The 55,246-nt window shown below is 65.1% G+C and carries 56 protein-coding genes and 1 tRNA gene (2 of these 57 running past the window's edge); 33 read left to right on the top strand and 24 right to left on the bottom strand.

What is annotated here, in order from left to right; genetic code table 11:
- Both ACETPF_RS02680 and ACETPF_RS02675 read right to left on the bottom strand, forming a co-directional pair.
- Nucleotides 1-394: the start of an ATP-binding protein gene (locus ACETPF_RS02680; protein ID WP_373932719.1), read on the bottom strand. It extends 1,316 nt beyond the left edge of the window; the window shows 394 of its 1,710 coding nt (coding positions 1-394); it begins with the start codon at nt 392-394; the stop codon falls past the left edge of the window.
- A gap of 203 nt (nt 395-597) precedes the next feature.
- Nucleotides 598-2,643, bottom strand: coding sequence for a transglycosylase domain-containing protein (locus ACETPF_RS02675; RefSeq protein ID WP_373932718.1), 2,046 nt, complete (start codon nt 2,641-2,643; stop codon nt 598-600).
- A gap of 108 nt (nt 2,644-2,751) precedes the next feature.
- On the opposite strand from ACETPF_RS02675, the gene ACETPF_RS02670 reads away from it, so the two are divergent.
- Nucleotides 2,752-2,949: a hypothetical protein gene (locus ACETPF_RS02670; protein ID WP_373932717.1), complete on the top strand. Its 198-nt coding sequence runs from the start codon at nt 2,752-2,754 to the stop codon at nt 2,947-2,949.
- 18 nt (nt 2,950-2,967) lie between these two features.
- On the opposite strand, the gene ACETPF_RS02665 is transcribed toward ACETPF_RS02670, so the two are convergent.
- Nucleotides 2,968-4,278 (bottom strand): MFS transporter, encoded by a 1,311-nt coding sequence (locus ACETPF_RS02665; RefSeq protein ID WP_373932716.1) that lies wholly within the window; start codon nt 4,276-4,278, stop codon nt 2,968-2,970.
- A gap of 132 nt (nt 4,279-4,410) precedes the next feature.
- On the opposite strand from ACETPF_RS02665, the gene pgsA reads away from it, so the two are divergent.
- From pgsA to ACETPF_RS02650, 3 genes are read left to right on the top strand one after another with little or no spacing between them, the layout of a single operon-like run.
- A complete protein-coding gene (gene pgsA / locus ACETPF_RS02660) occupies nt 4,411-4,989 on the top strand; it encodes a CDP-diacylglycerol--glycerol-3-phosphate 3-phosphatidyltransferase (RefSeq protein WP_373933049.1) in 579 nt (192 codons plus the stop codon).
- A gap of 4 nt (nt 4,990-4,993) precedes the next feature.
- On the top strand, nt 4,994-5,248 hold the full coding sequence (gene moaD, locus ACETPF_RS02655; RefSeq protein ID WP_373932715.1) for a molybdopterin converting factor subunit 1: 255 nt from the start codon (nt 4,994-4,996) through the stop codon (nt 5,246-5,248).
- Nucleotides 5,245-5,688 carry a molybdenum cofactor biosynthesis protein MoaE gene (locus ACETPF_RS02650; RefSeq protein ID WP_373932714.1) on the top strand — a complete coding sequence of 148 codons (444 nt, stop codon included), beginning with the start codon at nt 5,245-5,247 and terminating at the stop codon, nt 5,686-5,688. The genes moaD and ACETPF_RS02650 overlap by 4 nt, the downstream gene beginning before the upstream one ends.
- Here the strand turns inward: ACETPF_RS02650 and ACETPF_RS02645 are convergent.
- The gene (locus ACETPF_RS02645) at nt 5,685-6,614 is read right to left on the bottom strand and encodes a hydrogen peroxide-inducible genes activator (RefSeq protein ID WP_373932713.1); all 930 of its coding nucleotides are present in this window, start codon (nt 6,612-6,614) and stop codon (nt 5,685-5,687) included. The genes ACETPF_RS02650 and ACETPF_RS02645 overlap by 4 nt on opposite strands.
- Before the next feature lie 39 nt (nt 6,615-6,653).
- Nucleotides 6,654-7,427 carry a sulfite exporter TauE/SafE family protein gene (locus ACETPF_RS02640; protein ID WP_373932712.1) on the bottom strand — a complete coding sequence of 258 codons (774 nt, stop codon included), beginning with the start codon at nt 7,425-7,427 and terminating at the stop codon, nt 6,654-6,656.
- 172 nt (nt 7,428-7,599) lie between these two features.
- On the opposite strand from ACETPF_RS02640, the gene epsC reads away from it, so the two are divergent.
- From epsC to ACETPF_RS02625, 3 genes are read left to right on the top strand one after another with little or no spacing between them, the layout of a single operon-like run.
- The gene (gene epsC, locus ACETPF_RS02635) at nt 7,600-8,313 is read left to right on the top strand and encodes a serine O-acetyltransferase EpsC (RefSeq protein WP_373932710.1); all 714 of its coding nucleotides are present in this window, start codon (nt 7,600-7,602) and stop codon (nt 8,311-8,313) included.
- Nucleotides 8,313-8,663, top strand: a complete 351-nt coding sequence (locus ACETPF_RS02630) for a DUF2794 domain-containing protein (protein WP_373932709.1) — start codon at nt 8,313-8,315, stop codon at nt 8,661-8,663. The genes epsC and ACETPF_RS02630 overlap by 1 nt, the downstream gene beginning before the upstream one ends.
- 22 nt (nt 8,664-8,685) lie before the next feature.
- Nucleotides 8,686-9,045, top strand: a complete 360-nt coding sequence (locus tag ACETPF_RS02625) for a YciI family protein (RefSeq protein WP_373932708.1) — start codon at nt 8,686-8,688, stop codon at nt 9,043-9,045.
- Nucleotides 9,046-9,057: 12 nt separating this feature from the next.
- Here the strand turns inward: ACETPF_RS02625 and ACETPF_RS02620 are convergent, their stop codons facing one another.
- Nucleotides 9,058-9,732 (bottom strand): glutathione S-transferase, encoded by a 675-nt coding sequence (locus ACETPF_RS02620; protein ID WP_373932707.1) that lies wholly within the window; start codon nt 9,730-9,732, stop codon nt 9,058-9,060.
- A 55-nt stretch (nt 9,733-9,787) separates the two neighbouring features.
- Nucleotides 9,788-10,675: a LysR family transcriptional regulator gene (locus ACETPF_RS02615; protein ID WP_373932706.1), complete on the bottom strand. Its 888-nt coding sequence runs from the start codon at nt 10,673-10,675 to the stop codon at nt 9,788-9,790.
- Between the two features lie 87 nt (nt 10,676-10,762).
- On the opposite strand from ACETPF_RS02615, the gene ACETPF_RS02610 reads away from it, so the two are divergent.
- The 8 genes from ACETPF_RS02610 to ACETPF_RS02575 all read left to right on the top strand — a co-directional run bounded on the left by ACETPF_RS02610 (nt 10,763) and on the right by ACETPF_RS02575 (nt 18,887).
- Nucleotides 10,763-11,473, top strand: coding sequence for a CoA transferase subunit A (locus tag ACETPF_RS02610; RefSeq protein ID WP_373932705.1), 711 nt, complete (start codon nt 10,763-10,765; stop codon nt 11,471-11,473).
- Between the two features lie 68 nt (nt 11,474-11,541).
- Nucleotides 11,542-12,177 (top strand): CoA transferase subunit B, encoded by a 636-nt coding sequence (locus ACETPF_RS02605; RefSeq protein WP_373932704.1) that lies wholly within the window; start codon nt 11,542-11,544, stop codon nt 12,175-12,177.
- Between the two features lie 10 nt (nt 12,178-12,187).
- The gene (locus ACETPF_RS02600; protein WP_373932703.1) at nt 12,188-12,628 is read left to right on the top strand and encodes an HIT family protein; all 441 of its coding nucleotides are present in this window, start codon (nt 12,188-12,190) and stop codon (nt 12,626-12,628) included.
- 42 nt (nt 12,629-12,670) lie between these two features.
- Nucleotides 12,671-13,966, top strand: a complete 1,296-nt coding sequence (locus ACETPF_RS02595) for a glycosyltransferase family 4 protein (protein ID WP_373932702.1) — start codon at nt 12,671-12,673, stop codon at nt 13,964-13,966.
- 97 nt (nt 13,967-14,063) lie between these two features.
- Nucleotides 14,064-15,554 (top strand): capsular polysaccharide export protein, LipB/KpsS family, encoded by a 1,491-nt coding sequence (locus tag ACETPF_RS02590; protein ID WP_373932701.1) that lies wholly within the window; start codon nt 14,064-14,066, stop codon nt 15,552-15,554.
- Entirely contained in the window at nt 15,547-16,824 is a 1,278-nt protein-coding gene (locus ACETPF_RS02585) for a capsule polysaccharide biogenesis protein (protein ID WP_373932700.1), read from the top strand. The genes ACETPF_RS02590 and ACETPF_RS02585 overlap by 8 nt, the downstream gene beginning before the upstream one ends.
- Nucleotides 16,825-16,866: 42 nt before the next feature.
- Nucleotides 16,867-17,571, top strand: coding sequence for an ABC transporter ATP-binding protein (locus ACETPF_RS02580; RefSeq protein ID WP_373932699.1), 705 nt, complete (start codon nt 16,867-16,869; stop codon nt 17,569-17,571).
- 224 nt (nt 17,572-17,795) lie between these two features.
- Nucleotides 17,796-18,887, top strand: coding sequence for a WcbI family polysaccharide biosynthesis putative acetyltransferase (locus ACETPF_RS02575; protein ID WP_373932698.1), 1,092 nt, complete (start codon nt 17,796-17,798; stop codon nt 18,885-18,887).
- A gap of 34 nt (nt 18,888-18,921) precedes the next feature.
- Here the strand turns inward: ACETPF_RS02575 and ACETPF_RS02570 are convergent, their stop codons facing one another.
- Nucleotides 18,922-20,154: a hypothetical protein gene (locus ACETPF_RS02570; protein WP_373932697.1), complete on the bottom strand. Its 1,233-nt coding sequence runs from the start codon at nt 20,152-20,154 to the stop codon at nt 18,922-18,924.
- Nucleotides 20,154-21,212, bottom strand: a complete 1,059-nt coding sequence (locus ACETPF_RS02565) for a polysaccharide pyruvyl transferase family protein (RefSeq protein ID WP_373932696.1) — start codon at nt 21,210-21,212, stop codon at nt 20,154-20,156. Before ACETPF_RS02565 ends, ACETPF_RS02570 begins: the two co-directional genes overlap by 1 nt.
- A 180-nt stretch (nt 21,213-21,392) precedes the next feature.
- On the opposite strand from ACETPF_RS02565, the gene ACETPF_RS02560 reads away from it, so the two are divergent.
- Nucleotides 21,393-22,184 carry a phosphotransferase family protein gene (locus ACETPF_RS02560; RefSeq protein ID WP_373932695.1) on the top strand — a complete coding sequence of 264 codons (792 nt, stop codon included), beginning with the start codon at nt 21,393-21,395 and terminating at the stop codon, nt 22,182-22,184.
- A gap of 51 nt (nt 22,185-22,235) precedes the next feature.
- On the opposite strand, the gene ACETPF_RS02555 is transcribed toward ACETPF_RS02560, so the two are convergent.
- Nucleotides 22,236-25,025 carry a glycosyltransferase family 4 protein gene (locus ACETPF_RS02555; RefSeq protein ID WP_373932694.1) on the bottom strand — a complete coding sequence of 930 codons (2,790 nt, stop codon included), beginning with the start codon at nt 25,023-25,025 and terminating at the stop codon, nt 22,236-22,238.
- 87 nt (nt 25,026-25,112) lie between these two features.
- Complete coding sequence (locus ACETPF_RS02550) at nt 25,113-26,099, bottom strand: polysaccharide pyruvyl transferase family protein (protein ID WP_373932693.1); 987 nt, start codon at nt 26,097-26,099, stop codon at nt 25,113-25,115.
- A 247-nt stretch (nt 26,100-26,346) separates the two neighbouring features.
- Here ACETPF_RS02550 and ACETPF_RS02545 point away from each other — a divergent pair, with 247 nt between their 5' ends.
- The 8 genes from ACETPF_RS02545 to ACETPF_RS02510 all read left to right on the top strand — a co-directional run bounded on the left by ACETPF_RS02545 (nt 26,347) and on the right by ACETPF_RS02510 (nt 36,754).
- Entirely contained in the window at nt 26,347-27,579 is a 1,233-nt protein-coding gene (locus ACETPF_RS02545) for a glycosyltransferase family 4 protein (RefSeq protein ID WP_373932692.1), read from the top strand.
- A gap of 16 nt (nt 27,580-27,595) precedes the next feature.
- Nucleotides 27,596-28,897: a glycosyltransferase family 4 protein gene (locus ACETPF_RS02540; protein ID WP_373932691.1), complete on the top strand. Its 1,302-nt coding sequence runs from the start codon at nt 27,596-27,598 to the stop codon at nt 28,895-28,897.
- A 38-nt stretch (nt 28,898-28,935) separates the two neighbouring features.
- Entirely contained in the window at nt 28,936-30,111 is a 1,176-nt protein-coding gene (locus ACETPF_RS02535; RefSeq protein ID WP_373932690.1) for a polysaccharide biosynthesis/export family protein, read from the top strand.
- 98 nt (nt 30,112-30,209) lie between these two features.
- Nucleotides 30,210-31,298 carry a mannose-1-phosphate guanylyltransferase/mannose-6-phosphate isomerase gene (locus tag ACETPF_RS02530; protein ID WP_373932689.1) on the top strand — a complete coding sequence of 363 codons (1,089 nt, stop codon included), beginning with the start codon at nt 30,210-30,212 and terminating at the stop codon, nt 31,296-31,298.
- A gap of 86 nt (nt 31,299-31,384) precedes the next feature.
- Nucleotides 31,385-32,203, top strand: a complete 819-nt coding sequence (locus ACETPF_RS02525) for an ABC transporter permease (RefSeq protein WP_373932688.1) — start codon at nt 31,385-31,387, stop codon at nt 32,201-32,203.
- Between the two features lie 98 nt (nt 32,204-32,301).
- A complete protein-coding gene (locus tag ACETPF_RS02520) occupies nt 32,302-33,399 on the top strand; it encodes a KpsE/RkpR family capsule polysaccharide export protein (protein WP_373932687.1) in 1,098 nt (365 codons plus the stop codon).
- A 24-nt stretch (nt 33,400-33,423) separates the two neighbouring features.
- Nucleotides 33,424-35,934 (top strand): glycosyltransferase, encoded by a 2,511-nt coding sequence (locus tag ACETPF_RS02515; RefSeq protein WP_373932686.1) that lies wholly within the window; start codon nt 33,424-33,426, stop codon nt 35,932-35,934.
- 16 nt (nt 35,935-35,950) lie between these two features.
- Nucleotides 35,951-36,754, top strand: coding sequence for a class I mannose-6-phosphate isomerase (locus ACETPF_RS02510; RefSeq protein ID WP_373932685.1), 804 nt, complete (start codon nt 35,951-35,953; stop codon nt 36,752-36,754).
- 4 nt (nt 36,755-36,758) lie between these two features.
- On the opposite strand, the gene ACETPF_RS02505 is transcribed toward ACETPF_RS02510, so the two are convergent.
- Together ACETPF_RS02505 and modB are read right to left on the bottom strand one after the other, a co-directional pair.
- The gene (locus ACETPF_RS02505; RefSeq protein WP_373932684.1) at nt 36,759-37,388 is read right to left on the bottom strand and encodes an ATP-binding cassette domain-containing protein; all 630 of its coding nucleotides are present in this window, start codon (nt 37,386-37,388) and stop codon (nt 36,759-36,761) included.
- Nucleotides 37,378-38,082, bottom strand: a complete 705-nt coding sequence (gene modB / locus ACETPF_RS02500) for a molybdate ABC transporter permease subunit (RefSeq protein ID WP_373932683.1) — start codon at nt 38,080-38,082, stop codon at nt 37,378-37,380. The genes ACETPF_RS02505 and modB overlap by 11 nt, the downstream gene beginning before the upstream one ends.
- Nucleotides 38,083-38,248: 166 nt before the next feature.
- On the opposite strand from modB, the gene ACETPF_RS02495 reads away from it, so the two are divergent.
- Entirely contained in the window at nt 38,249-38,995 is a 747-nt protein-coding gene (locus tag ACETPF_RS02495; protein WP_373932682.1) for an HAD-IIB family hydrolase, read from the top strand.
- A gap of 206 nt (nt 38,996-39,201) precedes the next feature.
- On the opposite strand, the gene modA is transcribed toward ACETPF_RS02495, so the two are convergent.
- The gene (modA, locus tag ACETPF_RS02490; protein WP_373932681.1) at nt 39,202-39,957 is read right to left on the bottom strand and encodes a molybdate ABC transporter substrate-binding protein; all 756 of its coding nucleotides are present in this window, start codon (nt 39,955-39,957) and stop codon (nt 39,202-39,204) included.
- 94 nt (nt 39,958-40,051) lie between these two features.
- Here modA and ACETPF_RS02485 point away from each other — a divergent pair, with 94 nt between their 5' ends.
- Entirely contained in the window at nt 40,052-41,668 is a 1,617-nt protein-coding gene (locus ACETPF_RS02485) for a molybdopterin oxidoreductase family protein (RefSeq protein ID WP_373932680.1), read from the top strand.
- 102 nt (nt 41,669-41,770) lie between these two features.
- Here ACETPF_RS02485 and ACETPF_RS02480 read toward each other — a convergent pair whose 3' ends face one another.
- The gene (locus tag ACETPF_RS02480; RefSeq protein WP_373932679.1) at nt 41,771-42,943 is read right to left on the bottom strand and encodes a glycosyltransferase; all 1,173 of its coding nucleotides are present in this window, start codon (nt 42,941-42,943) and stop codon (nt 41,771-41,773) included.
- Nucleotides 42,944-43,002: 59 nt separating this feature from the next.
- The gene (locus ACETPF_RS02475) at nt 43,003-43,566 is read right to left on the bottom strand and encodes a helix-turn-helix domain-containing protein (protein WP_373932678.1); all 564 of its coding nucleotides are present in this window, start codon (nt 43,564-43,566) and stop codon (nt 43,003-43,005) included.
- Between the two features lie 101 nt (nt 43,567-43,667).
- On the opposite strand from ACETPF_RS02475, the gene ACETPF_RS02470 reads away from it, so the two are divergent.
- Complete coding sequence (locus ACETPF_RS02470; RefSeq protein WP_373933048.1) at nt 43,668-44,126, top strand: DUF6456 domain-containing protein; 459 nt, start codon at nt 43,668-43,670, stop codon at nt 44,124-44,126.
- Between the two features lie 24 nt (nt 44,127-44,150).
- Here the strand turns inward: ACETPF_RS02470 and ACETPF_RS02465 are convergent, their stop codons facing one another.
- Nucleotides 44,151-45,047, bottom strand: coding sequence for a diacylglycerol/lipid kinase family protein (locus ACETPF_RS02465; protein WP_373932677.1), 897 nt, complete (start codon nt 45,045-45,047; stop codon nt 44,151-44,153).
- A gap of 71 nt (nt 45,048-45,118) precedes the next feature.
- Here ACETPF_RS02465 and ACETPF_RS02460 point away from each other — a divergent pair, with 71 nt between their 5' ends.
- The gene (locus ACETPF_RS02460; protein WP_373932676.1) at nt 45,119-45,997 is read left to right on the top strand and encodes a metallophosphoesterase family protein; all 879 of its coding nucleotides are present in this window, start codon (nt 45,119-45,121) and stop codon (nt 45,995-45,997) included.
- Nucleotides 45,998-46,095: 98 nt separating this feature from the next.
- Here the strand turns inward: ACETPF_RS02460 and ACETPF_RS02455 are convergent, their stop codons facing one another.
- Nucleotides 46,096-46,947: a methyltransferase domain-containing protein gene (locus ACETPF_RS02455; protein ID WP_373932675.1), complete on the bottom strand. Its 852-nt coding sequence runs from the start codon at nt 46,945-46,947 to the stop codon at nt 46,096-46,098.
- Nucleotides 46,948-46,988: 41 nt separating this feature from the next.
- On the opposite strand from ACETPF_RS02455, the gene ACETPF_RS02450 reads away from it, so the two are divergent.
- From ACETPF_RS02450 to ACETPF_RS02430, 5 genes are all read left to right on the top strand, one after another.
- Nucleotides 46,989-47,759, top strand: a complete 771-nt coding sequence (locus ACETPF_RS02450; protein ID WP_373932674.1) for a double zinc ribbon domain-containing protein — start codon at nt 46,989-46,991, stop codon at nt 47,757-47,759.
- Nucleotides 47,760-47,802: 43 nt separating this feature from the next.
- Nucleotides 47,803-48,060, top strand: coding sequence for a glutaredoxin 3 (gene grxC / locus ACETPF_RS02445; protein WP_373932673.1), 258 nt, complete (start codon nt 47,803-47,805; stop codon nt 48,058-48,060).
- Nucleotides 48,061-48,065: 5 nt separating this feature from the next.
- On the top strand, nt 48,066-48,896 hold the full coding sequence (locus ACETPF_RS02440; protein WP_373933047.1) for a carbon-nitrogen hydrolase family protein: 831 nt from the start codon (nt 48,066-48,068) through the stop codon (nt 48,894-48,896).
- Nucleotides 48,893-49,354 carry a DUF1178 family protein gene (locus ACETPF_RS02435; protein ID WP_373932672.1) on the top strand — a complete coding sequence of 154 codons (462 nt, stop codon included), beginning with the start codon at nt 48,893-48,895 and terminating at the stop codon, nt 49,352-49,354. Before ACETPF_RS02440 ends, ACETPF_RS02435 begins: the two co-directional genes overlap by 4 nt.
- A gap of 37 nt (nt 49,355-49,391) precedes the next feature.
- Nucleotides 49,392-49,468, top strand: a tRNA-Arg gene (locus ACETPF_RS02430).
- Nucleotides 49,469-49,566: 98 nt separating this feature from the next.
- On the opposite strand, the gene ACETPF_RS02425 is transcribed toward ACETPF_RS02430, so the two are convergent.
- The 6 genes from ACETPF_RS02425 to ACETPF_RS02400 all read right to left on the bottom strand — a co-directional run.
- Entirely contained in the window at nt 49,567-51,177 is a 1,611-nt protein-coding gene (locus ACETPF_RS02425) for a pilus assembly protein TadG-related protein (RefSeq protein WP_373932671.1), read from the bottom strand.
- Entirely contained in the window at nt 51,174-51,605 is a 432-nt protein-coding gene (locus ACETPF_RS02420; protein ID WP_373932670.1) for a TadE/TadG family type IV pilus assembly protein, read from the bottom strand. Before ACETPF_RS02420 ends, ACETPF_RS02425 begins: the two co-directional genes overlap by 4 nt.
- Nucleotides 51,606-51,765: 160 nt before the next feature.
- Entirely contained in the window at nt 51,766-52,659 is an 894-nt protein-coding gene (locus ACETPF_RS02415) for a PAS domain-containing protein (RefSeq protein ID WP_373932669.1), read from the bottom strand.
- Nucleotides 52,660-52,754: 95 nt separating this feature from the next.
- Nucleotides 52,755-52,970, bottom strand: coding sequence for a hypothetical protein (locus tag ACETPF_RS02410; protein WP_373932668.1), 216 nt, complete (start codon nt 52,968-52,970; stop codon nt 52,755-52,757).
- A gap of 30 nt (nt 52,971-53,000) precedes the next feature.
- Nucleotides 53,001-54,263, bottom strand: coding sequence for an N-succinylarginine dihydrolase (locus ACETPF_RS02405; RefSeq protein ID WP_373932667.1), 1,263 nt, complete (start codon nt 54,261-54,263; stop codon nt 53,001-53,003).
- Nucleotides 54,260-55,246: the 3' portion of an arginine N-succinyltransferase gene (locus tag ACETPF_RS02400; RefSeq protein ID WP_373932666.1), read on the bottom strand. It continues 45 nt past the right edge of the window; only the last 987 of its 1,032 coding nucleotides appear in the window; the start codon falls outside the window, past its right edge; it ends in the stop codon at nt 54,260-54,262. Before ACETPF_RS02400 ends, ACETPF_RS02405 begins: the two co-directional genes overlap by 4 nt.

The following is a 55,246-nucleotide window of genomic DNA, read 5'->3' as shown; positions in this document are numbered from 1 at the left end:
TCCGGCCGATCGGCACCATGATCATGCTGCGGACGAAGGTTTCGCGATAAGCGTCCACCGGCACGCGCGGGTCTAGAAACACGTCGGGGATGACGGCGGTCTGCTGGTTCTGCATCGCCCAGCCGGACACGCAGCGCTGCATCGGGAAGCGCTGCCCGGCCCAGAGCGGGGCCATCGCATCCTCGGCGACATAATGGCACTTGCCCTCGTCGCGCAGCACGATGGCGATGCCATCCGCCCCCACCGCGCGGCGGGCGAAGGCGCGCAGGACGGAGGTGACGGCGTCGAGCGAGCGCGCCCCGGCGAGCGCCTCCATCGCTTCGGCGGTCAGGCTCCAGCGGGCGGCCAGCGCCTTCTGCTCTGAGCGGGTTTCGGTATCCAATCGATCATCCATGGCGCGACCCTGCCGAATGGGAATTCGGCCATTGATATCATTGCTCTGTGACCGAGGTAAAATCCTTTCCGCACAAAGGTTTGAAGGATTCGCTGAAGGGATTGATCCAGATCAGCCGCTATCCGGATCGTTAACCCAAATTCGGGTTCGAAATCGTACGAATGGCAGGCCGGTGATCAAATTGCCGTCAACCATACGGAAGGTCAGGGCCCCGTTTCTTCCTCGCGAGGCAGGGTCGGCGCGACTCGCGGCGGTGGAGCGTCCGATGCAGGCGGCCCGTCGACAGGGAGGCGGATCTGGTTGGGACCGATGTTGACGGTTAACCCGTCTTCGTCCACGCCAAGACCGAGATTGCCGATGCCGGTCTCGACCGCGACATTGGCGATGGCGTTGACCAGATCGGGATCCTGCTCCGCATCGGATGTGTCCTCGACCGGCTCGTTGATCGCGCCGCTCATGAAATTGCGCCAGATGCGCGCGGGCACGCCGCCGCCGGCCGCGCCGCCGGGCAGCGGGGCATTGTCGTCATTGCCGATCCAGACCGCCGTGACGAGGCCACCGGCATAGCCGACGAAGATGGCGTCGCGGCTGTCCTGCGTGGTCCCGGTCTTGCCGAAGGTGCTGGTGCGCAGCGCCGCCGCGCTGCCGGTGCCGCGATTGGCGGCGGAGGAGAGAAGATCGCGGATCATCTCCAGCTGGTCCTGGCTGAAATGACGCTGGCGCTGCATCAGCCGCTCGAACCAGCCCTGTTCCTCTGGCGGAAGACCATGGGCGACGACCGGATAGGCGCCGGCCGCGACGGAGGCATAGGCTTCGGCCAGTTCGATCAGCGGAATTTCGGACGTGCCAAGCGCGAGGCTCAAGTCTTCGGTCAGCGGTGCGGTGACGCCAAGGTCGCGGGCAACCTTGATCACGGTGTCGACGCCAACCTTCTGCGTCAGGCGCACGGCTGCGACATTACTCGACGCGGCGAACGCCTGGCGCAGGGTGATGCGGCCGCGATATTTGCCGCCATGATTGGCGGGGCGATAGGTGCCGGTGGTGATCGGCGTGTCGTCGATCATATCGTCGGGGGTCATGCCGGCGCGGAAGGCGGCGAGATAGACGAACAGCTTGAAGGTGGAGCCGGGCTGACGCTTCGCCTGCACGGCGCGGTTGAAGCTGCTCTTCGCATAATTCCTGCCGCCGACCATGGCGACGATACTGCCATCGGGCTTCATCGCCACCAGCGCGGCCTGCGCGCTCCCAAGCGGCGCGCGGCGGATCGCGGCTTCGGCAAGGCGCTGGATGCGCCAGTCGAGCGTGGTTTCGATATTCTGTTCGCCATAGACCGCGCCGGCACGGTCGCGGGCCTGGGGCAGCACCCAGTCGGCGAAATAGGTTCCACTGGTCGGATCGTCTTCCTCATGCACGCTGAGGCGGGCGGGGGGGAGGGCGTTGCGTTCCGCCTGGCTGATATAGCCCGCATCCACCATAGCCTGCGTCACCAGCGCGGCGCGGGCGCGTGCACCTTTGAGGTTGGTGGTGGGGGCGAGGCGGGAGGGGGCTTTCAAAAGGCCCGCCAGCATCGCCGCCTGCGGGATCGTCAGCCGGTCGGGAGAGCGGCTGAAATAATGGCGGGCGGCGGCGCGCAGACCATAGACATTGTCGCCGAAATAGACGTTGGAGAGGTAGCGCTCCATGATCTGGTCCTTGGTCAGCCAGACCTCCAGCCAGACCGCGATCAGCGCCTCGCGCGCCTTGCGGCCGAAGGTGCGGTCGCTGGAGAGGAACACGCCCTTCGCCAGTTGCTGGGTGATGGTGCTGCCGCCCTGGGACGCGCCGTCGGACCAGAGATTGTGCCACATCGCGCGCGCGATACCGCGCGGGTCGACGCCCCAATGAGTCTGGAATCGGCGGTCCTCGATCGCCATGAAGGCTTGCGGAACATGGCTGGGCAGTTCCGCCATGGTGACGGGCTTGCCGATGACCGCGCCGCGCCGGGCGATCAGGTGGCCGTCCGCCGACATGAGGCTGATGCTGGGCGGGGCGATGGGCTTGAGCGAACGGGAGAGTGGGGCCGTCACCGCCAGCCAGGCGACCAGGATCATCAGCAGGGCGAGCGCCGCCGCGACGATCCAGCCGAAAATCTGCATGCGCCGGCGCCACGGAGTCGGCGGCGCGAACGCGCTGGGCGGCCCGGCGCCGAAGTCGCGCGGCGGCAGGGCGGCGGGATCGGCGGGGGTGGAGTCGCTCATCGGTTCGATCATGCTGTATTATTCATATGATACAGTCAAGCCTGTCCCGGCGCGGGACAGCGGAATTTTAACCAGATTCGGCAGTGGTCCAGATGGTAAATTTTGCGTTAACCCATTGCTATGCGAACCCGTCCCCTTGTTCTCACGACCGAATCGGCCCGCCACCCCTTCCGCCAGCGGCTGCCCGCCCATGTCCTGCGCGTGATCGACGACAAGGCGCAGCCAAAGCGCCGGGTCCGTGACGACGACAGCGACTGGAAGCTGTTCGCGCTGAGCTTCTGCGCCTTTTTCACGGCCTTCTACAGCTTCATCTTCTGACCAGCGCTGCGCCACGAATCAGTGGCAGATCGGGCCGTCGCACGCCTTGTGCAGCTTCCACGCTAGCGCTGCACAGGGGAGCGAGAGGATGGCGACAAGCAGCAACTGCATCACCACCGAAACGCCCGCCATGCTGAGCCCGATCGCGCAGAGCGATCCGGCCACCATCGCGCCGGAATTGACGATATTGTTGGCCGCAACGGTGCGCGCCGCCTCGCATTTTTCGACCGTGGTAGTGAGGAAGGCGTAGAGCGGCACCACGAACATGCCGCCGAAGGTCGCTACACCCAGCAGGCAGAGTGAAAGTGGTACGGCAAGCGGGTGCGCGAGGAAACCGGTTAGCGAGAGCATCTGCCCATCGGGCGCCGGCGTCCAGAGATCGCAAACGATGTGAAAGGCGACGATGCAGAGGCCCATGCCGATTACCGAGGCGGGTGCATATTTGGCCGAGACATGCCCCTGAAGCAGGCGATTGATGGCGATCGAGCCGATCGCGATACCGATCGAGAAGATGGCGAGAAACAGGCTGGCGACCGGCTTGTCGGCGGTCAGCACATTCTTAACGAGCGGCGGAAACTGTATGAAGAGGATCGAGCCGACCGCCCAGAAGAGGCTGATCGACATGATCGCCAGGAACAGCCGGCGGATGTGCATCGTGCCGCGCACCAGCGCGATCGACGAGCGGATGATATGGAAATCGATTGGCTGGCTTTCCAGCAAGGAGGGTGCGGGGGGCACTTCGCGCCCGGCGACATAGCCGATCAGGGCCGTCACGATGATGCCGACCGCCGCAGCCTCGATCGGGATCAGGCCGGCGAGGATCGTGCCGGCGAGGATCGCGATATAGGTGCCCGCTTCGACCAGGCCGGTGCCGCCCAGCACTTCATCGTCATGCAGATGCTGGGGCAGAATCGCGTATTTGATCGGGCCAAAGAAGGTCGAGTGGATGCCCATGGCGAAGAGCGCGGCGAGCAGTAGGGGAATCGCGAGCGTGTGGACGGCGACGCCGCTCCAGATAAGGGCGAGGCCAGCCGCGCCCACGGCCATGATCCCGATTTCGGCCGCCTTGACCCAACGGATGATGACCGCCTTGTCGCGCTGGTCCGCCAATTGCCCCGACAAAGCGGACAGCAGGAAGAAGGGCAGGATGAAGAGGCCAGTCGCCAGCGCCGAAAACCAGGTTTCGGATTTTTCGTCGTTATAGACCTGATACACGACGAACAGGACCATCGCATTCTTGAACAGATTGTCGTTGAACGCGCCCAGCAACTGGGTGACGAACAAGGGCAGAAAACGGCGCTTGTTCAAGAGCCTGAGAGAGGCTTGCATGTGAAGGGGGGTCTTCTTTTCCGTTGCCGACCGGGGCGCGGTCTAGCGCCTGGCGCGGTTGCTGTCCAATGCCAAGCGCCACGCGCGATGCGCTCGCTTGTGCCGCGTGCCCGACTGTGGCAGGTGCCGGCCATGCTGACGCTGCCCAATGTGCTGACGCTTTCGCGCATCCTGACGGTGCCGCTGCTGGTCGCTTTGTTGTGGCCGGAGGAGATGGCGAGCGGCGGGCAGGGCGCGCGCTGGACCACCGGCTATGCGCTGGCTTTCGCCCTCTACTGCCTGATGGGCGTGACCGACTATTTCGACGGCTATCTGGCGCGGGCGCAGGGGACGGTGTCGAAGCTCGGCATTTTCCTGGATCCCATCGCTGACAAGATCATGGTGGGTGCGGTCATATTGATGCTGGCCGCGACGCGAGACATTGCCGGGCTGCATGTGGTCGCGGCCATGATCATCCTGCTGCGCGAGATCGCGGTGTCGGGCCTGCGTGAGTTTCTGGCCGGATTGCAGGTGTCGGTGCCGGTGTCGCGGCTCGCGAAGTGGAAGACGACCTTTCAGATCATCGCGCTCGGCGCGCTGATCCTGGCGGGGGCGGTGCCGCAATTCCCCTTCGTGCAGATGGTGGGCGTCGTGACCTTGTGGGCGGCGGCGATCCTGACGCTGGTGACGGGCTGGGATTATCTGCGCGTCGGCATCAAGCATATGGACTGACTCGATGCTTACCGTGGTGTATTTCGCCTGGGTGCGGGAGGGCGTGGGCTGCGACGAGGAGCAGGTTGAGCGGCCGGCTCCAGGCGCGACGGTCGCTGACCTCATCGCCGTGCTCGCTGCGCGGGGCGGCGGCTATGCCGACGCGCTGGGCGATCCGGCGCGGCTGCGCGCGGCGATCGACCAGCGTTTCGTGCCGCTCGACACGGCGGTCGGCGATGCCCGGGAAGTCGCGATCTTTCCGCCGGTGACGGGCGGATGAAGCGCATCTCTGTGCAGGCGCAGGATTTCGACGTCGCGGTGGAACTGGCGGCGCTGGAGGTGCTGGGCGGCGGCGGGGTGGCGAGCTTTACCGGCGTGGTGCGGGGCGAAGGCGGCCTCGTCGCGTTGGAACTGGAGCAATATCCGGCAATGACGCAGGCCCAGGTCGGGCGGATCGTCGAGGAAGCGTGGGGCCGCTGGCCGCTGCTGGGGGTGAGCGTGATCCACCGCTTCGGGCGACTGGAGCCGGGGGCGCGGATCGTTTTCGTCGGCACTGCATCGCGCCACCGCACGGCGGCGCTGGAAAGCTGTGCCTTCCTTATCGACTGGCTGAAATCGGAAGCGCCCTTCTGGAAGAAAGAGCATTTCGAGGGCGGTGCGACGGCGTGGGTGGAAGCGCGGGCCGAAGATGTCGCGAAGGCGAAGGGCTGGAGCGACTAGGCCGCTTCGGGTAGGCGGCAGCTGGTCTGGGCGGCGTCGCGGAGGATGCCGGCGAGCAGGCGGAATTCCTTTTCGCGGGGGCTGTTGCGACGCCAGACCAGCGCGATTTCGCGCGAGGCGCGGTCGGATTCGACCGGGCGGGCGGTGATCCTTGTATGTTCCAATATGCCGCTCGCTATCGCCATTTCCGGGATCATGGTGACGCCCAGGCCATTGTCGACCATCTGAATCAGGGTGTGGAGCGAGGTGCCCATCATCGTCGTGCTGGCGCGCAGATCCGGGCGGTTGCAGGCGGCGAGCGCATGATCCTTGAGGCAATGGCCGTCCTCCAGCAGAAGGAGCTTGCTCTCGTCGATCATGCCCGGCTCGATCCAATCGGGCGGATTGCTGGGCTCGTCATGGGGGAAGGCGACGTAGAGCCGGTCCTGGAACAGAATTTCGCTGTCCATTTCGCCCATCGGGAAGGGCAGAGCCAGCAGCACACAGTCGACATGGCCGTGCCGCAGCGATTCGATCGCCGCCTGGCTGGTTTCTTCGCGCAGATAGAGTTTGAGTTCGGGGCGTTCGGCGCGCAGCCGGGGCAGGAGGCGGGGCAGCAGGAAGGGGGCGATGGTCGGGATGACGCTCATCCGCAACTCGCCAGTGAGCGGTTTGTTAGAGGCTTCGGCGATGGCGGCGAGTTCCTCCGCCTCGCGCAGGACGCGGTGCGCCTTTTCCACGATGCGGTCGCCCAAGGCCGTGAAGCGGACCACGCGGCGGGTGCGTTCGACCAGGGTAACGCCGATCAGCGACTCCAGTTCGCGGATGCCGGCGGAAAGGGTCGACTGGGTCACGAAGCAACTGTCCGCCGCTTTGCCGAAATGGCCCTGCTCCTTAAGCGCGACCAGATATTGGAGCTGCTTCAGCGTGGGCAGATAGCTGGACATTCATCGGCTCCCTCGATCAGAAAGCCAAGTATAAGCGCCTCAGCCGATATATCCAAGATATTTGGCAACGCCGAACAGCGAGGTCAGGGTCAGCACGATACCCACCGCCGAAAAGAGGATGCGGGAAGCAACATGGCGGGCGAGCATCGCCCCGAGCGGCGCGGCGACGACCCCGCCGATCAGCAGGCCGATCGTATAAGTGGTGAAATTCTGCCAGCCCAGATGGATGAGGAAGGTCAGGCTGACCGCGCTGGTCAGCACGAATTCGACCGTGTTGACCGTGCCGATCGTGTGGCGCGGGCTCGACCCCTGTAGCAGCAGGTTGGACGTGACGATCGGGCCCCAACCGCCGCCGCCGGTCGCGTCCATGAACCCGCCGACAAGGCCGAGCGGCGCGACCAATTTGGGATCGCGCTGCTTGGGCGGCAAATGAAACCCACGCCAGACCAAATAGATGCCGATCAGCGCAAGATAGGTGAGGATGAAGGGTTTGAGGATGCTGCTGTCGATGTTGGAGAGCAAGTAAGCGCCGGCGACGCCGCCAATGACACCGGGGACGATCAGCCTGGCGAACAGACGCCAGTCGACATTGCGATGCAGGATGTGGCTGATTGCCGAAACGCCCGTGGTGAAGGTTTCGGCCAGATGGACACTGGCTGATGCGCGACTGGGTGGAACGCCCATTGTGAGCAGCAGCGTGCTGGAAATGACGCCATAGGCCATGCCCAGCGCACCGTCGATCATCTGAGCGCCGAAACCAATAAGGATGAAGGGCCAGATATCGCCGAAATGGGCGATGAACGTGTCGATCATGCGATACCCTTCATATACATTGTCTATCGCCTTGATTGAATTAATGTTGCGCGCCAAGCAAGTTTCTGTTTCGCCCTGCGAAGCGCAATTAGCGCCTCGACTGGAAAAAGCGGAGCGTTCCTATTATATGCGGGCCCGGACAAGAGAATATCCGCTGGTCAGGGACGTCGGAATGGTTCGCAGCCTCATTGCCTATCTGGATTCGGTTAAGGCGCGCGATCCCGCGCCCCGGTCCCGCGCGGAAATCTTGCTCTATCCCGGCGTCTGGTCGCTTGCCTTCCATCGGGTGGCGCACCGGCTCTATCGCGCGCGGCTCTTCTTCCTGGCGCGGGCGGTCAACCATTTTTCACGCTTTCTGACTGGCAACGATATCCATCCCGGCGCCAAGATCGGCAAGCGCTTCTTCATCGACCACGGCTTTGCCGTGATCGGCGAGACGGCGGAGATCGGTGACGATGTGACGCTCTATCAGAATGTGACGCTGGGAGGCACCGATCCGGCCAACGGCATTGCGGGGAAGCGGCATCCGACCCTTCATGACGGCGTGATCGTAGGGTCGGGCGCGCAGGTGCTTGGGCCCATCCAGGTCGGCGCGCGCGCGCGGGTGGGCGCGAATGCCGTGGTGACCAAGGATGTGGCGGACGGCGCGACCATGGTCGGCATCCCGGCGCGGCCGATGCTGGTCGATGTCACCGCATATCAGCGCGATTTCATGCCCTACGGCACGCCCTGCACCGATTGCTTCGATCCCGAAAAGCAGAAGCTGGAACTGCTCCAGTGCGAGGTCGAGCGGTTGCAGCAGCGGCTGGCAGCGCTGCTGGTCGAGCGCGAGCAGGTGCCGGCACAGCCTGAACTCGCCCTAGTGCAGGAGCGCGGCCGGGCCTGATGTCCAATGTGACGCCGTTTCCTCATGCCGCGACGGGAACGACAGCGGGACAGGTCGGGTTCGACCGGCTGGAATTGCAGAAGATCATGGACCTATACGGCCGGATGGTGTCGGCCGGCCATTGGCGCGACTATGCGATGGACATGGGGCGCGAGGCCGCCGTCTTCAGCGCGTTCCGCCGGTCGGCCGAGCGGCCCGAATACCGGATCGAGAAGCGCCCGTCGCTGCGCCACCGGCAGGGCATGTGGGCGCTGGTCGGCGAAAGCGGACAGGTGCTGAAGCGCGGCCAGGAATTGCAGGGCGTGCTTGCCCCGGTCGAGCGCAAGCTGCTGCGGATCGTCGAGGATTGAGGGGCAGCAAGGGAGCCGGGTCATGCGCGTGATGGTGTTGGTCAAGGCGACGCAGGACAGCGAGGCCGGCTTCATGCCGTCGCCCGAGAGCGAGGCGATGATGGCGGCGATGGGCCACTATAATGATGCCCTGCGCGAGGCCGGCATATTCGTGATGGCGGACGGGCTCCAGCCGTCTTCGGCGGGCAAGCGGATCGCGTTCGATGGCGATGCCCGCGCCGTAACCGATGGGCCGTTCAGCAATCCGAACGAACTGGTCGCCGGCTTCTGGATCTGGGAGGTCGAGGATATGGAGGAAGCGATCGCCTGGGCGAAGCGCTGCCCCAATCCGATGCCGGGGCCCAGCGAGATCGAGATACGGCCTTTCTACGATTTCGGCTGAGGAGGCGGCGTTTCAGGCCGTCTGCGGCGGCCCTTCGAACCGGTCGATCACCCAATCCTCCGCCTGCGCGCCGCCGATCCATTCCTGCATCCAGGGATGAGCGATGACCGCGCGCATATAGGCCTCAGCGAAACGGGCGACAGGAAGCTGATAGGTGATGAAGCGGGTGACGATCGGTGCGAACATGATGTCGGCCGCGCCGAACTCTCCGAACAGAAATTCGCCGCCGCCGCCGTAGCGGGCGCGAGCTTGCGCCCAGAGCACCATGATACGGCCGATATCCTGCGCCGCGGATTCGGATGGCGGGACGGCAGGGAAAATCTGCCGGATGTTCATGCTGTGCTCGCGGCGGAGCGCGGCGAAGCTGCTGTGCATTTCGGCCGCCATCGACCGCGCCATGGCGCGCGCCGCCGGATCGGCGGGCCAGAAGAGGTTCCCGCCGCTTTTCTCGTTCAGATATTCGACGATGGCGAGGCTGTCCCACACGACGATGTCGTCGCCGTCCCACAGGATCGGCACCTTGCCCGATGAGGGCGCGAATTCGTCGCCCTCGCGCCGTTTCTCCCACGCCTCGTCATAGAGGGGGACGACCACCTCCTCGAAGGGCAGGCCAGAGAGCTTGCACGCCAGCCAGCCGCGCAGCGACCAGCTGGAATAGGCCTTGTTGCCGATAAAGAGCTTCATCATGGCGCGCCTTGTAAACGGGGCTGTCGGACCGAGTCGAGAGGAGGGCGGGCAAAATTCAGTCGAGCGCCGGCGCCGGATCGATCTGAAGCCCGGCGGTCCGACGGAACAGCTCTAGCACCAAAGGCTCCTGCTCGCGGGCGCGGATCGCGGCCTCGAAATGAAGGACTCGCTCAGGCGGGGGCAGGATTTCGACCAGTTGTCCGGAAGCTATCTCCGCCCGGACCATGGTTTCCGGCAGCAGCGCCGCGCCACCGCCGTCCGCCACGATCGCAATCAGCGCGCGCACATTGTCGCAACTGTTGATCGATCGCGCCGCGACGCCGTGCCGCGCGAGATCCTCGTGCATCGCGGCGTTGATGGGCGACGGATCGGGCAGCGACCAGACCGGGAGGGGGTGCGCGAAGCCGCCGGCCTGCGCCACTCGCCGCCCCGCAACCCAGGCGAGACCGACCGAACCGATCGGCTGGGTGCGGATGTTGGGGCTGGCGACGGGGCCGGCAAGGAAGACGAGGTCGCGCGCACCGCCGAGCAGCCGCTGGAGCATCCGGGCGGTCAAATCCAGTTCCACTTCCATCGACACGCCGGGCAGGTCGCGCTCTACCGCCTGAATGAAGGCGGGGAGACAACTGGCGGTGGCGATCTCGCCTGCTGCGATGCGGATCATACCGCTCGCTCCGGCAAAATCGCTGACTTCGAGCAATGTCTGTTCAAGGCCCGTCCAGAGCGGCTCGCACGCTTCGATCAGCAGGCGGCCGCGCGCCGTCAGCACCATGCGGCGGCCTTCACGGCGGAACAGGCTGATGCCCAGCTGACCTTCAACCTCGCGAACGCGGGCGGATATGGCCGGTTGGGTGGTGTTGAGCCGCTCCGCCGCTGCCTGGAAGGTGCCGAGCCGGGCGATCCAGGTCAGGGTTTCAAAATGGTAGAGGGCGATGCGTTTCATAAGAGCTGATTATCATAAACGATAAAAAACAATCGCTATTCCTGATCTTATTTTCTGTCTAGCATGGCGCGCGAAGGAGAGAAGCGGATGGCGAAAAAGCTCTACCCCGACGCGCAGGCGGCGCTCGACGGAATTTTGCGGGACGGCATGCTGATCGCTGCGGGCGGCTTTGGCCTATGCGGGATTCCCGAGCGTCTGCTCGACGCCGTGCGCGACAGCGGGGTCAAGGATCTGACCTTCGCCTCCAACAATGCCGGCATCGACAATGAAGGCATCGGCAAGCTGCTGCGCACGAAGCAGGTTCGCAAGATGATCTCCTCCTATGTCGGCGAGAATAAGGAATTCGAGCGGCAATATCTGGCCGGCGAGCTGGAGGTGGAATTCTGCCCCCAGGGGACGCTGGCGGAGCGGATGCGCGCCGGCGGGGCGGGGATACCGGGTTTCTACACCAAGACCGGCGTCGGCACCCAGGTGGCCGAGGGCAAGGAGGTCAAGACTTTCGACGGGCAGGACTATATTCTCGAACGCGGCATCTTTGCGGACCTCAGTCTGGTCAAGGCGTGGAAAGCGGACGAGAGCGGAAATATCGTGTTCCGCAAAACTGCGCGCAACTTCAATGTGCCGGCGGCGACCTGCGGGAAAATCTGCGTGGTCGAGGTTGAGGAGGTGGTGCCGGTGGGCACGCTCGATCCCGACGCGATCCACCTGCCGGGCGTTTATGTCCAGCGCATGATCGTCGGCAGCCCCTATGAGAAGAAGATCGAATTCCGCACCGTGAGGCAGCGGGAAGCTGCGTGAAGCGCGGCTTCGTCGGTATATTTCCCGCTGACAAGCGCAGGGGCCCCCCGCGCAAGGAGAGAAGTGACATGGCTTGGACTCGTGACGAGATGGCCGCGCGGGCGGCGAAGGAATTGCAGGACGGCTTCTATGTAAACCTCGGCATCGGCATCCCCACGCTGGTGGCGAACCATATCCCCGCCGGGGTCGAAGTGACGCTTCAGTCCGAGAACGGGATGCTGGGGATCGGGCCGTTCCCCTATGAGGGGGAGGAAGACGCCGACCTGATCAATGCGGGCAAGCAGACGATCAGCGAACTGCCGCAATCGGCCTATTTCAGTTCGGCCGACAGCTTCGCCATGATCCGCGGCGGGCATATCGACCTGACGGTCCTGGGCGCGATGGAAGTGGCGGAGAATGGCGACATCGCCAACTGGATGATCCCCGGCAAGATGATCAAGGGGATGGGCGGAGCGATGGACCTGGTTGCCGGGGTCAAGAAGATCATCGTCGTGATGGAACATAATGCCAAGGACGGCAGCCCCAAGTTCATCCCCGCCTGCACCCTTCCGCTGACAGGCAAGAATGTGGTCGACATGATCATCACCGACATCGCCGTGTTTCAACGGCCCGACCATGCGAGCCCCTTCCGCCTGATCGAGACCGCTCCGGGCGTGACGGCGCAGGAAGTGGCTGCTAAGACGACGGCCCATTATCTGAGCTGAAGGGCGGTCCATGAGCCTCGATGGAGTATATGACGAGGGCAATGTCTTCGCCCTCATCCTTGCGGGCAAGATTCCGTCGACCCGGCTTTATGAGGACGAGAACACGCTCTCCTTCCTCGACATCATGCCGCAGACCCGTGGGCATGCTCTCGTCATTTCCAAATGGTCGAAAGCGCGCAACCTGCTGGAGATCGAGGAAGACGCGCTGGCGCAGGTGATGGCGACGACCAGGAAGGTCGCGGCCGCGATTCGACGGGCGCTCGACCCCGACGGCATCCAGATCGCCCAGTTCAACGGCGCGCCGGCCGGGCAGACGATCTTCCACCTCCATGTCCATGTCCTCCCCCGCTGGGAGGGTGACCCCAAGGGATTTGCCGCGCATGGAGAGGGCGGCATGGCCGATCCCGCCGCGCTCCAGGCGCTGGCCGACGAGATACGCACGCATTTCTGATGCCCCTTTCCTTTGCCGCCGGGCTGTGGGACAGGGAATGAAATGGCTTTGCGACCTTTCCAAGCACCCGGCGCGCGGCTGGCGCTGAAAACCAAGCGTGCAAGCCCGCAATTCCAGGGCGGCCGGGGCGAAAGCGAAGTCATTCTGGACCTCTCGCGGCTGCTGTCGCGCTCCTTCCATCCTGCGCCGACCGGGATCGACCGGGTGGAATATATCTATGCCCGCGAGCTGCTGGAGCGGATTCCTGATCGGCTCTGCTTCGCGGCGGTGCATCCGGCGGGCGGCTATTATGGGCGGCTGAGCACGGCGGCGGTCCGTCAGTTCCTGGCCTTCACCGCCGCCAAATGGCGCAGCGCGCAAACGACGCAGGCGGGCGAGGGCAAGGCTGCGGTGATCCGCCACATGTTCGCTACGCGCCCGCGCCCGGTGCCGCGCCCGATCCGGCCGCGCGTCTATCTTCAGGTGTCGCCCCACCATCTCGACAACCCTGAGCAGGTCGGCGCGATCCTGCGGGCGGAGGGCGCTCGGTTCGTGACGCTGGTGCATGATGTCATCCCCTTGAGCCATCCCGAATATGCCCGGCCGCAGGGGGCGGCGGAGCATCGTCGGCGGGTGCGGACGATCGACAGCTTTGCGAGCGGGATCATAGGCAACAGTCAGGCGACAATCGACGCGCTCGCACCGCATCTGCGCCGGGGGCTGGACGGGCGTGCCGTTCGGGTCGCGCATTTCGGAGCCGACGCGCCCGACATTTTCGGCACGAAGGGAGAGGACATCCCGGAACGCCCCTATTTCGTCTATATTTCGACCATCGAACCGCGCAAGAACCATCTGCTGCTGCTCAATCTGTGGCGGCGGCTGGTCGAGCGGCTGGGCGACGCCGCGCCGGTGCTGGTGCTGATCGGACGGCGCGGCTGGGAAAACGAGAATGTCATCGACATGCTCGACCGCGCCGAGGCGCTGCGCGGGCATGTGATCGAGGCGGGCGAAGTGTCCGACAACCGGATGCAGGCGCTGGTCGCCCATGCCCGCGCGATGCTGATGCCCTCCTTTGCAGAAGGGTTCGGCATGCCGGTGGTTGAAGCGCTGGCGGCGGGGGTGCCGGTCATATGCAGCGACATTTCCGCCCATCGCGAGGTTGGCGGCGACGCGCCCGATTATCTCGATCCGCTCGACGGGCTGGGCTGGATGCGGCTGATCGAAGCCTATAGCCGCGCCGAGGGGGCAGAGCGGGCGGCGCAATTGCGGCGTATCTCTGCCTGGCGGGCGCCGACCTGGCGCAATTATTTCGATATCGTCACCGATCTGATCGAAGACGTGACAGCGTCTGTTCCTTGACCTGCCCATCTAATCGCCACATTGGGAATGGGGCAGCAGAGGAAGTAACGATGGCCGGCGATGCCCAGCGCGCGAAAGTCAGAGTGGCTGGTTGACCATGGTTGCGCTGCCGTTCCTGCGGTCTCCACCTTTTCCCGGCATCGCCCCTGCGGTCGCGGCGATCAGCTCGCCGCTGGAGGATGGGGCCGAGCGTACGGCCATAGAAGACGCGCTGATCGACCGCATCGCGCGCGAGCGGGTGGGGGGTGCGTTTTGGAGCGAGGCCGACCCATGGGCGATCGCAGCCGCTTTGCCAAGCGTGCGGGCTGGACCGGACGAGGAGCTGGCGTGGGTCGCCGCGCTGATGGGAGTGCCGGTGATCGGCCCGGACGATGCGCCGATCGACCCCGCATTCTTGCGCGAGGCACTTCACGCGCGGCTCGCGGCGGCACGCTACCGTGACTGCTTTACCGGCGCGCCGGTCGATGCGGCGCGGGCGGTGGCGCAACTGGCCGAGTGGCGGCGGCATCTGGACGGCAATCGCGGCATTGCGGCGGCGAGCGGCATGGCCTTCTGGAAGCGGGAGGCGATGCGCCGCTTCCTTTGGGACGGGCGACGAAGCCCGCCCTTTCTCGCCGCATCGCGGGGCGTGCGGCAGGCGGCGCGGTCGGACGGCGCGCTCGCCATCTGGCCCTCGCGCGTGCCCGTCGATCTGACCGCGCAGGCTGCCCAGGCCGGCGTGCCGATTACGCGGGTCGAGGACGGATTCATCCGTTCACAGGGGCTGGGCGCGGCGCTCCATCCGCCTGGCTCGGTGGTGGTGGATCGCAGCGGCATCTATTATGACGCGCGCAGCCCGAGCGACCTCGAAACGTTGCTCGCGACGGCTGATTTCCGCGACGAGTTGATCGACCGCGCGCGGAACCTGCGCGCGCGCCTGTGCGCCACCGGCGTCACCAAATATGGGCGGGAAGCCGGGCGGATGATGGATTTGCCGACGGGGCGGCGCACCGTGCTCGCGGTCGGACAGGTCGAGGATGATCTGTCGGTGCTGATGGGCGGGGCGGGGGTCACCGGCAATCTCGACTTCCTGATGCGCGTTCGGGCGGCCGAGCCCAATGCCTGGATCGTCTATCGACCGCATCCGGACGTGCAAGCGGGGCATCGCAAGGGGCACCTTTCCGAGGCAACGGTGCTGGCCCATGCCGACGCGATCGACAGCGGATCGCCCCTGATGGCACTGGTGCAGGCGGTGGATGACGTTCATGTCCTCTCGTCGCTCACCGGCTTCGAGGCTTTGATGCGGGGCCGTCCGGTGACCGTGCATGGCATGCCCTTCTACGCCGACTGGGGGTTGACCCGAGACCTTGGCGCGACGACCGGACGGCGTGGCCGCGCATTAACCCTAGATCAGCTTGTCGCAGGCGCACTCATTCTCTATCCTCGCTATGTCGATCCGGTAACGCGGCTGCCCTGTGGCCCGGAACTGATGGTGGACCGCATGGCAGCGGGATCGACGCCGCCGGTGACATGGCTCATCCGGCTGCGGATGTTGCAAGGGAAGCTACGCCGTTTGATGACCCTGGCCGCTGAGTATCTGAATGGCTGACGCGCCTGCCAGGACATTCCTGTTTCTTCAGGGACCGCACGGTCCCTATTTCGCGATGCTGGCCGACGCTCTGCGCGCGCGCGGTCATCGGGCGCTGCGGATCAACATCAATGGCGGCGACAAGCTGGACTGGCCGGGGGAAGGCGCGACCGATTATCGCGGCAGCTTCCGCAACTGGCCGCTCTTCTTCGACGATTTCATCGTCAACCACGGTGTCACCGACCTCATCCTCTATGGCGATTGCCGGCCCTACCATACGTCGGCGCATGGCATGGCGCGGTTGCGCGACCTGCATGTGCATGTGATGGAAGAAGGCTATATCCGGCCTGACTTCCTGACGTTGCAGGATGATGGCGTGAATGGCAATTCGACCCTGCCACTGGACCCGCGCTATTATTGGGAGCAGGCGGCCGGCCTTCCGCAACAGGATGAGGCGCTGCCGCCCGTGCCCTCTACCTTCCGTGCCCGCGCCCGCAACACGATGCGGAATGGCCTCGCTTCGGCGATGCTGCGGCCTCTTTTCCCCTTTTACCGCACCCACCGGCCGCACAGCTTCATCATGGAATCACTCGCCTGGACATGGAAGCTGGTGCGGCGGCAACGGGACTTGCGCTATGCGCTGGCCGAATGGGACCGGATCGGCGGGCGGCCCTTCTTTGCGCTGCCGCTCCAGCTCAATTCGGACTATCAGATCCGCGTCCATTCGCCCTTCGGCAATATGCGTGCGGCGCTGCGCTTCGTCATTAAGAGCTTCGCTCGCCACGCCCCGCCCGATGTCGCGTTGGTGGTGAAGCGCCATCCGCTCGATCCGGGGTTGGTTGCGTGGGAGAGGCTGACGCGACGGCTCGCCCGGGATTACGGGGTGGAGGACCGGGTCATCTATCTTGCCGACTGGGATATTGCCGAGGTCGTCGCGAAATCGCTGGGCGTGGTGACGGTCAACAGCACGGTCGGCACACTGGCGCTCAACAGCGGCAAAGCGGTGCAGGTGCTTGGCCATGCGGTCTACAAGGTGCCCGGGATCGTGGATACAGGCGGACTGGATCGCTTCTGGTCGGCGCCGGCGCCGCCCGATATGGCGCTCTACTCTGCCTTTCGCCGCGTGCTGGTGGACAAATGCCTGATCCGGGGCGGACTGTTGTCGGAGGAGGGGCTGGATATGCTGGTTCGGAACGCGGCGGATCGGTTGCTCGCTTCCCGCAAGACAGGGGCGGTCGTACCGCTATTGCTCGAAGCGCCGCTTTGGACAGCGCGTGATGACGCCGCCTGACCTTCGCTTGCAAAGCCTCTCCGCTGCTCTAGGTTGCCGGCGATGATTCGGTTCGACAATGTCAGCAAGGTCTACGAAGGACGGGGACTGCACAATCTCGTTCTGTTCGACCTGAATTTCACCATTCCCAAGGGTATCAGCCTCGGCATCTGCGGGGCTAACGGCGCGGGCAAATCGACCCTGATGCGGCTGATCGCCGGCGCGGAATCACCGACCACCGGCCGGGTAACCCGGACGATCTCGACATCCTGGCCACTCGGCTATACCAGCGCGTTCCAGTCGAGCCTGAGCGGCGCGGACAATACCCGCTTCATCGCCCGCATTTATGGCAAGGATGTCAAAGAGCTCCAGGACTTCGTCCAGGATTTTGCGGAACTTGGGCCGTATTTCCGCCAGCCCATCAACACCTATTCGGCGGGTATGGTCGCCCGACTGGCGTTCGCCATTTCGCTCGCGATCCGGTTCGAATGCTATTTGATCGACGAGATCACGGCGGCAGGCGACGAGCGATTCAGGGTGAAGTCGGAAAGCGCGTTGCAGGAAAGGCGAGCCGAGTCCACGCTCATCATGACCAGCCATGTGCCTGAAACACTTCGCGCTTATTGCGAATATGGTGCGGTGCTATTCAACGGCTCGCTGACATTTTACGATACTATCGACGAAGCGATCGACGTGCACCTCTATTATCAACACGCCTCGCGACATGATCGCGCCGTGGCTGGTATGAGCGACGTCGAAGGAGCCTGAGAGCTTACCGATCGACGGTAAACTGTGTTTTCCAGGATGACGAACCATCCGGCATGGATTATGGGCCTCGGATGGAAGGTGTCAGAACCATGACAGGATAGAAGGTGCGGTTGATCTGGCTGAGAGAATGGCCGATCTATTCCGCTGATGCGGTGCGAGGGTTGCTACACGGGGAGAAGTGTGCCGCAGCACCTGAACATATTTGCTGATGGATGAAGAATGCGATGAGCGAACAAAATTCCGTAGAGGATGAAACAGCCGAACCGACCTTTACCATCCATGATATCATCTGGGCGTCGCGCTATTATCTCGGGCATGAACTCAAGGATGCCAACATCTCGCCGGATCTTCTGGCGGATTGCGAAACCCCGCAGGATCTGCGTGACAGGCTCTATGGCGAGGCATTGCGTCGCAAATGGCCGATAACTGCGCCAATGCCCGCCAAGTTCACCATGTATCGTCCTGGTGCGAAGCGTATTTTGGTGTTGGGCAACTGCCAAGGCCCCAACCTTGCGCGCGCTTTGAGCGCCATGACCGATGCTTCGGTGTTTGGCGTTGAAGTGATGCTGTATCCCAAGGATCCTGACTATTTCGAGGAAGCTATCGACGGCGCGGACCTGATCGTTGCCCCCCGACTAGGGGATGACTGGGGCAGTATCGGCACGCAGGCGTTGCTGGCGCGGCGGCCCAATGATGTGGTCACCTACTCCCTGCTATATTTCGACGGGCTGCAACCAGACATGACATATTGGGGAGTGCGCCAGGACCGCGTGCAATCCCCTTTCGGCGATTATCATTCCAAGATCATCTTGCGGTCCTTTTTCAAGGGCTATTCGGTTGAACGCTGCCTTCAGGAGTTCAATGAGGATATCTTTGGCGAACTCGGTTTTTGGGACGCTGCGGAAAAGTCGCTCGCGGAAATGCGCGCGCGCGAGGTAGATACCGACATACACTGCGCCGATTTTCTGGAAGAAGCGATGCTTAAAGAGCCCTGCTTCTACACGATGAACCATCCTCGCCAGACGATGTTCACGCATTTGGCTTTCGCAGTATGCGAATATTTCGGACTCAAGACGTTCGGCACGCCGCTCTATGGATATAACGCGCTGTCCGGCGATGTGATATGGCCGGTATATCGCGAGATTGCCAAGCGGCATCGCTGTTGGTTCATGGACGACCAGCGCTACTGGCGTGCGTCGCACGTCATGACCCGCGAGGAATTTGTGTGGCGCAGTTACAAAATCTACGGCAGCGCTGATCGCGACGTCTTTTGGGAAATGGCGCCCGCGAACCATCAGGCAGCCTTGAAAATCTGAACGCGGCCGCCCGCTTACGGGGGGAGCTGCTGCCTTAGACCAGGCGAAACGTTACGGCGGCGGTAGCCACGATCGCGAGGATCAATGCTGCGCCGCCGGCCAGCCAGGCGGCGCGCTCCCAGCTGAAGCCGGCGCTGCCATGACCGTGTTGAAGCGCCAGTTCCGCGCGCGCCTTGTCGAGCGCCGCCGAGGTCATCTGCTGCTTGAGCTTCATATTTTCGTGCAGATGTTTCAGCAGTCGACGTTCGGAAACATGAAATGCCTCAAAATTGGGAAGAAGTTCGATGGCGCGCCGGATCGATATGAGGGCTTCCTCGCGCTGATTGGAAATCTCTTCAAACCACGCCTGGGCTGCCCAGCCGTGCGGATTGCCATGGTCGCGATTGACGACGGTCGCCATGAAGGTCGCGGCCGCTTTGGGATTACCGCCTTCGCTGACTGCTTGGCAGTAGGTGATCCCCGTCGGAATGCGTTTCTCAAGATCAAAGGACCGCTTCAGTAGTACCTCGGCAGTGCGGAAATGGCGCTTTCGCAACGCGGCATTCCCCAGCGTGTACAATGCGGTGGGAGAGAATTTCCGGTGCTGGCGATAATGAAGGTTGGCGTCGAATTCCTCATTTTCGGCCAGCGCTGCCATTAGCGCCAAGATGGTGCCGCTCTCCTCCACCGAAAAGCGCGCAGGTACACCGGCGCGAGGTAGGCGGAATGTCCTGGCTCGCGGGAATTTCGCTACAGCAGCGTCATGATTGGCCGCCTCTGCTGCTTCGTGAGGGTCGTATAGCAGGCTGATATCCGCCTGTACCGGCCCCGCTAGCGTGCAGTCGAGCGACATGTTCGGAGACAGAGCAACTATCCTGACGCCTTCAAACGGCGCAAAAAGGCGCAATGCCGCCGTAGCCGCGTCTTCCGACCCCAATATGATGCGGCTGGCATACGCAGGTAACGCATCGCTGACTTTTGCCAGGGTTTCCGGGTCCAGATCGGCATAGCCAATATTGGTGACCTGCTTGATCGCCAGCACGTCGAACCCGGCCGCAGTCAGTTGCTGCTCCAGATAACCGAACCCGTTCACGTCGGATAGCCAGGGCGGGGCTAATGTGATTGCCAGGCGTGGACTCTGCTTGGCGGAACTGCGGATATGTTCGATCAGGCTCGATCCATTCTGATACAGGATCGAGCGGCTGTGCTGCTGCGTCGCTATCTTGGTCTTGCCTCCGGCTCGGCCGGGAGCAAGCAATTGCTGCGCAATGATCTTGTTGGCAGACATCACGCCGCCTTCGCTTTGTTCCGTTCGTTGTCGTCCCTGCGTAGGGCAGCCACGTCATGCTGGAACTGGATGCCGGTGATGGCGGGGTGCTGCCAGATGGTTTCGCCCGGCCGGGCGACCACGGGGGTGCCCTGGACGGGGAAGGCGTTCATTAGTGCTTCCTCGTCGATGGTGACCGGCTTCCAGTGCCGGTCGATCGCCGCCATGACCGCCGCCCAATCGCTTTCCTCGTCGCGGGGCTGAACATACATGGGCAAGCGCGTGCGGCCGATGCCGGTATAAAGGTCACGGATGCGAAGATCGAGCCATTCCGCGCCGAGCGGCTCGACGCGGAAGCCGCTGCCCGGCTCGGTTCCGCGCGGCGCGAAATAAAGACAGGGGATGCCGTAGCTTTCCGCCACCACCATGCCGTGAAGGCTGGTCGAGACGATGCGCTTGCACGAGAGAAGCTCGTCGGTCTTGTCCTTCAGTCCCTCCGCATCGATGCGGGTCAGCGTGTTGATGATGCGGATCTTTGAGCGGTATTCTTCGGGAATGCGGGCTCGCACCACATGCTCGGCCGCACCGGCGTCGAGCGCACGGCCGTCCAACTCGGACAGATGCAGGATGACGCCAAGCTCATGCGTCTTTTCCACCTCCGGCCTGTAAAAGCGGGGAAGCAGCCACACTGGATCGCCGAACGCTGTATCCGGGCCGCCGCCAAGCAGCTTCTTGGACCAGCGGCCGCGTGTCGCGGTCACGGTAACCTTGGTGCCGGGCGAGAACTGAAAGGGCACACGATCCGCCTCGGGCGCACTGGGGTTCTTCCATTTGGAGCTGCCGGTGCCCCAGAAGAATATGGTGCCATCGTCGAAGCCATGGCCGATCGTGCCGACCGCGCCGAGCCGAACCGACTGGGATTTGGTCGGCACGCGCCGGATCGGCAGGCCCGACATCAGAGCGACCATCACCGGGCTGAGCGCGTCGCCCCAGTTCAGATAGTCCATATCGGTGGTGGCGCCCGCCCAGGCTAAGGGAATAGCGCCTTCCTGATCGACGACCTGCTGCAGTTCGTTCAAAATCTTGTCTCCATGCCCTTGCTGGCGCCGCGCGCCACGTTCGCGAATACTGCACGTCTCTGGCGGGAATTGTCCCGCGCCAGCCATAAGCGAGAAAAATGGGCAAAGCTAGAGCGGTTGCCCGGTCGGAGGCTGGGGAAACCACTTGCCGTCGAGCGCTGCCACGCGCATCAGCGGGGGATGGCGGAACTTCCGGCGCGCGCGACGTGGACAAGGGCGGGAGAGGGCGCCAGCGCGGAGGTGTGGGCGATCGACGGCGGTCGCGTGCTGAAACTGTTCCGCCCCGGCGTCAACGACGTGCCCATCAGTCTGGAATATCTGGCCGGCGCATGGGCGGCGGACCAGGGCTTGCCGGTTCCCAGGCCGCTGGCGCGCGTCGTGGTGGACGAGAGGCAGGGGATTATCTTTGAGCGGGCGGCAGGGGCCGACATGCTGTCGGTTATGGCGCAGGCACCATGGCGGATGTGGGGTCTGGTCCGGAAACTGGCCGAAGTCCATGCTCAGGTGCATGACGAGCCCGGTAGCGCCGCGCTGCCACGGCAGATCGACGTTCTGCGGCACCGGATTGTCCGGTCGAAAGCCGGCGTGTCGGCGATCGAGGCAGCGCTGAGGCAGGTCGAAGGACTGGAAACAGGCTCGTGCCTGGTCCATGGGGATTTTCATCCCGGAAACCTCCTACTTTCGGGAGGGGACGCGACCATCATCGACTGGGCGCAGGCGGCCGTCGGATCACCGGCAGCCGATGTGGCGCGCACCGAAATGTTGCTGCGATTTGGTGGCGCTGCCGCATTGGCGGGCATGATTACGGCGCGTTGGTATCGCCATTGCTATGCGCGGTATTCAGCCGTGGAGGCAGGCGTGATCGACCAGTGGCGGCTGCCGGTCGCGGTTGCCTGGCACCGGGGCCAGTTGGGGTCGGCGGAGTCACGGTTGGAGCACTGGATAGCCAGGCTTATGGTATCAACACGCTAAAGGCGGCGCGCGCCATCGAGCGCGCCGCCTTCGCTTGTTCGGCTCGTGCCGTCAGCCGGTGATCGCGTCGAGGCGATCCTGATAGCGTTGCGCCAGCGCTTCCATCGAATAGCGCGCCGACACCAGATCATAACCCGCCTTCGCGCGACGTTCCGCCTCGGCCGGATCCTGCCGCACTTTTTGCATGGTCCGCGCCAGCGCATCAACGTCGATATCCGCCCAGGCCGCGCCGACCGCGTCATAGACGAAGTCGCCCGGCGCGATCGGCACCAGCTTGGATTCGACCGGGAAGCTGGTCTCCTCCGTGCAGAAATCCTCCGTGCCGCTGTGGTTGGTGGTGATGACCGGCCGCGACAACAGCATGGCGTAGGCCGGCAGGTAGCCGAACCCTTCCGAACGGTGCGCGCTGATGAGCGCATCCGCCATCTGGATGGTGCCCAGATATTTGGGGAAAGGCATGCGTTCATTGATCAACAGGATGCGCGGGTCGGCGTCGGCCGCCGCCAGCACCTTCGATATCTGGCCCGTTCTGTCGCCCGGATGGGCAAAGATGCCGGTGGTCTTGACGACCAGCCGGACATTGGGGTCGTTGACGAAGGCGCGGCTGAACGCCTCGACGACCGCGGCCGGATTCTTGCGCTCCACCCAGCTGTCGAGGTCGAACGACGTCACGAAGATAAAATCATCCTCGTGGATGCCGTAGATCGACCGATCGACATGCTCGACGGGACCAAGGTCGATGCCCTTGCCGACAACATGGACATTGCCGAAGCCGGCGTTGCGATAAACGTCCTGCAGATAGGTTGTGGGCACCCAAAGCTCATCCATCAGCACCGCGCCGCCACGATGCTGTTCCGGCATGACGGACGACTCCCAGAGGGCGAAGCCGATGCGATAGCTGTTCGGCCGCGAATGGGTGCTGTAGCGCGAGACAAGCGCGGGGATTTCATCGCAGTTGAGATGGTAGATCTCTATCGGGCGACGATAGCGATTGCCGTCGGCGCTTGAAGGCGGGATGACGAGGTCGAGATCGCTGTCGACCGTTTCGACATCGACCCCGATGCTGTCGAGCGCAGCCATCGACATCCGCATGTTGGTGCCCAGACCCGACGTGGATCGGGCGCGGCCGATCACGCGAAGCGGGTAGCTTTCCTGAGCATCCGGGGCGGCCAGCCAGTCGAAGCTTTCCCGCAAGGTCGCGACGCCCGAAGCCAACGGTTCGTCGCTGCTGGTGAAGTAGGTCGCGTCGCGGCCGCCAAGGTTCGCCATCACAAGAATTTCGAACGGGGAGACCGCGATGGACGGACCGATCGGCTGGGTCATCCAGTCCAATATGGTCTGGCCAACGAACAGCCGGCGGGCTTCATTTTCGAGACCCAGCAGCAGCAAGTCGAATGCATAAGCGCAACGGTCGGCGGCGCTGTTGCCGCCGTAACGCCTCTGATAGCCCGCATCGTCGTTCAGCAGCCGGACCATGAAGCCGGTGGGCTTGGGGAAGGGGTCTTGCTCGTCCCATGCCTCGGGCGACGTTGCGAACTCGCGAATGATCGAATCCGGCACCAGGCTGATCGGCAGATTATTGTCGATCATGACCGAGGTGATGTAGCGCCACATCAGATTGACGAAATCATTCTGGCGGTTGAAGTGGATCGGCGTGCTCTCTCCGAGCGTCGCCACCATTGATCGCGATACCGGCGATGCCGCCAGTTGCGACGGCAGCGCCCGCGCACCCAGCCACTGCGTCAGATAGGGCGGCAGCGGCGGCGCGCTGCCGCGGAAGAAACCGTTGCTGTCCCGGACGAACCGCTTGAACAATTCGATATATTCGAGTGGATTGGTGGGCAGGCGGCCGCGGAAATTGCCGAATTTCGCCGCAAAGCTTTCGAAATAAGCAGATTGGCGACCATCCCGATTGCGCCCCTGCAAGGTCGTGATCGATGAGGAGGATACGACCGGCTGACGATAGGCCTTGCCGCTCTGCCGCATGCGGATCAGCCGGCCAAGCCGCGCGATCCCTTCATAATAGAGAAAATCGTAATTCCGTAGAACCTGCGTCAGGACCGAAATCTTGCGGCGTTCGGCGGGCGTTGCGGTCGCCGACAGGCGCAGCAATTCGACCACCGCGTCATTACGCGACCCGGTGTTGCGGAAGCCGGCAAGCGGGACGGTGATCGGCGCTGCGCCGCGCTCATGATACCAGAAGGCACCCTCATTGACCATGTCGATGTCGCAGCTGACCGCGTTATAGGGCATGTCCGCAGGCGATATCGAAACGGAAAACGGTACTTCCTGGCCCGGCCGTACCGGGCGGAAGGCCAATTGGCCGCGAAATTCAAAATTGGGAATGATGTTGCCCGCCGCATCACGGAAATTGCGGATGCCCAGTGCATGCGGCTGGTCCCAGGTTTCGATGTCGCGATTGATGATCCACCCGGAAAGGGTGAACATGTCGGAAAGCGGGCTTTCTTCGTCGCGGGGTTCAATGATAAGGTCATAGGCGCCAACCTTGTCCATGACCGGCTTCTTGCGCGATGCGCGCCCGCGTCCGCCACGACTGCCGCCGTCTTCGGCATGGGCTATATTGGGAGCGCCCATCTCAGCATCGTCGGCGCCTTCCTCCCCGTCGACCATAGATGCGTCGTCACCGAAACCGGCCCCATACCCATAATCAGTTTCCGTGCCGGGCGCGGCGGACGAAAAGGCGTCCTCCTCCTCGTCTTCTGCTACCTCCTGATCCAGGAAATCGTAGGACGGCGCGGCGTCGTCCTGTTCGGCGTCCGTCTCGAACGAAGGGGTTTCGGTCCCAGCAGCGCGATCGCCAAATCTATTCCTACCAATCACCGTTTACCCCCATATGAGACATGCCAAATCGACTGCGGCGCGATTCTGCTGCAATGCGACATAAAGGCCGTCTGGCAGATCGGGCAATCAGAAATCTATATCGGACCAGATAGCAGGATCAATGTCCCAGCGCGAGGCAGTTGGATCGACGGCGAGGGGGAGCGGGAAAGCGCGGAGCAGAGCATCGCCGTCATATCCATCCACCCGACGCCAGCGCCGGTCGACGAAGCGGATGATGCTGTTCCAGTCCGACTTGAGCAGCCGGTTCTGCAAATAGGCATTGATCGTCGTCCGCCCCAGCCCCGAATAGAAATCGGCGATGCGGTGGTCGATCTTCGATTCCGGGTCATCGATTTCCAGTTGCGTCCCTTCCCCGTCGCCCGCGCCATATGTGGCGAACCATGCGCAGGGAATGCCATAGGTTTCGCTGATGACCAGCCCGTGGAGACTGGTCGAGACGATTCTGCGGCAGGATAATATTTCCGCGACCTTGGCGCGCATCGCGTCGGGCGTCGCTTCGCAATAGGTGTTGATGATCTTGATCCGGCCGGCCCATTCCTCGGGAATGTCGTAACGCACATAATCGGGGCGGTAGCTGACGCCGGGTCGCTGCTCGGTCAGTTCCGAAATGTGCAGGATGACGCCCAGGTCATGCGTCTTTTCGACATCGTCGAGCGGCCAGATGCGGGGAAGCAGCCACACTGGATCACCGAAAATATCGGGCGCCTCGATTCCCGCGCTGCGGAAGGTCGCCGCGCTTCGGGGGCCGCGCGTCGCATAGACGTTGAATTCGGTATTGGGCGGTTTGAAATAAGGCGCGTCGCCCGTAACCGGATTGCGGAGTGCGTCCACGCCCGTGCCCCAGAAGTGCAATATGCCGTTCTTCTGCCCATGGCCGATGGTGCCGACCGCCACGACACGCTCGCTGTCCTCGTCGAAATTGGCGCGGACGACGGGCATGCCGGCAAGTGAACTGACCATAACCGCGCTCAGCCCGTCACCGAAATTGGTATAGGGTTGTTCGGGGGTCGTCGCGACCCAGGACAGGGGCACGCGCAGACGCGTGCGGTTCATGCGAAGGAGGCGGTCCGTCTCGGGCTTATCGGGCATTATCGCTTTCAACTATTGTCTGTTTTTTCGGCGCGAGCCAGTCGGGAGGGCATAAAGTAGTTCGATTCATGCCGCAATCCATTTAAAAGGACTGCGGATTTCGGCTTTTGTTGCTATGCAACATGGAACGAATTGGCCCGATCATCAGCTTTGCCGGTCGTGACAAACGCCCTTTCCGGGCCTAGGCGTTGGGCAAGATGAGCATCGGTGCATGACAGACGCAATGTCGCAAAGCGATCCGGATCGGTCATACGCGGTGCATCCTGACGCGGCTGGCGCTGGCAAACCGTTTCCCTTTCCGGTCTGTGTCGACGGCCGTCTGCTCGACGCGAATTTCACCGGGGTCGGCCATTATGCGGCACGGCTGGCGCAGGCGCTGGCTCGCCATGGCACGCCGCCGCTGCGGCTGGACGCCAGCTTGCCGCCTTCGGGCGCAACCCATGTCGCCGGCAGGCTGGCGCGCTATGCCAGAGCGGCGCTGGCTGGCGCACGGCCCGTGGCGCCGCTGATCTTTCCCGGAGACGCCTTTGCCGGTCGCCTGCTGGGGCGCGACCTCTATCGGGAGGCCTATCTCCATTTCAAGTTTCGCGGGCGGCTGCTGCCGCTGCGCTGCCCCGGCGAACCCGGCGTCATGCATTGGACCTATCCGCTGCCGCTCTACATGGAGGGGTGGCGGAACATCTACACCGTGCACGACCTGATCCCGATGGAACGGCCCGACCTGTCTCCGGTCAAGGCGAGCCGTATGGCGCGTCTGCTCCGTCAGATCATGCCGCGGGCCGACCGGATCGTCACGGTGAGCGATGTGGTGCGCGATGAGGTGATCGCGCGGTTCGGGTGCAGCCCCGATCATGTTACGACATGCCATCAGGCGGTCGATCTCGACGCGGGCACCCCCTCGCTCACGCCACGGCGGGAGGGGCATTTTCTGTTTTGTGGATCGATCGAACCGCGCAAAAACCTCGTGCGGCTGGCGAACGCCTATCGCCGCAGCGGCAGCCGTCGGCCCTTGCTGATCGTTGGCCAAGATGGCTGGCGGTCGGACGAGGTGCGCGGCGCGATTGGCGAAGGGAATGGCATCACCTTCACCGCGCTGCAGTCGCGGGAGGCGCTGACGGCGTTGATGCGCGAGGCGCGGGCATTGCTGTTCCCGTCCCTGGCCGAAGGGTTCGGTCTTCCCGTCGCCGAGGCGATGGCGCTGGGCACGCCGGTGATGGCGTCCGATCTGCCCGCGCTGCGGGAAGTGGCGGGCGATGCGGCGCTGTTCGTCGATCCGTTCGATGAAAATGCGATCAGCCGTGGCATCGGGGCGTTGGATGTCGATGACGGGCTGTGCGAGCGGCTGGCGAGGCTTGGCGCGGCGAAGGCTGTGGCCTATCAGTCCCCTCACTATTATGCGCGGCTGCACCGTATCTACAGCGATGTCGGGGCCGGACTGCGATAGGCAGGGCGGGACAGGCATGACGTTGCGGATCGGGGTGGACGGCTATAATCTCGCGCTGCCGACAGGCACGGGGGTTGCAAGCTATGGCCGCGCCCTGTGCCGCGCCATCACCGCGCTCGGCGGCGAGATTGACCTGATTTATGGCATAACCATGCGCGCCGACACGCCGGCGCATATGCGCGAAACGCTCTTCTATTCGCGCATGGGCGAGATGGGCCAAAAGCTCAAGATGACGCTCAAGCGCCGCGTCATCCGCGCGACGATGATGCCCACGGTGCGCCGCCCGGTGGAAATTCCGGTGAGCGGCAAGGTGATAAAGGCCGACATGGCCGAACGGGTGCCGCAGGCGGCTCGGCTGTTTTCACGGTCCGGGCTGTTCGAGGGGTCGATCCGCCATTTCCGCCGCTATGGCCGCCCGATGCGGATAGCCTTGCCCAATCCGCCGGCGATCATGCACTGGACCTATCCTGTGCCGGTAGAACTGGTCGGCGCACGGAACATCTATACGCTGCACGATATCGTGCCGCTGGTGATGCCCTATGCCAGTCTGGAGGACAAAAGCTATTACAAGAGCCTGCTCCAGTGGATATTCGACCACGCGGCGGGTGTGTGCACCGTGTCCGAAGCGTCGCGTCGTGACATGATCGACATGTTCGGACTGCCCGAAGAACGCATCGTCAATCTCTATCAGGCCGCCGATCTCGGCAGCCGGCCGGTGATGGATGCGGACGAGGATTTGCGGCTCTGGCTTTCGCGGCTGTTCGACCTCGACCTGAAGGGATATTTGCTTTTCGCCGGCGCGATCGAGCCCAAGAAGAATGTCGGGCGGCTGATCGAAGCCTATCTCCAGTCGGGAGTTGAAACGCCTCTGATCCTGGTCGGCCGGGAAGGCTGGCGCGCGGAGCCGGAATTGCGGCTACTGAGCGGCGGCAACGGCACGCAGCTCAAGGGCGCGGCCCGCATCCGTCGCATCGACTATCTGCCGCGCGCCCAGTTGCTGCGGCTCGTGCGGGGCGCGCGCGCCATGCTCTTCCCATCGCTTTACGAGGGCTTCGGCCTGCCGGTTCTGGAGGCGATGAGCCTGGGCACGCCGGTTCTGACCTCGAACGTCAGTTCGCTGCCGGAAGTGACCGGCGAAGCGGCGGTCCATGTCGATCCCTATGATGTAGATGCGATGGCGGAAGCGATCCGGACGCTCGATGGAAATTCCGCTTTGCGGAACCGGCTGAGTGCATTAGGTCTCGCGCGATCGGAGCGCTTTTCCGGCGCGCAGTTCGAGCGGCGGCTAGCGGAATTCTACGGAAAAACGCTCGGGTGAAAATGCAAAAGGCGAAGGTCAGAAATATGATGGGCGCGATGGATCGGGCAGGCGCGGCAGCGCGAAGCAGGCTGTTGCGCTGCGGCGCAGCGTCCATTCTGGCGCTTTCGGTCACAGCCTGTTCGAGCGTTCCGAGCAGCGGCCCTTCGGCCGGGCAATTGTTCAAGAGCGAGAAGGCGGAAGCCGACAAGATCGGCTTCAGCATCATTGATGTGTCGAGCGACACGCTGCCAGCGCCCGAGCTTGCCGAATTGTCGGCCACGTCCGGGCTTGAGCAACTCGCGCGGCCGGGGCGGGTCGATCTTCTGGGGCCGGGCGACGTGTTGTCGGTCAACATCTACGAGGTTGGCGTTTCGCTCTTCGGCAGTGCGTCGACTATCGGCGGTAGTGGCGGCAGCGGCCAGTCCAGCAGCGTCGGTGTAAAGGATCAGGCGATGCAGGGCGTGACGGTCGACGAGGCCGGCTATATCACCTTGCCCTATATCGGCCGCATTGCCGCCGCCGGACGAACCACCGAAGATGTCCGCCGCGCCATCATCGCCGGTCTGCGGGGTAAGTCGCAGGCGCCCCAGGCGCTGGTGACCGTTAACGAAAATGTGACCAATACCGTGACGGTAGGCGGGCTGGTGTCCGATCCCGGACGGCAGCGCCTGTCGCTGGCGCGCGAGCGGATACTGGATGCGGTGGCTGCGGCGGGCGGCATCAAGGAGCCGGCGACTCAGGCCACGGCCATCCTGCGCTTTACCCGCGGCGGCGTGACGAGCGAAACCTATCTGGCGCAGTTGGTGCCGGGATCGGCCGCCGATCTTCAACTGCTGGGCGGCGACCGGATCGAGATCCTCCAGCACGACCGCAGCTACACCGTGTTCGGCGCGGCGGGGAAGGTCTCCGAAATCAAGTTCGAGAAGGCGCGGCTGTCGCTGAGCGACGCGGTTGCCCGCGCCGGCGGGCCGGACGCGCAGCAGGCCGATCCCGCCAATGTCTTCATCTTCCGCTATCAGCAGGATCCGACCGCGCCGAACGCGGAACGGCCGTCCGTCTATCGGCTCGATATGACCCGGCCGTCGAGCTATTTCCTCTCGCAGCGTTTCATGATGCACGACAAGGATGTGATCTATGTCGCCAATGCGCGGGCGAACCAGACGCGCAAGGTGGTGGAAATCTTCAACTTGCTGACCTCGCCCTTCATTCAGGCGCGGGCGGTGACGCGCTGACGTAAAGGGATAGGGCCGGCGGGCGTGACATCCATGCCAAACGGGGCGACCGCTGGGCGGAAAATCAGTGTCGGCAGACCGTCTATCCAGGGAAATATATGAGCGACCATAAGATCCGCATTTATCCAGTCATTCTTTCGGGCGGGTCCGGCACGCGCCTCTGGCCGCTGTCCCAGCCGCACAAGCCCAAGCAGTTCGTGCCGGTCGTGACCGACAACTCGATGATCCAGGAGACCATCCTGCGCGTGGTGGAACGGCCCGAGTTCGCCGCGCCGATCATCGTGTCCGGGGAAAGTCAGGGCCATCTGGTGACGCAAGCACTTGCGGGCATAGGCGTGGAGCCCGCCGCCATTCTGTTGGAACCCGCCGCGCGCAACACCGCTGCGGCCGTCGCGATCGCGGCACATTGGGTCGCGGCGAACGATCCCGACGCACTGATGATGGTGATGCCGTCCGACCATGTCATCAACGATCGACCAAGCCTCTATCGCGCGATCGAGGCGGCGGCGAGGGCAGCGCAGGGTGGGCGGCTCGTGACCTTCGGCATCCAGCCGACACATCCTGAAACCGGCTATGGCTATATCGAGCGCGGTGATGCGCTCGCCGAAGTCGCCGATGTGCATGATGTGGTGAGCTTTCGCGAAAAGCCGCCGCTCGAAACCGCCACCGCCTATTTTGAAGGCGGTCAGCATTACTGGAACGGCGGCATGTTCCTCTTTTCCGCAGGCGATTATCTAACGGCGCTGCGCGACCATGCGCCGGACGTGGCGGCGGCAAGCGGTGCGGCGATGGATAAAGCCGGGGCCGACGGGCCGATCGTGCGACCCGATGCCGAAGCCTTCATGGCCGGCCCGGATATATCGATCGACCATGCGGTGATGGAGAAGGCGACCAATGTCGCGGTCGTGCCGGTCGACATGGGCTGGTCAGACGTCGGGTCGTGGGACGCGCTCTGGACGATCTGCGAGCAGGACGCGCGGGCGAACGGCGTGCGTGGGGACGGTTTCGTGATCGATGGCGACGGCAACCTCATCTATGTCAGCGACGGGCCGCCGGTGGCGGCGCTCGGCATACGCGACTGCGTGATCGTATCGACGGCCGAGGGTATATTGGTCGCGCCGCGCGATCGGTCGCAGGATGTGAAGAAGATCGTCGATCATCTCAAGCAGCGCGGCGCGCGCGCATGACCGGTCCATCCGCTCGACCATTGTGCAAGCGACTGCGCTGCGGCATGATGGCATGGGGTGTCCGCTGATGCGGAGGCAATGAGCAAATGAGCGACGTTTTTGTCAAAAGGCTGCCGAGCGCCGTCGGCATATTGGAAGGCCTGCGTGTTCAGGGCAGCGTGGTCGGCGCGCTTCTGATGCGCGAGCTGCACACACGCTACGGCAGGCGTGGCCTTGGTTATGTGTGGCTGTTCCTGGAGCCCATGCTGCTCGCCGTGATGGTCGTATCGCTGAAGCTGTTTTCGCACGAGCGCCATTATGGCAAGGGCATCAGCGTCGTGGCTTTCATCATCCTCGGCTACACGATCTTCATCATGTTTCGCGGCATTTGGAATCGATCCGACAAGGCGATCGAAGCCAATCTCGCGTTGATGTACCATAGGATGGTTACTGTCTTCGATATATTGCTGGCGCGCGCTTTGCTGGAGGCGGCTGCTTCGTTGATGGCCTTCATAATCCTCCAGGGTCTGTGCATCATGGTCGAGATGGCGGATTGGCCAGCCCGCCCACTCTACTTTGTAACCGGCTTCCTGCAATATTTCTGGTTCTCCTTGGCTCTTTCCATGATTGTGTGCGCCGCCTGCTACGAAAACACGACCATCGAGAAATTTGTCCATCCGATCAGCTACATCCTCATGCCCTTGTCGGGCGCCTTCTTCATGGTCGAATGGTTTCCTGACAAATTCCATGGTCTTATCGCTTATTGGCCGATGGCCTCGGTGTTCGAGGAGATGCGTTATGGTTGGTTTGAACCTGCATCTGACGAGCATTTTTACCCTCTCTATGTCTGTTCGGTATCCATGGTACTGACACTTGTCGGCTTGTTGGCGATCAAGCTCGTGCGGCGGAAGGTTGAACTAAAATGAATAAACTCACCGACTTTGGCCGCGTGGGCGCCGAACCTGACCCAAGGTTGTTGACCGGAGATGTCCAAGAGGATGGTAGGCGATCCGTCGGCGAATATGTGAAGCGCTACCTTTGGCGCGTGCGCTATTTTCTGGCGATTGTCTTCCTGCCAACCTTGCTCGTCGCGCTTTATTTTGGGCTGTTCGCTGCGGACCAATATGAATCCGAAGCGCATCTCGTGGTTCGATCGAACGGCGGTGGAAAGGAAGCGAGCAGCGGTCTGGACGCGGTGCTCAAATCCTTCGGCACCAGCGATTCCTCGCGTGAGGCTTCCACCCTGGGCGATTATATGCGGTCACATGACGTCGTTGCGTCGCTGCGTCGCAACACGCAGTTGGTCGAGCGTTACCGGCGTCCCGAGGCTGATTTCATCAGCCGCTTGCAGAAGGCCGATCCGACCGACGAGGATTTGCTGAAATATTTCAAGAGTCGTTCGAACATCGATCTCGATTCCGAAACCGGCATCATCAATGTGCGGGTGCGCGCGTTCCGTCCGGCAGACTCTTATGCCATCATCAATGCCATGCTCGCGCTCGGCGAGGAGCGCGTGAATGCGCTCAATCTGCGGTCCTACGAGTCGATGCAGACGCTGGCGCGCCGACAGCTCGCGGACGCGGAAAAAGGTCTTCAGGCGTCGCAGGCGGCGCTTGCCACCTTCCGACGCGGCCAGGGGGATGTCGATCCGCAGGGAAGCGCGGAGGCGCAGTTGAAGCTCGTCACCGAGTTGCGCAAAGAGGAAGCGATGGCGCGCGCCGAGATGGAGGCGATCGCGGCGCAGATTGGCAGCAACAACCCGCAATATAAGGCGTTGCAAAGCCGCGCCGAGGCGATCAACGGCCAGCTCAGTTCGCAGGAAGGCTTCCTGGTGGGCAACAGCCGGTCGATCGCGGCGCGCCTCGGCAATTACCAGGATCTGGAGCTTCGGCGCGAGTTTGAGTCGAAGCGCTATGCCGCTGCCGCCGCCGCTCTGGAATCCGCCCGTGAGCAGGCGACGCGTCAGCAATTGTTCGTGGTGCGCCTGGTCGAGCCGAACATGCCGCAAAAGGCGACCTATCCGAAGGCGATTAAGTCGATCTTCACAGTGTTCCTGTCGCTTGCAGTCGCCTATGGCATCGGCTGGCTGCTTCTTGCCGGCGTCCGCGAGCATAGCGCCTGAGCCGTGCGCGGGGGAACAGAGCGCGTGAGTGAGAAGACCGGCAAGAAGGCTCCGCCAGCCGTCCGCAAGCTGATCGCCAAGTTCAGGCGTGCGCGGGGGCTGTACAAGTCCGCCGGCGTGCCGGTGTCGGCGACGGTCCATGGGCTGATCTCAAAGGGCAATGCCGCCCGCAGCGCCAAGCGATGGGAGGATGCCGCTCGCCATTTCGGCGATGCGGTGGCAGAGGCGCCGCATCTGGCGCATATCTGGATCCAGCTGGGGCACATGCACAAGCAGCTGGAACAATATGATCTGGCGCTCGATGCCTATGCCAAGGCGGAGGCGCTCGATCCTGCGGGCGAAGGCGCGATCGAACAGGGCCGGGTGGCGCGATTGCAGAACAACCAGGGCGAGGCATTGCGGCATTTCATGCGGGCCTATCGCGCCAATCCCAGCAATGCCGACGCACTGACCGAACTATTGAACGGGCTCGAACGGAGAACCAGGATGGAAAGACAAGCGCTGGCCGGCATCGTGCAAGGCGAACGCAAGTCTTCACGCGCGCCGCGGTCGGCGGACAGTGACATCGGCGCGATCGATGCGCTGCTCGCGCGGGCGCGCGCACTCGATCTTGGGGAAGAGCAGGTCGAGGCCCTACAGGCGGCGCGGGAAAGGCTGGCGTCCGCCGGGCCATCGCTGGCCGACTGGGATGGCAATGAGCTGGTATTCGATGCGTCCGACCTGATCGAATATTTCGCGCATAATCGGCTTCCGACCGGCATCCAGCGGGTGCAGATCGCGACGATCACCGATTCCATTCGCAACCGGCCGGCCGGCACCGTCAAGGTCAGCTGCTTTTCCGATCAGGACAATAGCTGGACCGAGGTGTCGACCGAGGGGTTCATGACGCTGTGCCGGCTGGCGCTGGAAAGCGGCGACCGGACCGACCCGGAATGGCTTGACGCCTATACCGAGCTGAAGGTCGATATCAGCCTTGCGCCGCCGTTGAAGTTCCAGACCGGCGCTTTCCTGGTCAACCTGGGCACAAGCTGGTGGCTTCGCGACTATTTCCTGTTCGTGCGCGAAGCCAAGCGCGCCCACGGGGTTCGATACATCCCGTTCGTGCATGACCTCATCCCGATCATCACGCCGCAGTATTGCGTGAAGGAATTGACGCAGGAATTCATCGAGTGGGTTTTGGGCGTGTTCCACCATGCCGATTTCTTCCTGGTCAACAGCAATGCCACCAAGCGCGACCTGGTGAAGGTCGCGGGCATATTGGGGCATGAGATGGACCCGGAGAATGTGGCGGTCATCCCGCTCGACGCGCAGTTCCGCGATCCCGACCAGAAGCTCGCTCCGGTCCGCAAGCTGCGCGAGTGGCAGCTTGCGCCCAATGATTTCGCGCTGATGGTATCGACCATCGAGGTGCGGAAGAACCACGCCGCCGCCTTCGAGGCATGGCTGGCGCTCATCGAAAAGCATGGCATCGGTCGCGTGCCCAAGCTGGTGTGCGTGGGCAAGCGCGGCTGGCTGGACGATGCCGTCTATGCCCAGATCGAGGCGTCGCCGCATTTGCGCTCCCGCGTCATCATCCTGTCGGGCCTGTCCGACGAGGAATTGGGGCTGCTTTACAGCACATGCCGTTTCACCCTTTATCCCAGCCATTATGAGGGCTGGGGCCTGCCGGTCACCGAATCGCTTTGTTACGGCAAGGTGCCGCTGCTGCCCGACAATTCTTCGCTCCCCGAGGCGGGCGGGCCGTTCGGCGTCTATTATGAATCCGGCTCCATCGCCCAATTGACCGACAAAGCCGAGATGCTGATGTTCGACGATGCCGAACGCGCGCGGCTGGAGGGGAAGATCAGGGCCGAGTTCCGCCCGCGCAAATGGCAGGATATCGCCGACCAGATCGGCCGCGAGATCGAGAGTTTCGTCAAACGCACGCCTGCGCCGACGCCGAATGAAGACGGTGAGATGGCGGAACGGATCGCGCCTGTGCGGTTCGGCGCTTATTATCCGATCGGCCGTAGCGTCGCGCAGCGCATCTGGCGCGGATCGGGATCGGCGGAAATCTACCGCAGCGGCACAGGCTGGTGGTGGATGGAGCCATGGGGCTGCTGGACCAAAGGGGAAGGGGGCGACATTGCGCTGCGCTTTGTCGACCAGAAGGGGCCGGTGCGTGGTTTCGTGCGTCTTCATTCGCCGCCGGGCGAACCGACCCGCTATGAAATCTCCGCGCCGGCGGCGGGGCTGTTCGTCGAAGGGACTTTGGCTGCTGGCGAGTTTCAGTGGGTAGCACTCGACATTCCCGACATCGCGCCGGCCGAGGGCTTTCATATCCGCTTCCGCAGCGTCAATCCGGCCGACCTTGGCAAGATCACCGACGGCAAGGATACGCGCACGATCGCGATCGGCGTGGGCGGTTTCTATTTCTGCCATGCCGATGATCTGATCGCGCGAGCCAATTTCATCGAGGCGATGAGCATTGGCGGCTTGGCGCAACTGGCCTTCAACCGCGAGCCTGCTGGCGGTGGCGCGGCGCTGACCGCCTGATGAGGGGGGACCGGCCATGAACGCAGTGCGGCTCGATACCAAGCAGGTGGTGAAGCCCTGGGGGCGCACCGACATCGGTGCTTTCCCGAACCCCGCGAGCGAACAGGTCGGCGAGATCTGGTTCGACGGGCCGGAGGGGCGGCGGCCGCCGCTGCTGGTCAAATATATCTTCACCAGCGAGAAGCTGTCGATCCAGGTGCATCCCACCGACGAGCAGGCACATGCCGTTGGGTTGCCGGGCGGCAAGAATGAATGCTGGTATATATTGGATGCCGAGCCCAGTGCGACTTTGGGGATCGGCACGACGCGCGCGCTGGACGGGGAGGCGCTGCGGGCGTCGGCGCTCGACGGATCGCTCGAAGCGCTGATGGACTGGAAGCCGGTGCAGCCCGGTAGTTTCTTCTACATCCCAGCAGGCACGGTCCATGCGATCGGGGCGGGCGTGACTTTGGTCGAGGTGCAGATCAACAATGATGTGACGTACCGGCTGTTCGACTATGGCCGTCCGCGCGAGCTGCATCTGGACGCGGGCGTCGCGGTGTCGCAGGCGCGGCCCTATCCGATGGCGGAGCGGATGATCCCGACCGGCGGTGACGCGGTGATGCTGAAACGGGGCGAAGCGCCTTTCGCGCTCGACATGCGGCATTGGGATGCGGGGCAGGGCGAGACGCTGAAGGCGTCACAGGGCTGGTTCATACCGCTGAGCGGCGCGGGCACGATCGATGGCGCGCCATGGGAGGCGCATCAATGCTGGCTGATGGAAGGCGAAGCGGCGGTGACGGTTGACACCGCCGCCGACGTGCTGGTCGCCACGGTCTGACCCCTCAGGCGAGCGCAATCACCTCGCCGCCTAGATAGTCCAGTTCGCGCCGGTCGTGACTGACATAGACGATGGGAATCGCGGTCAGCGCATGGAGGCGGGCGATCATCGCCAATATCTCCTGCCGCCGCGCGTCGTCGATCGAGGAGACGGGCTCGTCCAGCAGCAGGAAGCGGGGATCGGACAATAAGGCGCGGCCGATCGCGACCCGCTGCGCCTCGCCGCCCGAAAGCGACGCCGGCCAGCGGTGGAGCAGGGCCGCGATGCCGAGCAGGTCGATAAGCGCCTCCTGACCAAGACCATGGACGCCGCCGGCGCGGTCGGACGCGGGGCGACCATAGCGCAGGTTGGCCCGGACTTTCATGTGTGGGAAGAGGCGCGGTTCCTGAAACACGTAGCCGCAGCGGCGGCGCGCGGAGGGCAGGTCGATGCCGGCCGCGCTGTCGAAAAGCGTTTCGCCGCCGATGTGGATATGACCGCGGTCAGGGCGAAGCAGGCCTGCGAGCATGTGCAGCGTGGACGTCTTGCCGACGCCCGAGGGGCCGAACAGGGCGATGATGCCGCTGTCCGATCTGACGGTGCAGCCGATCGTGCGCGCGCCGCGCGTCAGCCGCAGGTCGATGTCAAAGGCCATCGGCGCGCTCCGCCGGCTGGGCGCGGCGCGCAAGCAGCTCGGAAAGCAGCAGCGCGGCAAAGGACAGGGCGATCGACAAGAGAGCAAGGCGCAGCACCATCGGCTCGCCGCCCGGCAGTTGCAGCGCCGAATGGATGGCGATCGGCAGGGTGCGGGTTTCGCCCGGTATGTCGGAGACGAAGGTGATGGTCGCCCCGAACTCGCCGATCGACCGGGCGAAGCCCAACATCGCGCCCGCAAAGATGCCCGGCAAGGCGAGCGGCAGGGAGATGGTGAGGAAGATGCGGGCGGGCGACGCACCCAGCGTCTGCGCCGCCTGCTCCAGCCGGCGGTCGATCGCGGCGATCGAGAGGCGCATCGCGCGCACCATCAGCGGCAAGGCCATGATCGCGGAGGCGAGCGCCGCGCCGGTCCAGCGGAACAGCAAAGTGATGCCGAACCAGTCGGCCAGCCATTGTCCGACCGGCCCTTGTGTCCCGAACAGGATGAGCAGCAGCCAGCCGGTGACGACCGGGGGCACGACGAGCGGCAGGTGGACCAGCGTGTCCAGCAGCAGCTTGCCGGGAAAGTGCCCGCGCGCCAGCAGCCAGGCCAGCGCGAAGGCGACGGGCAGCATTGCCGCCATTGCCGCCAGCCCGATCTTCAAGGATAGGCCGATGATGATCCATTCATCGGCGGTGAGGCCCCATGTCACGCGATCGTCAAACCATCTTTCTAAGCGAGCGCGGCCGCGCCCGGCATGGCGTACAGGGAAGCAGTTTGACAAACGCCGCGCAAACGGATTGTAGAGAAGGCCGCATCGCGCCTAAAGCGGACAAGCCGGGTCGCATCGGAAATCCCCCTTACCGGAGCCTAATGGAATGAAGGAACTTGTTGCGTTCGACCTGGACGGCACTTTGGCCGAAAGCAAGCAGCCGTTGGGCGAGCCGATGGGCGAAGCGTTGGCCGACCTGCTGACCGTCGCCCATGTTTCGGTGATTTCCGGCGGGGACTGGCCGCAGTTCGAAAAACAGGTGGCGAGTCGCCTGCCCGAACGCGCCGACCGCTCGCGGCTGTGGCTGATGCCGACGACGGGCACCAAGCTCTATACCTTCAAGGATGGCGCCTGGTCGCCGGTGTTCGCCGAACTGTTCGACGACGCGCAGAAGGCGGCGATCCTGAAGGCCTTCGACGAATCGCTGGAGGCGACCGGCTTCGTGCCAGAGCAGACGTGGGGCGAGCGGATCGAGGATCGGGGCAGCCAGATCACTTTCTCGGCGCTCGGTCAGCAGGCGCCGATCCATGCGAAGGAAGGGTGGGATCCCGATTTCGCCAAGCGCAAGATCATCCAGGCGGACCTGCGCCAGCGGCTGCCGGGCCTGTCGATCAATATGGGCGGGGCGACCTCCATCGACATCACGCGGGAGGGCGTGGACAAGGCCTATGGCCTCAAGAAGCTGCGCGACGCGAGCGGCATCGCGCTCGACGCGATGATGTTCATCGGCGACGCGATCTTCCCCGGCGGCAACGACTATCCGGCCAAGGAATTGGGGCTGGACACGGTGCGGGTGCGCGATCCGCAGGAAACGCTGGCGGTGATCGCGGCGATCGTGGCGTGCCAGAAGTAACCGGCCGAACAGCAGATCACGCCAGACCCGTTCGTGCTGAGTAGAGGCTGGGCTTGTCGAAGTTGAGCAGGTCGGATCGTCCCCCGGACGATCCTGAACCATCCGGGGAATGGTTCACCTGCTCAAGTATCGAAGCAACTGTCCTTCGATACGCCATTTCGACTTCGCTCAATGGCTACTCAGGACGAATGGAACGGTGAGAAAACTTAGCGCGGGCTGAAACCGTAGCGGGCGAGGATCGCCTTGCCCGCGCCGGACAACAGGAAGCGGCGGAAGCCCTCCGCATCGGCCGAGCGGCTGCCGGCGATGCGGGCGATCGGATAGCGGATCGGCGGATGGCTGTTCGGCGGGAAGGCCCCGACGACGGTGACGCTGCCGCTGGCGCGAGCGTCGGTCGCATAGACGATGCCGAGCGGCACTTCGCCGCGCTCGACCAGCGCCAGCGCACCACGCACATTGTCGGCCCGCACCACCCGGCCGGCCACCTGGCCCCAGACGCCGAGCGCGGTCAGCGCCGCCTTCCCATATTTGCCGGCCGGCACAGCATCGGGATCGGCCATGGCGAGTCGGCCATCGCCGAGCGCGCGGGCGATCGGCATGGCGCGGGCAATGCGGAGCCGGACAGGTTTTGCCTTGGGGGTGACGAGCACCAGCCGGTTGCCGGCCAGCGTCGCGCGGGTGCCGGGGGCGATTCGCCCGGCCTTTACGACATCGTCCATCCAGTCCTCGTCGGCGGAGACGAACAGGTCGGCGGGCGCGCCGGCCTTGACCTGCCGCGCGAGGGCGGAGGAGGCGGCGAAGGACAGGACCGGGCGCGGATGGCGGCGCGCGGCCCAGGCATCGGCCGCTGCGGTCATCGCCTCCTGAAGGCTGGCGGCGGCGAGGACGACCGGCGCCTTCTTCTCTGCCGCCATGGCAGGCGAGGCGAACAGGGCGAGGATCGCAATGAGGCGCTGGAGCATGGCCTTTGTCTTACGCGCCCGGCGGGCCTTCGCAAGGGGGGCGGGCTGGGCTAGGGGGAGCGCATGATGCTACATCCCTTCCGGATGCGCTGACATGGCGGTGGTGCGGAGCCTGTGCGGCCAGTGCAGCATCGGCTGCGGGATTCGCGCCACGACCGGCGAGGGGCGGGCGCTGTCGATCAGCGGGGACCATACCCATCCGGCCAATGGCGGGCTGCTGTGCCCGCGCGTCAAGCGGCTGGAGCGGGAGGCGACGCTGGACGGCCGGCTGTTGCGGCCGATGGTGCAGGGGCGGAATTCAAGCTGGGACCGGGCTGCGGCGCAGGTGGCGCAGCGGCTGAAGGGCGTGCTGGCGCGGGACGGGCCGGGATCGGTGGCGCTGCATGTCGGCGGTGGGCTGCTGACCGAGGATTATTATGTCGCCAACAAGCTGATGAAGGGCTTTTTGGGGTCCGCCCATATCCATGCGCCGGGGATCGGCGCGGGGGCGGCGGTGCAGCGGGCGGCGTTCGGCGAGGATGTGATGCCGGGCGCATTCGAGGATATCGACCGGGCGGAAATCATCCTGCTGGCCGACCCGCGGATTGTCGCGCGGCATCCGGTGTTGATGGACCGGGTGGCGGCGGCGCGCGAGGCGGGGGCGACGGTCGTCTCGCTCGGATCGGCGGGCGAGTTGTACAGCGAGCTGGACAGTTGTTTGGCGGTTCGCGAGGGGAGCGCGGCTCGGCTGGTCGGGGGCGTGCTGTTCCACGCCTGGGAAGCCGGCGTTGCTAATGCGGCGCATATGCATGACGTCGATGGCGTGCTGCCGGGGCTTCGGGCGGGGCATGATCTCTGGTCGGTGGCGCGAACGTGCGGGGTCAATCCGGCGGAACTGCGGGCCTTCTTCGAACTGTGGATCGGGCGGGATCGGGCGGTGACGCTTTATCCCGATGACGATGCGGCGCTGGCGGGGGCCGTGATCAATCTGCATGTCGCGACAGGGCGGATCGGGCGAGCGGGCGCTGCGCCTTTTGGCGTTCCGGCGTCGAGCAATGCCATGGGCGCGCGCGAGGTTGGATGCTTGAGCGATCAATTGGCGGCGCATCGCGGCTTTTCGATCGAGGCGCTGAGCGATGTCGCCCGCTTCTGGGGCGCGCGAGCCATGGCGGACGCGCCGGGGCTTGGCGGCGAGGCGCTGCTCGACGCGATGCGTGACGGGGCGGTCAAAGCGCTGTGGAGCATCGGTGATCTGGACGAAAAGGACGAGGACTGGCTGGCGACCGCGCGCAATGCCGTGGCGCTGTCGGTGCGGTCGACGCCCTGGGCTGACGAGACGGCGGACGGATGGAGCGTGCTGCTGCCGGGGCCCGTCTGGGGCGAAAAGGACGGGACGGTGACGGGCGCGGACCGGCTGATCAGCCGGCAGCGGCGGCTGTTCGACCTGCCGGGCGAAGCGCGTGCCATGTGGTGGGGGATGACGAAAGTCGCACAGGCGATGGGGTGGGGCGACGCCTTTCACTATGAGCGGGCGGCCGAGGTGTATCGCGAGCATGTGCGGCTGACCGCCTATCGCAATGACGGCGCGCGGCTGCTGAACCTCAAGCGCCATGCCCCGATTTCCAACCCCGCCTATGATGAGCTGACGCCGTGGCGCTGGGGCGACGTGCCGTTCGACGAAGGGCGGTTCATGACGGCGGACGGAAAGGCGCGGTTGGTGGGGGTCGATTGAGGCTGAAGGTTGCTGTTCCCCGGCGGAAGCCGGGGTCCAGAGCCCCACGCGCGGCGCCTCGAACCCTGGGCCCCGGCTTTCGCCGGGGAACAAGATGGTCAGTCAGCGAGCGGCGGCGATGCCCTGAAGATGGGCGAGCAGCGTGTCGCCATTGGCGGCCCAGGTGAAGCGCAGCGCCGCCTGGCGCACGGCGGCGCGATCGGGCGGGGCGGCGAGGATCGTGCGGATGCCCTCGGCTATGGCTTCGGGCGTGCGATCGACGATCAGCCCGGCTTCGGGGCGATCCATCAGTTCGCGCGCGCCACCGACATCCGAGATGACGAGCGGGGTGCCGCAGGCGAGCGATTCGACCCAGGCGTTGGCCAGCCCTTCCGATTCGGAGGGCAGCGCCATCACATCGGCGGCGGCGAAGATGCGCGGCAGCTTGTGGTGCGGCACCGAGCCCAGGAAGCCGATGCGCCGTTCGACGCCCAGTTTTTCGGCGAGTTGCTCGAGGGTGCGGCGATACGCGCCCTGGCCGGCGAGCAGCAGGGTGACGTCGGGCAGGTCTGGCAGCGCGCGGACGAGCAAGTCCTGCCCCTTACGTGGGATCAGCGCGCCGACGCAGAGCACGACCGGGCCGGAAAAGCCGAGCGCGGCCTTTGCTTCTTCCCGGTCGATGATCTCGAACGTGTCGAGATCGACCCCGGTATAATGGACGCGGGTCTTGTCGGCGTCGATGCCCATGCGCGCCATCGATCGGCGCATCGCGTCCGACACGGCGAGCAGCCCGGCCGCACCATCCGCCGCCCGCCGCACCAGCTTGCGCGTGCCGCGCTGCGTGCCCCAATGGTGGATGTCCGCGCCGCGCGCTTTCACCGAATAGGGGATGCCGAGCGCTTTCGACAGGCGCTGCGCCACCGGGCCGTCGGGGAAGAAGAAGCTGGCGTCGATCACGTCGAAGGGTTTTTGCGCGTGGAGACGCTTGACCAGAGGCAGGATGGCGCGGGTCATGGTGGTGACGTTGGTGCGGCCGCCGAATTTCGGGATGATCGGAAAGGTCGGGCGATAGACGGTCAGTTCGCGCCAGCGCTCCTTGCGGGGGAGCGCGCGCAAGGGGGCGTAGCGGCCGGCGAGGCTGAGCGGCCATGGCGGCAGGCCGACAGGCGCGATGACGGTGACGGCGGCTTCCGGGCGGCTCGCCAGTTCGCGCGCCTGCCGCTCCACGAACACGCCGAAATTGGGGCGGCTGAGGTCCGGGAAGAGCGTAGAGAGCATGAGGATGTTGAGCGTCATGGTCTCCCTTTTCGCATGGCGGGCTTTAGCGCAGGGTTAAAGCGCCCGAAATCGCTTGGCTAGAGGCGGCGGACGAGTTGCACCGCCACTGCGGCCCATGGCGGGTCGGTGAGGACGAGTTGCCGCGCGCCCGCGCCAAGGGGGAGCATCTGAAGCCGGTCGCCCTCCCGCCCGATCAGGCGGCCAAAGAGGAAGCGGCCGGCGGGGCGGGGGAAGAGAATGTCGCGGTTGAGCGCCGAGGCGAATTCGGGCGGGGCGATGCGACGGCACCAGATGGCGTCGCCGCTGCGGTAATCGCCGATGCTGGCGGCGACATGGACGCCAACCATGCCATCGGACCCGACCGGCGCGGGGAAGGCGAGCGGGCGGGTGGGTGCGCGCGCGCCATCGGGGCCGAGGAGGGCGGCGACCGGAACGTCGGCCTGGCCCGGCAGCGCGACCAGCTCCGCCGACGTGACGCCGAGCGCCAGCGCGATGCGGTTGAGCCAGTTGACCGATACGGTGCGCGTGCCGGTTTCCAGCCGGCCGATCGTCTGCGCGGTGGTGGGCGGATCGCACAGCGCGCCGACCTGTTCCAACGTCAGACCCTTCGCCTTGCGGACCTCGCGGATGCGGGTGATCATCCCTGCCTCGTTCATGTAACCTATTTGGTTTTCCGCTTTCCTACAGTTTAGCCGGCATGGCAAGCGGATTGCTGTCCGATTTGGTGATGGAGGCGCGACATATGGGCATGACGCTGATTGAGCAGGTGATCGAAGACCCGGCGGGACAGACGCAGAGGGTGCTGGTCAATCCGGGCGAATCGCCCCTGTCCTGGCTTCACGCGCGCGGTCATGTGAGCGACCGGCAGTGCGCTGCGGGGGACTTGCTGCGGCAGGATTGGGAGAGAGCGGGCCTCGGCACGCGGGTGACGATGCGCTGGGACGCGGCCCCGCGCGAGGGCGGGCGGCGCGGCGGGGGCGGACGCGGCGATCCCACGCTGATGCAGATGGCCGCGCGCGAGCGGTTCGACGGGGCGGTGAAGGCGGCGGGACCGGGTCTCTCCGACATCTTATGGCGCGTGGTGTGCGCGGGCGAGGGGCTGGTCGCGGCGGAAAAGGCGCTGGGCTGGCCGAGCCGCGCGGGGAAGCTGGTGCTGACGCTGGCGCTCGATCGGGTGGCGGGGTGGTATCGGGTGCCGTGAGGCGTTCGTATCAGCGAGTGTGGCTCATTCGTCCCCCGGCACCGCCACCTCGACCGCTCCGGCGGCGACCTTGACCGTCGCCGGGGTCTTCGCCAGCACTTCGCCGTCGATCGAGATGCGCTGGCGCGGCTTGGTGTCGATGCGGAACGCCTTGCCGTGAAACTCGTGCGTCAGGGCGTCCTTGTCCCGCAGCTTGACGAACTTGGCATACCAGTCCCACGCCAGATGCGGCTTCGACCGGCCGACCACCGCCTGTACCACGATCTCGCCGGTATCGACATCGGCATGGTCGGACAGTTCGACCCCGCCATGATAGCGGCCGTTGAGGATACGCACCTCGGTCGACCACATGCGGTGCTGCTTCGCGCCATCGTCGATCGTCAGCCGGAACGGTCGGAACCCGACCGAGCATTTCAAGGCCCAGATCAGATAGCCGACCCGCCCGAGATAGCGTTTGAGCTTGTGCGGCACGGTGCGCCCGATCATCGGGGAGAGGCCCAGGGAGGCCGCGTTGACGAAATAATCCTGATCGATCATGCCGAGGTCCACCCGCCGCCGCTTGCCCGTGGCGATCGCCCGCACCGCGCCGTCGATGTCCAGCGGCAAACCCAGCGTCCGCGCGAAGCTGTTGGCGGTGCCGAGCGGCAGCACGCCGAACACGCAATCCTTGCCCACCAGTTCGTCCACCGTGCCGGACATCGACCCGTCGCCGCCGCCCACGATCACCATCGGCGCGCCGCTCTTTACCGCCTGCCGCACCGTCGCCGCCATATGCTCCGGCTGCTCGACCGCGTGGGCGGCGATCAGCGTCACCCCCGCCGCCTCCAGCTTGGTGCGGGCCTGCTCGAACAGATCCTGCCCCCGCCGGCTATGCGCGTTGACGATCAGGACGGCTTGCTTTGGGAGGGTCTTCGTTTCCATGCCGCAATAACACGGTCGCGCGGATTCAGGTCCGGCCGGAAACCATCGGCGCGCGATTCGTTTGAAAGGGCATGGCCCGCATCGCCCATCTGTCCGACATCCACTTCGGCGCCAACGACCCGAAGATCGTCGATGCCGCCACCGCATGGCTGGAGGATCGCCGCCCCGACCTGGTCGTCATCAGCGGCGATTTCACCCAGAGGGCGCGGGTCGAGCAGTTCCGGCAGGCGTCCGCCTGGCTCAACCGGCTGAAGGCCGCGGGGCTGAAAACGCTGGTGGTGCCGGGCAATCACGACATTCCGCTCTATGACCTGTTCCGCAGGTTCGTCCGGCCCCTCAACCGCTACGAACGCTATATCAGCAATGTGCTGTGTCCCTGGTATGAGGACCATGAAGTCGCCATCCTTGGCCTCAACACCGCCCGGTCGCTGACGATCAAGGATGGCCGCATCAACCATGCCCAGATGGACCTGCTGCGCGAACGCTTTGCCGCCGTGCCGGCCGACAAGACCCGCATCCTCGTTACCCATCATCCCCTGTTCGCGATGCCGATCGGCAAGGGCAACGAACTGACCGAGGCGGTCGGCCAGCATGACGATGCGGTGAAGGCCGCGTGCGAGGCGGGGGTGCATCTCGCGCTTGCCGGCCATTTCCACCGCACCTATGCCGAAGCCGCGCAGAAGATGGTCGCCCATAGCGGCGGCGCGCTGGTGATCCAGGCCGGCACCGCCACCTCCACCCGCCTCCGCAACGCCGAGCCGCAAAGCCTCAACTGGCTCCATGTCCGCCGCAACAACGAGATGGAACTGCAAGTCATCGTCTGGGACGGCACCGCCTTCCGCCGCGCCAGCCACGTCGAATATCGGCGGAACAACGAGGAATGGACCGCGCGGGAGGTGATGGGGGAGGCTGTCGTGGGCGAGATCAGGCCCCGCCAGCTTTCCCGCTAAAGCAAATCGCATTAAACCTGAACAACCCCGTTCGCCCTGAGTAGCCATTGAGCTTGTCGAAATGGCGTATCGAAGGATCAGGCGCAACGCTCGATACCCTAAGTGTTCCCCTTGAGCGCCGCCGCCAGCGATACGGTCGCGCTGCCCCGCCGCGCCGGTTTCGCCTGGCTCGGATCGGGCTTCCAGCCGGACAGATAGATGATCGCCATCTGCTCGCCCGTCCGCCCATCGGCGTCGGCGGCGTCGGCGAAGTGGCCGGCCGCGCGCACCAGTACATCCCTTGTCAGCGCCGGCGGGCGGGTCGTCAGCGCGTTGCCCGCGCCCATGCCGCGCAGGTCGCGCATCAGCCCAAGCATGTCGCCATAGCGGATCGTCAGCACCTCTCCGTCGGCCACCGGCATGGCGAAACCGGCGCGGCTCAGCAGGTCGCCCGCCGCGCGGACATCCACCTGCGGATGGACATGCTGGCCCGGCCGATCGCCCTCCGCCGCCAACAGTGCCGCTTTCAACCGGGGCAGGCTGCCCGCCCCGCTGAAGGCCGCCAGCAACAGCCCGTCCGGCCGCAGGATGCGCCGCATCAGGATCAGCGCGCCGGGCAGGTCGTTGACGCTGTCGAGCGTGCCGCAGGCGAGGATCAGATCGAAACTTTCGTCGGCGAAGGGCAGGGCGTCTTCATCCGCCTGCACCCCGCCCGCTGCCCTGGCCGCCAGAAAGCCGGGATCGACGCAGGCGACCCGCTTGCCCATGGCTTCCAGCGCCGCCCTGGCGCTCCGATCCGGGCAGCCGATCACCAGCGCATCGGGCAGGTCGCGCCGCACGTCGCGCAGGCGATCGAGCAGTTCGTCCAGCATCGCCCGATAGAGAAAGTCATGCTGCGCGAAACCGGGCAGCATCCGGTCGCGCTGGCGGGCGCGGCGGGCGCGGTCGAAAATGTCGGGGCGGGGTTCCATGGCGGGCCTTGTGCAGCGGGCGGCAAGCGGGGACAAGGCAGATGATGCCTCTCGCCCCGCTTCTCAAGGCTCCGCTTCTCGGGGCGACCCTACGCCTCAGAGCGATCCTACGGCCCGCGCTCGATTATGCGCTACCGCCGCGCTGCCCCGGCTGCGGCGTCATCGTGGGGGAGGATTTCGCCTTCTGTCTTTCCTGCTGGAGCGGAATGGCGTTTCTGGGCGATCCCTGCTGCGCGCGTTGCGGCGTGCCCTTCGCGCATGACATGGGGGCAGGGGCGGAATGCGCCGCCTGCATGGCCGACCCGCCGCCCTGGGACAGCGCCCGCGCCGTGCTCGCCTATGGCGATGTCGCGCGCACCGTCGCGCTCCGCCTCAAATATGGCCGGCGCATCGGCATGGCGCGCCTCATCGCGCGGCAGATGGTGCGGCATGTGGGAGCGGGGGAGGCGCTGGTCGTGCCGGTCCCGCTGCACCGCTGGCGGCTCTGGCAGCGCGGCTTCAACCAGTCGGCTCTGATCGCCGACCATCTCGGCCGACTGACGGGCTGGCCGGTCGAAAAGCTGGCGCTGACGCGCGTCAAGCGCACAGCGCCGCTGCGAGGGATGAACCCCAAGCAGCGCGCGAAGATGGTGCGCGGCGCCTTTGCTCTGGCGGCGGACCACCCCTTCGCTGGCCGCCGCATCCTGCTGATCGACGATGTCCACACCAGCGGCGCGACCGCCGCCGCGTGCGCCCGCGCGCTCAAGGCCGGCGGCGCGGCGGAGGTGCGGCTGCTCTGCTGGGCGCGGGTGCTGCCCGATGCGCCCGATTGACAAAGCGACGCGTTCTTCCGATTTGCGGATCAAGGAGTTTATGATGGCGAAGGTCGAGATCTACACGAAAGCCTGGTGCGGTTATTGCGCGCGGGCGAAGGCGCTGCTGGAGCAGAAGGGCGTCGCCTTCGAGGAATATGATATCACGATGGGTGGCCCCAAGCGCGAGGAGATGCTGGGCCGCGCCAATGGCGGGTCCACCGTACCGCAGATTTTCATCGACGGCGCCCATGTCGGCGGCAGCGACGCGCTGGCCGCGCTGAACCGCGATGGCAAGCTGGACGCGATGCTCGGCCTGTGACGACCCTGCGCGCCGCCCTGTTCCAGATGACGAGCGGGATCGATCCCGCCGCCAACGCCGCCGCTCTACTGGACAAGGTGCGCGCGGCGAAGGCGGGGGGCGCGGACATGCTTTTCACGCCGGAAATGGCCGGTTGCCTGGACCGCGACCGCGCGCGCGCCGCCGCGACATTGCGGTCCGAGGCCGACGACGTCGTGCTGCGCCAAGTGCGCGAGGCGGCGGCGCGCGAAGGGCTGTGGGTCCATATCGGATCGCTGCCGCTCAAGGATGAACGCAGCGACGGCCGCTGGGCCAACCGCAGCTTCCTGATCGACGATACAGGCGCGATCCGCGCCCGCTATGACAAGATCCACCTGTTCGACGTCGATCTCGCGACGGGGGAAAGCTGGCGCGAATCGTCGGTCTATGGGCCGGGCGAGCAGGTGGTCGCGGCCGATACGCCCTGGGGCCGGATGGGCTTTTCCATCTGTTATGACATGCGTTTCCCCGATCTCTATCGCGCGCTCACCAATGAAGGGGCGACCATCCTGCTCGCGCCCGCCGCCTTCACCGTGCCAACGGGGCAGGCGCATTGGCACGTGCTGCTGCGCGCCCGCGCGATCGAGGCGGGCTGTTTCGTCATCGCGACGGCGCAGGTGGGCAACCATGAGGACGGGCGGACCACCTACGGCCACAGCCTGGTGGTCGACCCCTGGGGCGAGTTGCTGCTCGATATGGGCGAGGAAGCCGGCCTTGGCTTCGCCGATCTCGACCTGGGGCGCGTGGCGGATGTGCGCGCCCGTGTCCCTGCCATCGCCAACCGCCGCCCGATCCCGCAGCAGGTGACGCTGGCATGATCGTCTTCGACCTCCGATGCGCCGCGAACGGCCATGTGTTCGAGGCGTGGTTCGGTTCCTCCGCCGATTATGAGGACCAGCAGGCGCGCGGGCTCGTGACCTGCCCCTATTGCGGCGACGCGCAGGTCGGCAAGGCGGTGATGGCCCCCGCCGTCGCTGCCAAGGGCAACAGCCGCCCCGAACCGGCGCCCGCGACAGCCGTGGCGACCACCCCCGATCCCGCCAAGATGCGCGCCATGGTCGAAGCGCTGGCGCAGGCACAGCATAAGGCGCTGGAAGGTTCGACCTGGGTCGGCCGCGATTTCGCCGCCCAGGCCCGCGCGATGCACTATGGCGAGCAGGACCGCGCCAGCATCCATGGCGAAGTCGCGCCTGCCGAAGCCAAGGCGCTTATCAGCGAAGGCGTGGAAGTCGCGCCGCTGCCTTTCCCTGTGGTCCCCCCGCACGCGAAGAATTGACCCCGCGCCCGCCCCGCAATAGAGCGCTCACTTGGCCGCGCCCATAGCTCAGCAGGATAGAGCGTCGGATTCCTAATCCGAAGGCCACAGGTTCGAATCCTGTTGGGCGCACCATCTCGCCATGAATTTTTCCTGCCTGTCGAAAACGCGGTTGCGCGCGTGTCGTCCGGGCACTGGCTGCTGGCGGGGGCGCGAAGCGATTGACCTCGCGTTCAGGCCACGATCTGCGCGATGCCGCAGCGCCGTTCATGCACGCGCACATCGGCCGACCCCAGCCGCACGCCCAGCGTCGCCGTGACGCTGGTCAGCAGCGAATCCAGCAGGGGCGCGGTGGTGCCCAGCAGGCTCCCCACCAGCGGGCCGAGCGGGCTGTTGCCGACCGTCAGCCCCAGCACCGACACCTGCACCTGGGTCTGACCGGCAAGGCTCGCGGCGATCCCCTGCGTCAGATCCTGCGTGCTGACGGTCTTGACCTGACCGGCGCTGATGTCGGCGGGCGAGAAATGGACGGTCTGCGCCTGCGTGCCGCCCAGCGCGATGCGGGTGAAGGCAGTGACTCGCGTGCCCAGCGCCTGCGCCAACAGCGCCGGGCGCGGATTGGCGGCGGTCGAGAAATCGGTGAGCGCGCCGACATCGACATCGCCCAGCACCGCCGACCCCACGGACGGTGTCACCGCCAGCGTGACCCCGCCGTTCTGGCCGCAGCTGATGTCGGACAGGCGCGCCTCCGCCGTTGCCAGTTCGACGTAGATCGGCACGCGCACCGACCCAAGCCCGCCCAGCAATGTGGCGACCGCTGTTTCGAGATAGATGCGCGTCTGCGCGGTCCGCAACACCACGTCGCGCTTCGCCGTGACGGTCAGCAGCGGCGATCGGGTCTGCCCTTCGCCCACCACCAGCATCAGCCGGGTGCTGGCAAGCCCCGGCACGGCGACCCGCAGGTCCATCGGCACGGACACGCCCGAAGGCGGGCTCAGCACCATCCGCAGCATCGAGAAGGCGTCGAGCAGGATGTTCGGCTGGCCGGTGGCATTGGCGGCGGAGGCCATCGGGCCAAGGTCGATGACGTCGCCGAGGCGCACGCTTCGACCCGCGATCCGTCCGGCCAGCGCCTGCAACGTGCCGGCCGCCGGGCTGCCGGCGCTGGCGGCGGCCATGGCGGCGAGCAGGTCGCCGATCGGCACCTGCCGGTCGAACAGCTCGCCATAGCTGTCGCCATCGCGTCCCAGCCTGACTTTCAGCGCGTCGGCGACGTGCAGCAGGTCGAGGTTGGCGTTGACCAGGCCATTATAGTCCATCACCGACAGGTTGAGTTCGGTCCCGGCGAGGTTCGACAGGATCATGTTGGGCAGGCCGCCGCTGAGCGACGCCAGCCCCGTGCCCAGCGAAAAGGCCGCCGCGTCGGTGCGCGCCGCGATCGCGCGGGCAGACAGGTCCACCCCGTCGCGACCCACCAGCAGGCGTCCGAAGAAGAGCGGCACGCGCCGCTGAACCGCGATCCGGGTCGCGCCACCACCCGCGCCACCGGGGCGAAACCGGTCCGCCACCGGCACGGCGCCATCGGCGGCGTAGCTGCCGCTTTCCACGCTGGCGATCGTCACGCCCTGTACCCCGCTCTGTACCAGCAACTGTTCGGCGGCGGTGCGTCCGCCATCCGCCGCCGCCAGCGCGGTGGCGTCGGCGATCCCCTGAAGCTGGCGGCGCGCCAGATAGACCGACCCCAGATCGACCGCCACCGTGGCCGCGCCCGCCAGCATGAACATCGACCCGGCGACCAGAACGCTGATCCCGCCGCGCCGGTCGGTGGCGATCCGCGCCCTCACTGGCTGCTGATCCGCACGACCGCGCTGCGTTCCAGCACGCCACCCGGCATCGGCACCGGGATGGCGGCAAAGACCGGCGCGTTCGCCATATTGTAGCGCAGCGTCACCGTATAATAGCCGCCGCTCTCGCCCGTCCCGACGCTGATCGTCTGCGCGCCGGGCACCGGGAAGGCGGCGCGGGCGGCGGTCACGCTCTGGTCGACCAGAGCGCGCCGCTCGGTGGTGGTCAGCCCAGCGACCGATGCGCGCGCGGCGTCATTGGCGGCTTGCTGAAGGCTGTGCGCCGTCATGAACCAGCAGCCATAGGCCCAGATCCCGCTCAACAGCAGGATCAGCAGCGGCATGGCGAAGGCCGCCTCGACGAGGACGCTGCCGGCTTGCTCGCGCTCCAGCCGGCGTATGAAGGAAAGGGCGGGCATCTGCGTCATGCCCTCACTCTATGCGCTGACACTCAACAGTCGGTTGGCGGGTTGGTCATGACGAAAGACGTAAATTGCGCGGCACGGCCGGGTTGTTCGGTCGCCTCACCGTGCCCCGCATGAAGCGCTTGCGGAAATATGGTCCGCTCGGTCCGGAATGGACGCGATTTCATATATTCTCGTCGCTCGGCAGCGGCGTCATCAGGATGATCGCCCCTTCCGTGCCGTAGATGCCGTGCAGCCGGGCGATCGCCGCCTCCACGCTGGCCATCGTGCCGTCGTTGGTCAGCAGCGGGATCGTCGCCCTCTGGTCGCCATCGCCGCGCAGCACGCTTTCCAGCTGTCCACGAAACGCCGGCCGCCCCGCCAGCCCGACCAGATCGGCCAGCGCCACCTTGCTCAGCCGGTCGAGCGGCAGCCCCACCATCGCGCAGAAATTATCGTCGGCAATCTCAATGAAGCCGCGCGCGGAGACGCGCACATAGGATACGCCGCCGTGAACGCTCATGGCTTTGAGGATCGCCGATTTGACGTCGGCCAGCCGGTGCCGCTGCATGTCGGCGGTGATGTCGCGCATCATCAGCGCCACCCCCTGCGCGAAAGGGAAAGTCTGCACATGCAGCCAGTTATCATCGCGGAAGGGGGAGGGGATGTCGGCCGCGCTCGCCTCGCCCGACGCTAGGCTGTGGCGAATATGTGCTTCGGTCAGCGTGCCGCTGATCTCGGGAAACACGTCCCACAGATATTGTCCTTCCAGTTGCCGGTCCCAGCGCTTGGTCATGGCGAGCGCCACGCCATTGGCATAGGTGATGCTGAGGTCGGCGCGGCAGAGGATCAGCCCCTGATGAATACGCGCGGCAAGCTCGAAGGTGCGGTCGGGCGCGGCCGCTTCGGCGTCGCCCACCGCGAGCGTGCGGAAGCGATCGACGCCCATGAAGATATGGGTTTCGCGGCCATGATGGGTCACCATCACCGGCTCGCGCGATCCGACTTCGCGCCAGTGGGCGAAATTGCGGACCAGTTCGGCCGCCGGCACGCTGCGCCTTCTGCGATCGTCGAGCATAAATCCTTGAACTCCCTGCTTTTTGCAGGGGCAAGGATAATCGAAATGGCGATGCGGCTAAGCGGATTTAGGTCCGTTTCGCTGTGGATTTCGGGTCACAGACCGCGCTGATATTCCAGCGCGTCCAATATCTTGCCGCCCGCCATGAACACCGCGCCCGAACAGGCGAGCGCCAGCAGCTTGCCGCCGAACCCCGGATATTGGTCCAGATAGACCAGCCCGCGCTGGGTCGCGCCCAGCGCCAGCGCGTAGATCACCAGAAACGCCTCGAACTTGGTCTTGATGATGAAGAGGCTCTTGATCCGTTCCATGGCGACTCGTCCGGTGTCATCCCCCGATGCTCAAGGGATGAGGTCGCCGGAAAGCTGCAAATGGTCAACAAGCGTTAACCATGATTGTTCGATCCGGGCGATCAGGGCGGCGTCGTTCAGGTCGTCGGGCGCGATATTTTCGGGCCAATAGCGGTCCACGATAGCGGCTATCCCGTCCAGCTTCACCTCATCGACCAGAAAGCGGGGGTCGATCTCCGCCGGATCGGCCACGACCCGCAGCCGCAGGCAAGCCGGGCCGCCGCCATTCGCCATCGACTGCCGCACATCGACCGGCACCAGCCGGCGGATCGGGCCGTTGCCTGCGACCATCGCCTCCAGCCAGCGCCACACCGCCGGCGTCTCCCGCGCTTCGGTGGGCAGCACCAGCGCCATCCCTCCGCCGTCGGGCAGCGTCACCAGCTGCGCGTTGAACAGATAGGATGTGATCGCATCGGCCAGGCTGACCGCGCTCGCCGGCACCTCCACGATCTCGACGCAGGGCAGGGCGGCCCGCAGCGCGGCGTAGAAGGCATCCTTGTCGGCAAAGGCCTGCTCATGGGCGAAGAGCACATGCTCATTGGCGACCGCCACGACATCATTGTGGAACGCGCCGGCCGCGATCGCCTCGGCGGACTGTTCTACGAACAATGTCCGGGCCGGATCGAGCCCATGCAGCCGCGCGACCGCCTTGCTCGCCTCGACATGCTGCCGCGCCGGGAACGCGCCGCCTGAGCGACCATAGACGAATATCTCCACGCCCGGCGCGCCATGGCTCTCCGTCAGCCGCATGTGATTGGCCGCGCCTTCGTCCCCGAACGGCGCGGGGATCGGATCATGCACGACGAAATGCCGCGTGTCGGAGAAAGCGAGACGCAGTTGCGCCAGCGTCTGCGGCCATTCATGGCTGCGGTGCGGCATGGTGACGAGGTTGGCGACCGTCAGGTGGGTGCGCCCGTCGGCCGTATCGCTGGCGGGCGACACCGTCGCGGCATTGGCCGCCCACATGGAGGAGGCCGACATCGCCGCCGCGCGGATATGCGGCTCCGCGCCGCCGACATCGGTGCCGAGCTTCGCCAGCCAGGCGGTGTCGGGCCGCCATTGCGGCAGGAAGATGCCCTGGGCCAGGCCGAGGCGGATATTGCCCCGCATCTTCTCGATCCCCTGAAGCGCCGCCGCGCGCGGATGCGAGACAGCGCCGGCATTGCGGGCCGACGCCAGATTGCCGAGGCTGAGGCCCGCATAATTATGGCTGGGGCCGATAATTCCGTCGAAATTGACTTCCTTGACGCTCATGCCCGCTCCGCCCCCCGACCGGCGATGGTGAAGCTGTCCCCCGGTTGCAGCCCCAGCCGCGCCGTGCTCGCCGCGTCGATCGACACGCCGCCATCGTCGCTGTCCTGCACGAAACCCCAAGTGCAGCGGAACTGGCCGAGCGTCCCGGTCGCGATCAGCATCTTGTCGCCGCCGCTGTCATGGGTCGCGCCCAGCGTCACGTCGCGCGCGCCCGCGATCGTCCGCAGCTGATCGACCTGGCCCACCATCGTGGGTCCGCCGTCGAATATATCGACGTAACCGGCATTCTCAAACCCTTCGGTTTCCAGCATCCGCATCGCGGCGCGGCCATTGGGGTGGGGCAGGCCGATGACGGCGCGGGCGCTGTCGGTCAGCATCGCGGTATAGATCGGCGTCTTGGGCATCAGATCGGCGATGAACTGATTGCCGTTTACCGCATTGAACTCATCCGCTTCCTGGAAACTCATGCCGAAGAAGCGCCCCGCGAGCCCATCCCAGAAGGGCGATCCGCCCGCCTCGTCAATCACGCCGCGCAGCTCCGCGATGACCCGGTCGCCGAAGCGCGCGCGATGATTGCGGATATAGAGGTAGCGGCTGCGCGCCAGCAGCAGCCCCAGCCCTTCGGCCCGCTCGCGCGGATGGAGGAACAGGCCGCCGACCTCCACCGACCCTTCCAGATCGGTGGTGAGCGAGAGCATCTGCGCCCGGAAGGTGCGGCCCAGCTCGCGGCTATGCTGGGTCAGAACGCCCAGCCGATAGGAGTAGAAGGGCCAGCTTTGCCCCACGGTCGAGAAAATCTGGCATGTGCCGCGCACTTGGCCCGTTTCGACATTTTCCAGCACCATGACGATCAGCTCGTCCTCGATCCCGTCGCCCTCCCGCGCCTGCGCCGCCTCGGTCCGCTCCAGCTTGGCGGCCAGCGCCTTGCGGTCGGGCGGCAGGTTGGTGAAGCCGCCGCCGGTCAGCTTCGCCATTTCATACAG

It is taken from the genome of Sphingobium agrisoli (genome assembly GCF_041877245.1).
GTDB lineage: Bacteria > Pseudomonadota > Alphaproteobacteria > Sphingomonadales > Sphingomonadaceae > Sphingobium.
Note: the sequence above shows the minus strand (reverse complement) of the source record. Positions and strands in the feature narration are given on the sequence as shown.

Bases quoted from the DNA above. Each gene is read 5' to 3' on its own strand.
- ACETPF_RS02675 (WP_373932718.1), bottom strand. From the start codon at position 2,643: ATGATCGAACCGATGAGCGACTCCACCCCCGCCGATCCCGCCGCCCTG.
- ACETPF_RS02670 (WP_373932717.1), top strand. From the start codon at position 2,752: ATGCGAACCCGTCCCCTTGTTCTCACGACCGAATCGGCCCGCCACCCC.
- ACETPF_RS02665 (WP_373932716.1), bottom strand. From the start codon at position 4,278: ATGCAAGCCTCTCTCAGGCTCTTGAACAAGCGCCGTTTTCTGCCCTTG.
- pgsA (WP_373933049.1), top strand. From the start codon at position 4,411: ATGCTGACGCTGCCCAATGTGCTGACGCTTTCGCGCATCCTGACGGTG.
- moaD (WP_373932715.1), top strand. From the start codon at position 4,994: ATGCTTACCGTGGTGTATTTCGCCTGGGTGCGGGAGGGCGTGGGCTGC.
- ACETPF_RS02650 (WP_373932714.1), top strand. From the start codon at position 5,245: ATGAAGCGCATCTCTGTGCAGGCGCAGGATTTCGACGTCGCGGTGGAA.
- ACETPF_RS02645 (WP_373932713.1), bottom strand. From the start codon at position 6,614: ATGTCCAGCTATCTGCCCACGCTGAAGCAGCTCCAATATCTGGTCGCG.
- ACETPF_RS02640 (WP_373932712.1), bottom strand. From the start codon at position 7,427: ATGATCGACACGTTCATCGCCCATTTCGGCGATATCTGGCCCTTCATC.
- epsC (WP_373932710.1), top strand. From the start codon at position 7,600: ATGGTTCGCAGCCTCATTGCCTATCTGGATTCGGTTAAGGCGCGCGAT.
- ACETPF_RS02630 (WP_373932709.1), top strand. From the start codon at position 8,313: ATGTCCAATGTGACGCCGTTTCCTCATGCCGCGACGGGAACGACAGCG.
- ACETPF_RS02625 (WP_373932708.1), top strand. From the start codon at position 8,686: ATGCGCGTGATGGTGTTGGTCAAGGCGACGCAGGACAGCGAGGCCGGC.
- ACETPF_RS02620 (WP_373932707.1), bottom strand. From the start codon at position 9,732: ATGATGAAGCTCTTTATCGGCAACAAGGCCTATTCCAGCTGGTCGCTG.
- ACETPF_RS02615 (WP_373932706.1), bottom strand. From the start codon at position 10,675: ATGAAACGCATCGCCCTCTACCATTTTGAAACCCTGACCTGGATCGCC.
- ACETPF_RS02610 (WP_373932705.1), top strand. From the start codon at position 10,763: ATGGCGAAAAAGCTCTACCCCGACGCGCAGGCGGCGCTCGACGGAATT.
- ACETPF_RS02605 (WP_373932704.1), top strand. From the start codon at position 11,542: ATGGCTTGGACTCGTGACGAGATGGCCGCGCGGGCGGCGAAGGAATTG.
- ACETPF_RS02600 (WP_373932703.1), top strand. From the start codon at position 12,188: ATGAGCCTCGATGGAGTATATGACGAGGGCAATGTCTTCGCCCTCATC.
- ACETPF_RS02595 (WP_373932702.1), top strand. From the start codon at position 12,671: ATGGCTTTGCGACCTTTCCAAGCACCCGGCGCGCGGCTGGCGCTGAAA.
- ACETPF_RS02590 (WP_373932701.1), top strand. From the start codon at position 14,064: ATGGTTGCGCTGCCGTTCCTGCGGTCTCCACCTTTTCCCGGCATCGCC.
- ACETPF_RS02585 (WP_373932700.1), top strand. From the start codon at position 15,547: ATGGCTGACGCGCCTGCCAGGACATTCCTGTTTCTTCAGGGACCGCAC.
- ACETPF_RS02580 (WP_373932699.1), top strand. From the start codon at position 16,867: ATGATTCGGTTCGACAATGTCAGCAAGGTCTACGAAGGACGGGGACTG.
- ACETPF_RS02575 (WP_373932698.1), top strand. From the start codon at position 17,796: ATGAGCGAACAAAATTCCGTAGAGGATGAAACAGCCGAACCGACCTTT.
- ACETPF_RS02570 (WP_373932697.1), bottom strand. From the start codon at position 20,154: ATGTCTGCCAACAAGATCATTGCGCAGCAATTGCTTGCTCCCGGCCGA.
- ACETPF_RS02560 (WP_373932695.1), top strand. From the start codon at position 21,393: ATGGCGGAACTTCCGGCGCGCGCGACGTGGACAAGGGCGGGAGAGGGC.
- ACETPF_RS02550 (WP_373932693.1), bottom strand. From the start codon at position 26,099: ATGAACCGCACGCGTCTGCGCGTGCCCCTGTCCTGGGTCGCGACGACC.
- ACETPF_RS02545 (WP_373932692.1), top strand. From the start codon at position 26,347: ATGACAGACGCAATGTCGCAAAGCGATCCGGATCGGTCATACGCGGTG.
- ACETPF_RS02540 (WP_373932691.1), top strand. From the start codon at position 27,596: ATGACGTTGCGGATCGGGGTGGACGGCTATAATCTCGCGCTGCCGACA.
- ACETPF_RS02535 (WP_373932690.1), top strand. From the start codon at position 28,936: ATGGATCGGGCAGGCGCGGCAGCGCGAAGCAGGCTGTTGCGCTGCGGC.
- ACETPF_RS02530 (WP_373932689.1), top strand. From the start codon at position 30,210: ATGAGCGACCATAAGATCCGCATTTATCCAGTCATTCTTTCGGGCGGG.
- ACETPF_RS02525 (WP_373932688.1), top strand. From the start codon at position 31,385: ATGAGCGACGTTTTTGTCAAAAGGCTGCCGAGCGCCGTCGGCATATTG.
- ACETPF_RS02510 (WP_373932685.1), top strand. From the start codon at position 35,951: ATGAACGCAGTGCGGCTCGATACCAAGCAGGTGGTGAAGCCCTGGGGG.
- ACETPF_RS02505 (WP_373932684.1), bottom strand. From the start codon at position 37,388: ATGGCCTTTGACATCGACCTGCGGCTGACGCGCGGCGCGCGCACGATC.
- ACETPF_RS02495 (WP_373932682.1), top strand. From the start codon at position 38,249: ATGAAGGAACTTGTTGCGTTCGACCTGGACGGCACTTTGGCCGAAAGC.
- modA (WP_373932681.1), bottom strand. From the start codon at position 39,957: ATGCTCCAGCGCCTCATTGCGATCCTCGCCCTGTTCGCCTCGCCTGCC.
- ACETPF_RS02485 (WP_373932680.1), top strand. From the start codon at position 40,052: ATGGCGGTGGTGCGGAGCCTGTGCGGCCAGTGCAGCATCGGCTGCGGG.
- ACETPF_RS02480 (WP_373932679.1), bottom strand. From the start codon at position 42,943: ATGACGCTCAACATCCTCATGCTCTCTACGCTCTTCCCGGACCTCAGC.
- ACETPF_RS02475 (WP_373932678.1), bottom strand. From the start codon at position 43,566: ATGATCACCCGCATCCGCGAGGTCCGCAAGGCGAAGGGTCTGACGTTG.
- ACETPF_RS02470 (WP_373933048.1), top strand. From the start codon at position 43,668: ATGGGCATGACGCTGATTGAGCAGGTGATCGAAGACCCGGCGGGACAG.
- ACETPF_RS02465 (WP_373932677.1), bottom strand. From the start codon at position 45,047: ATGGAAACGAAGACCCTCCCAAAGCAAGCCGTCCTGATCGTCAACGCG.
- ACETPF_RS02460 (WP_373932676.1), top strand. From the start codon at position 45,119: ATGGCCCGCATCGCCCATCTGTCCGACATCCACTTCGGCGCCAACGAC.
- ACETPF_RS02455 (WP_373932675.1), bottom strand. From the start codon at position 46,947: ATGGAACCCCGCCCCGACATTTTCGACCGCGCCCGCCGCGCCCGCCAG.
- ACETPF_RS02450 (WP_373932674.1), top strand. From the start codon at position 46,989: ATGATGCCTCTCGCCCCGCTTCTCAAGGCTCCGCTTCTCGGGGCGACC.
- grxC (WP_373932673.1), top strand. From the start codon at position 47,803: ATGGCGAAGGTCGAGATCTACACGAAAGCCTGGTGCGGTTATTGCGCG.
- ACETPF_RS02435 (WP_373932672.1), top strand. From the start codon at position 48,893: ATGATCGTCTTCGACCTCCGATGCGCCGCGAACGGCCATGTGTTCGAG.
- ACETPF_RS02420 (WP_373932670.1), bottom strand. From the start codon at position 51,605: ATGACGCAGATGCCCGCCCTTTCCTTCATACGCCGGCTGGAGCGCGAG.
- ACETPF_RS02415 (WP_373932669.1), bottom strand. From the start codon at position 52,659: ATGCTCGACGATCGCAGAAGGCGCAGCGTGCCGGCGGCCGAACTGGTC.
- ACETPF_RS02410 (WP_373932668.1), bottom strand. From the start codon at position 52,970: ATGGAACGGATCAAGAGCCTCTTCATCATCAAGACCAAGTTCGAGGCG.
- ACETPF_RS02405 (WP_373932667.1), bottom strand. From the start codon at position 54,263: ATGAGCGTCAAGGAAGTCAATTTCGACGGAATTATCGGCCCCAGCCAT.